This window comes from Erwinia sp. JUb26 (assembly GCF_003751505.1).
Taxonomy (GTDB): domain Bacteria; phylum Pseudomonadota; class Gammaproteobacteria; order Enterobacterales; family Enterobacteriaceae; genus Erwinia.
This window is the reverse complement of sequence record NZ_RJVB01000001.1, coordinates 115344-173014: the sequence shown is the minus strand read 5'-3', so window position 1 is coordinate 173014 and position 57671 is coordinate 115344. Positions and strand designations below refer to the sequence as shown.

The following is a 57671-nucleotide window of genomic DNA, read 5'->3' as shown; positions in this document are numbered from 1 at the left end:
AACTGCAGCGGGCCAGTACCCGGCTGAAACCGTGTCGGCGATGGCTAAAGTGTGCCTGGGCGCGGAGAAAGTCCCGAGTATCAACGTCTCCAAACACCGTCTGGAAGTGCAGTTCGATAACATCGAAGAAGCGATTGCGATGTCCGCAATGTACGCGGCTAACCACCTGCAGGGCGTCACGGCGATCATCACCATGACCGAGTCTGGTCGTACCGCGCTGATGACCTCGCGCATTACCTCCGGCCTGCCAATCTTTGCGATGTCCCGCCATGAAAGCACCCTGAATCTGACCGCTCTTTATCGCGGTGTGACTCCGGTGTTCTTCGACAGCCACAACGACGGCGTGGCGGCCGCGCACGATGCGATCAATCTGCTGCGTGAGAAAGGCTTCCTGGTCTCCGGTGACCTGGTTATCGTCACCCAGGGCGATGTGATGAGCACCACCGGCACCACCAACACCAGCCGGGTGCTGCGCGTCGACTAATCTCACTCGCCGCTGACGAATGAGAAGGGCCAGGCAACTGGCCCTTTTTTATTGCCAGTGTAATGTGTAGTTCTTCTTAAAATGAGATAGATTAGCGGCCCCGCTCAGGCGGCGTTCGCCTTTACACTTTACTGGAAGGAGCCGGAATGGCGTCATTTACTCCTCTGTCACGCCTTACCCCGCGACATTTGATTTTTCCTCTGTCGCTGGTGCTGTTTGAGTTCGCAACCTATATCGCTCACGACATGATCCAGCCGGGTATGCTGCTGGTTACCGAAGAATTTGGTGTCGGCCCCGAATGGGTTTCTGCTTCGTTAACCGCCTATCTGATCGGCGGCATTATGCTGCAGTGGCTGCTCGGCCCGCTGTCGGACAAGCTGGGCCGCCGCCCGGTGATCCTTGGCGGCGTCGCGTTCTTTATGCTGACCTGTATGGCCACCCACTGGGTGCAGAGCATTGAGCAGTTTGTGCTGTTGCGCTTCCTGCAGGGCACCAGCCTGTGCTTTATCGGTGCGGTGGGCTATGCCGCCATTCAGGAAGCCTTTGATGAAGCGCTAAGCGTGAAAATGATGGCGCTGATGGCTAACGTCGCCCTGCTGGCTCCCCTGGCTGGCCCGTTGGCGGGTGCGGCATTTCTGGAGTTCAGCGACTGGCGCACCATGTTCTGGCTGTTTGGCGCGCTGACGGCGATCTCGCTGGTGGGCTTATGGCTGACCATGCCGGAGACCTCCGGCAATCCTCAGATGTCACTGTCTTTGCCGTCGCTGGCGAAGGGGTATACGGCGCTGGTCAAAGACCGTCAGGTGATGAGCGGCTCGCTGGCTATCGGCCTGGTGACTATTCCCTGCCTGGCCTGGGTTGCACTGTCGCCTGTGATCCTGATCCATGATGAGGGACTGACGCGGATGGACTACGCGCTGCTGCAGCTGCCGGTATTTGTCGCCATGATTATCGGCAACCTGACGCTGGGCAAACTGGCGTCCCGCCTGCCAATCGATAAACCGCTGCGGCTGGGTGCCTGGCCTATTCTGCTGGGGTTAACCATTTCCACCGTCGCCACGCTGATCGACAATCACAGCTATCTGTGGCTGACCGCCGGTCTGAGCATTTATGGATTCGGCACCGGGCTGGTCAATGCCGGTTTATACCGCCTGACGCTGTTTTCCAACGATTCGGGTAAAGGCAGCGTGGCGGCGATGCTCGGCATGGTCAGTATTCTGGTGTTCGCGCTGGGGATTGAGCTGGCAAAATTTGCCTATTTCAGCGACGGGGCGCGGGCGTTCAGTCTGGTGAATCTGGCCTGCGGCGTGGTCTGGTTCCTGCTGGTGCGGGCCTTCCTGCGCGAGTGGCAGCGACGTTCCACATTAACCGCCCTCTGATTCGTCAGGATCCAACGACGGCCAGATGCCGACAGCCGCGCCGGATGGCACATTAAAAAAGCCGTAATCCCTGAAGGATTACGGCTTTTTCTGCCGATTGCAGCCTGTCGTCAGCATCGCTCAGAACGCTATTTCTTCGGATAGAGTTCCTGGCGATCGTAAGGTTCGATCTCACCCGGCTTGCGGGTTTTCAGCAGTTTCAGGATCCAAGTGTACTGTTCCGGATTCGGGCGAACAAAGATTTCCACCTCCTCATTCATCCGCCGCGCCAGCGTCACATCGTCCGCATCTAGCAGATCGTCCATGGGGGGACGCAGATGAATGGTCAGACTGTGGGTTTTGCTGTCGTAAACCGGGAACAGCGGCACCACTTTCGCGCGGCAAACCTTCATCAGGCGCCCAACGGCGGGCAGCGTGGCTTTATACGTGGCAAAGAAATCGACGAACTCGCTGTGCTCCGCGCCGTGGTCCTGATCGGGCAGGTAGTAGCCCCAGTATCCCTGCCGCACCGAGCTGATAAACGGCTTAATGCCGTCATTTCGCGCGTGCATCCGGCCACCAAAACGGCGACGCACGCGGTTCCAGACGTAGTCCATCACCGGGTTACGCTGGTTGTGGAACATCGCGGCCATCTTCTGCCCTTCCGAAGCCAGCACCATCGCCGGGATATCCACCGCCCAGCCGTGTGGAACCAGGAAGATCACATTTTGCTGCGCGTCACGAAGCTGGTCGATCAGCTCGCGGCCCTGCCAGTGAACGCGCGGTTGAACCTTGTGCGGGCGCAAAGCCAGTTCCGCCATCATCACCATCGACTGCGGTGCAGTTGCGAACATCTCATCTATCATTTTTTCCCGCTCCGCCTCCGGTACCTCCGGCAGGCAGTACAGCAGGTTGATCTGCGCACGACGGCGCGCGCTGCGGGCCAGTTTACCGGCCATGCGGCCTAGCGAACCGAGCACCGGGTCGCGTAAACGAGGGGGAACCAAAGCAATTGCAGCAAAGGCGCCTACCGCCAGCCAGCTGCCCCAGTAGCGAGGGTGTAAAAAGGATTTCTTAAAAACGGGAATAAATTCAACGTGACTTTTTTTTATGTTTTCCATGCACTGGCCTCTACAATAACGGGCTAATGATAGTGCTGGCAGGTAATTTTGCAATGCATTACCCTGGAAAATTCCGGTAAACGACCAGTAATCAAGCCGATTTACCCGAGCTGCCTGCTACCCATCAATAAAAAAGCCGACGGATATACGGCTCCATCGGCTCTTTAAACTGCGGCTGCGTTTTACTTAAACTGCAGCTGCGGCACCACGTCGCGAACCTGAGCCAGATAGTCGCTACGCTCTTTACCGGCCAGGCCTTCCATCCGCGGCAGCTTGGCCGTTAATGGGTTAACCGCCTGATTGTTGATCCAGATTTCATAATGCAGGTGAGGGCCCGTTGAGCGACCGGTGCTGCCGGAAAGCGCAATGCGATCGCCGCGTTTCACTTTCTGACCCGGTTTCACCAGCAGTTTTTTCAGGTGCATATAGCGGGTCATGTACTGGCGACCGTGGCGGATCGCCACGTAGTTACCGGCACCGCCACTGCGTTTGGAGACGATCACTTCACCGTCACCCACCGCCAGCACCGGGGTTCCCACCGGGATAGCGAAGTCGACGCCTTTGTGCGGTGCCACGCGCCCGGTCACCGGATTCAGGCGGCGCGGGTTGAAGTTGGACGACACGCGATACTGCTTAACGGTTGGGAAGCGCATAAAGCCGCGCGCCAGTCCGGAACCGCTGCGGTCATAAAACTTACCATCCTCGGCGCGGATGGCGAAATAATCTTTGTCGCCGCTGCGCATACGTACGCCCAACAGCTGGCTCTGTTCGCTTTTGCCGTCCAGCATTTCGCGGGACATCAGCACGGAGAAGCGGTCACCTTTACGCAGCTTGCGGAAGTCCATCTGCCACTGGAGTGACTTGATCACCGCGCTGATTTCCGCGCTGGTCAGCCCAGCTGCTTTAGCGCTGGTCACGAAACTGCCGTTGACTTCGCCGCTCAGCACGTTGTTTTTCCATTCTCCTTTCTGCATTTCAGCAGAAGATTTGAAACCGTCGCCGGCGCGGTCGTAGGTGCGGGTTTCACGACGGGAAACTTCCCACGTCAGGCGCTGGAGCTGTCCATCGTCGGTCAGCGTCCACGACAGCTGCTGGCCAATTTGCAGGTTACGCAGCTCTTTATCACTTTTCACCAGTTGGGTGATGTCCGACATATCAATGCCGTACTGATTGAGGACGCTGCTGAGGGTATCGCCGGTGGAGACCACGTAATCATGCGTTCCGGCTTCATCCGGCACGTCCTGATCGATCTCATCTTTTGGCGTGTCATCGTCCGGCGAAGGGGTGTCCTGGTCGATTGGCTCGCTGGCTTCGGGAAGCAGCGTGCGCAGTTCGCTCTTATCCAGTTCGATCGTTTTAACAATCGGGCTTTCACTGCCGGGATGATAGACGTAAGGCCGCCAGACGGTGACGGCCAGTGTAACGACGGTAAGTGACCCCAGCATGATGCGGTGAGGTCGGGGTAAGTTGTTGAACGCCATGGCGACAGCGCGGGCTATCTGCTGCAATTAAGTCTTCCTCTATTCTCCTTTCAGGCAGCTCGTATACTGGCTGGACAGCTGTGAGAGGAATTTCACATAGCTGTCTCGTGCTGGAGTGATGTCAGTACCAAGAGGATCGAGTGTACCTGAACGCACGCTGGTTCCTCTGGCTACCGCATCTATCACGGCTGGCCTGAACTGTGGTTCAGCAAAGACGCATGTGGCCTTCTGCTCAACCAACTGTGTTCGTATTTGATGTAAACGCTGTGCGCCGGGTTGGATCTCAGGATTGACGGTAAAATGACCCAATGGAGTCAGTCCGTAGTGTTTTTCAAAGTAAGTGTAAGCATCGTGAAAAACGAAATATCCTTTCCCTTTAACCGGGGCCAGCTGATTACCAATTTTCGCATCGACAACCGCCAATTCTGACTCGAAATGCTGCAGGTTGGCGTCTAATTTGTCCTTGCTTTGCGGCATAAGTTCCAATAATTTTGCGTGAATTGCAACCGCAGTTTTCTTAGCAATCTCCGGCGACATCCACAGGTGCATGTTGTACTCGCCGTGATGGTGGTGATCGTGGTCATCCGCCTCGCCGTGAGCATGGTCTTCATGCTCCTCTTCTTCCTCTTCCCCGCCCTTCAACAGCAGCGCATGCACGCCGTCAATGCGGTCCATTTCCAGGTTCTTTTGCGGCGGTAATCCGGCGGCCATTTTAGCCATAAATGCTTCCATTTCAGGGCCAACCCAAACCACTAAATCCGCGCCCTGTAAGCGTTTTACATCCGATGGACGTAATGCATAATCATGCTCGGATGCACCATCCGGTAGCAGAATTTCGACAGGTGTGACACCATCTGCGATGGCGGACGCGATAAAGCCCACCGGCTTAACGGAAGCCACAACGGCGGCCTGGGCGGGCAAAGCCAGAGTCGCGGCAACGCTAAGGCCTGCGAAGGCTGAAAAGAGACGTAACTTTTTGTGTAACATAATGATTCAATCCATCGTGATAAGCTGATGGGTTGTGATATTATAACATTATAAAACTTCTGCAACCGTAATCGACATGTCATCTTTGATCTCCCTTGAAAATGTAGCAGTGAACTTTGGTCAACGTCGGGTGCTTTCCGACGTGTCGCTGAAGCTGGAACCCGGGCGCATTCTGACCCTGCTGGGCCCGAACGGCGCCGGCAAGTCTACGCTGGTGCGAGTGGTGCTGGGCCTGATTGCCCCCACCTCCGGCTCGGTCAACAAACCTGCGGGATTACGCATCGGCTACGTGCCGCAAAAAATCCATCTTGATGTCACGCTGCCGCTGACGGTCGATCGCTTTATGCGCCTGCGTCCCGGTGTAAAGCGTGAGGATATTTTGCCCGCGTTAAAACGCGTTCAGGCTTCACATCTGCTGACCTATCCGCTGCAGAAGCTTTCGGGTGGTGAAACCCAGCGCGTGCTGCTGGCGCGGGCGCTGCTGAATCAGCCGCAGCTGCTGGTGCTGGATGAACCGACTCAGGGCGTGGACGTTAACGGCCAGGTGGCGCTATACGATTTGATCGACCAGCTGCGCCGCGAGCTCAACTGCGGCGTGCTGATGGTTTCCCACGATCTGCATCTGGTGATGGCGAAGACCGATGAAGTGCTGTGCCTGAATCATCACATCTGCTGCTCCGGCACGCCCGAAGCCGTCTCGCAACACCCGGAATTTATTTCTATGTTTGGCCCGCGTGGCGCTGAACAGCTGGCGATTTATCGCCATCACCATAACCATCGTCACGACTTAAAGGGACGAATCATTTTACGTAAGGGACCCGGTCGTCATGATTGAACTGTTGTTACCCGGCTGGCTGGCGGGGATTTTACTGGCGCTGGCGGCCGGACCGCTGGGCTCGTTTGTGGTCTGGCGACGCATGTCTTACTTTGGCGATACGCTGGCCCACGCGTCACTGCTCGGCGTGGCTTTTGGCCTGCTGCTTAACGTCAGCCCGTTTTATGCGGTAATTGCGGTGACGTTAATCCTGTCACTGGCGCTGGTCTGGCTGGAACGGCGGCCGCATCTGGCGATTGATACCCTGCTTGGCATTATGGCGCACAGCGCGCTGTCGCTCGGCATGGTGGTCGTCAGCCTGATGTCCGACGTGCGGGTGGATCTGATGGCCTATCTGTTCGGTGACCTGCTGGCGGTGACGCCTGCCGATTTATGGACGATCGCCGTCGGCGTGGCGGTTGTGCTGATTGTGCTGGCCTGGCAGTGGCGCGCCCTGCTGTCGATGACTATCAGCCCGGAAATGGCACAGGTGGATGGCGTCAATATTCAGCGCAGCAAGCTTGTCCTGATGCTGGTCACCGCGCTGACTATCGGCGTGGCAATGAAGTTTGTCGGGGCGCTGATTATCACCTCGCTGCTGATCATTCCTGCCGCCACCGCGCGCCGTTTCGCCCGTTCGCCGGAGCAGATGGCGGCGTTTGCTATCGTGGTGGGGATGCTGGCGGTCACCGCCGGGCTGACCTTCTCGGCGTTTTACGATACGCCTGCCGGCCCGTCGGTGGTACTGGGCGCAGCGGCAATGTTTATCCTGAGCATGGTGAAGAAACCGGCGGTCTGATTCTCCACCTGAAGCGCTGAACTGAAAGCTTAACGCCGTTCACTTAGCAAAAAAAAAGCAGCCCCCGAATGTCCGGCGTACGGTGACATTCGGGGGCTGCGATCGTTCTGCCACAGGCAAATCTGCCTCGGATACGTTTCTCAGACCGGGCGATCGATGCCGAAATGCTTATAGGCGTGCTGGGTGGCAATGCGGCCGCGCGGCGTGCGCTGAATGAAGCCCTGCTGGATCAGATACGGCTCCAGCACGTCCTCGATGGTTTCCCGCTCTTCGCCGATGGCGGCGGCCAGGTTATCCAGCCCAACCGGCCCCCCGGTAAACTTATCGATGATTGCCAGCAGCAGCTTGCGATCCATATAGTCAAAGCCTTCGCTGTCCACGCTCAGCATATCCAGCGCGCGGGAAGACACCTCGCCGCTCATCTCGCCTTCGGCTTTCACTTCGGCGAAGTCGCGCACGCGTCGCAGCAGACGGTTGGCAATACGCGGCGTGCCTCGTGCACGGCGGGCGATCTCCAGCGCACCCTCGGTGCTGAGCGGCAGCCCCAGACAGGCGGCACTGCGGCCAACGATGTGCTGCAGATCCTCAACGCGGTAAAACTCCAGACGCTGAACAATGCCGAAGCGGTCGCGCAGCGGTGAAGTCAGCGATCCGGCGCGGGTGGTGGCGCCGATCAGGGTAAACGGCGGCAGATCCAGCTTGATCGAACGCGCGGCCGGGCCCTCGCCAATCATAATATCCAGCTGATAATCTTCCATCGCCGGATACAGCACCTCTTCCACCACCGGAGACAGGCGGTGGATCTCATCGATAAACAGCACGTCATGAGGTTCGAGATTGGTGAGCATCGCGGCCAGATCGCCCGCCTTCTCCAGCACCGGGCCGGAGGTGGTGCGCAGGTTCACGCCCATCTCGTTAGCGACGATGTTGGCCAGCGTGGTTTTACCCAGCCCCGGTGGACCGAAGATCAGCAGGTGATCGAGCGCATCGCCGCGCATCTTCGCGGCCTTGATGAAGATTTCCATCTGCTCACGCACCACCGGCTGCCCAACATACTCTTCAAGCAGCTTGGGGCGGATAGCGCGGTCAATGACCTCTTCTTCGGTGATAACCCCGGCGGAGACCAGGCGATCGGCTTCAATCATGCTCTACCTCAAATTGCTGCGCGCAGCGCTTCGCGGATCAGGGTTTCGCAGTCAGCGTCAGGTTTGCCCACCTTGCTGACCATGCGGCTGGCTTCCTGAGGTTTATACCCCAGCGCCACCAGCGCGGCAACCGCCTCGCCTTCCGCATCGTTGACCGCCGCGTTCTGCACTTCGCTGGTCAGCGCAAACGGCGCATCGGTAGCGAACAGGTCGCCGTGCATGCCTTTGAAGCGGTCCTTCATCTCCACAACCAGACGCTCGGCGGTTTTCTTGCCGACGCCGGGCAGTTTCACCAGCGCGGCAATTTCTTCCCGCTCAACGGCGGTGACAAACTGCTGGGCAGACATGCCTGACAGAATAGCCAGTGCCAGTTTGGGTCCCACGCCGTTGACCTTAATCAGTTCACGAAACAGCGCGCGCTCCGGCTTACTGTTAAAGCCGAACAGCAGCTGGGCATCTTCACGCACCACAAACTGGGTAAAGATAATCGCTTCATGATTCAGTTCAGGAAGCTCGTAAAAACAGGTCATTGGCATTTGCACTTCATAGCCAACTCCGCTGGCTTCAATCAGCACCACAGGCGGCTGTTTTTCCAGAATGATGCCTCTCAGACGACCTATCACATTAGCTTCCTTCAGATAAGAAAAGTGGGGATGAGTACCGGGATGAATGTTATAGCATAAAAAAGGCTGGATGGATATCCAGCCTAGGAGCGCAGTCGACCGCGTGCCAGGGTGAGTTTCCCGGCTGAAATCCGCTCCACGCTCTGGCTCAGATGACAGTGGGTAATGGCGATGGCTAACGCATCGGCCGCATCCGCCTGCGGGTTGGCAGGCAGTTTCAGCAGCGTGCGCACCATGTGCTGCACCTGGCTTTTTTCGGCGCTGCCGATGCCAACGACGGTCTGTTTGACCTGGCGAGCGGCATATTCGAACACCGGCAGATCGTGATTGACGGCGGCAACAATAGCTACCCCACGCGCCTGGCCCAGCTTCAGCGCCGAGTCGGCATTTTTCGCCATAAACACCTGTTCAATGGCGAAAAAATCCGGCTGGAACTGGGTAATAATTTCACTTACACCGGCGTAAATCAGCTTGAGGCGCGGCGGCAGATCGGTGGAACTGGTACGAATACAGCCGCTGCCCAGATAGGTAATCTGCCGCCCAACCTGGCGAACCACACCATAACCCGTGATGCGCGAACCGGGATCGATACCCAGAATAACCGTCATATCGCGTTCCCCGGGTTGATGGTATTTTTACGATAACTCACAGCATACAGGATGCAGTGAGAAATCATAAGGTCGCCGCCACCTCATCAGAAATTTCACCATTGTGGTAAACTTCCTGCACGTCGTCACAGTCTTCCAGCATATCGATCAGGCGCAGCAGTTTCGGTGCGGTGTCCGCATCCATTTCGGCCATGGTCGATGGGATCATGCTGACTTCAGCGCCTTCCGCCTTCAGGCCGGTGGCGTCGAGGGCATCTTTCACCTGACCCAGCACTTCCCAGGCGGTGAAGACGTCAATTGCGCCGTCATCGTAGGTCACCACGTCGTCAGCACCGGCTTCCAGCGCCGCATCCAGGACCGCATCTTCTTCCAGGCCCGGCGCGTAAGAGATCACCCCTTTCTTGGTGAACAGATAGGCAACGGAGCCGTCGGTCCCCAGGTTACCGCCGGTTTTGGTGAAGGCGTGACGCACTTCAGAAACGGTACGGTTACGGTTGTCACTCAGGCACTCAACCATTACCGCGCTGCCGCCAGGACCGTAACCTTCATAAATGATGGTTTCCATGTTGCTGTCGTCATCGCCGCCCACGCCGCGTGCTATGGCACGGTTCATGGTGTCGCGCGTCATGTTGTTCGCCAGCGCTTTGTCCATCGCGGCGCGCAGACGCGGGTTAGAACCTGCATCACCACCACCCAGTTTGGCGGCAGTCACCAGTTCACGAATAATTTTGGTGAAAATTTTACCTCGCTTGGCATCCTGAGCAGCCTTACGGTGCTTGGTATTCGCCCATTTACTATGTCCTGCCATTTTACTCTTGTCTCCAAATTAACACCGCACAGGCTATCTTGCTGGCGATTTTCTCCCCCGGCAGTGCTCGCAATGCTCACGTACATCAGTACGCTCCGCTTTCTGCGCGCTGGCGGTGAAGAAACTCGCTGTGCCGATAACGCCTGAACGTTTGGTTAAGTTCAAAATATAAAAAAATTAGACTACAAATTCTTCAATCGCCTGGCGGTTACTCCAGGACTTGGTGAGCGCGGCAGCCTCGGCCGCATCCAGCCAGCGAAAGGCCAGATGCTCGCTCAACACAATATCTCTTTCGGTCGGCAGCGCGAGGGTAAACCAGTGTTCCCGGTTATGGGTGATACCCGGCGCGTAGCGGTGGCGGAAGTGCGCGAAGATTTCGAATTCTATATGACGCTGGCGGTCCACTAATGTGAACTGCCCGGCGTTAATATCAATTCCCGTCTCTTCCCACACTTCCCGCCGCGCGGTGTCTGCCAGGCTTTCGCCCGGATCCTGGCTGCCGGTGACCGACTGCCAGAAATCCATATCATCGCGCCGCTGCAGCATCAGCACCCGTCCGGTGTTCTGTGCATGAATCACCACCAGCACCGAAACCGGATGCTTGAATGCCATTATTCGCTCTCGGCCGGTTTTTCTTTCTTCACCACGTCGATGCCCAACTCGGCCAGTGATGCCGGGTTAGCGAAGCTTGGCGCTTCGGTCATCAGACAGGCCGCCGCGGTGGTTTTCGGGAAGGCGATAACGTCACGGATGTTTTCGGTACCGGTCAGCAGCATGGTCAGACGATCGAGGCCGAAAGCCAGACCGGCATGCGGCGGCGTACCGAACTTCAGCGCGTCCAGCAGGAAGCCAAACTTCTCGCGCTGTTCCTGCTCGGCAATGCCGAGAATGCCAAACACGGTCTGCTGCATCTGACCGATGTGGATACGCACGGAACCGCCGCCCACTTCATACCCGTTGATCACCATGTCGTAAGCGTTGGCGATGGCCGTTTCCGGAGCGGCTTTCAGCTCGTCCGGGGTCATCTCTTTCGGCGCGGTAAACGGATGGTGCATGGCGCTGAGGCCGCCCTCACCGTTCTCTTCGAACATCGGGAAGTCAACGACCCACAGTGGTTTCCACGCGGCTTCATCGGTAATTTTCAGGTCGCGGCCCAGCTTCAGACGCAGCGCACCCAGCGCATCGGTTACCACTTTGGCACTGTCGGCACCGAAGAAGATCATATCGCCGTCGGCGGCCTGAGTGCGATCGAGGATCGCTTCCACGATCTCAGCGGTCAGGAACTTGGCAACCGGGCTGGTAATGCCTTCCAGACCCTGCGCGCGTTCGTTGACCTTGAAATAGGCCAGGCCTTTTGCGCCGTAGATTTCAATAAACTTGCCGTACTCATCAATCTGCTTGCGGCTCAGCTGGGCACCACCCGGTACGCGCAGCGCGGCAACGCGACCTTTGGCATCGTTAGCCGGGCCGGAGAAGACTTTAAACTCCACGTCTTTCAGCAGGTCAGCAACGTCCACCAGTTCCATCGGGTTACGCAGGTCCGGCTTATCGGAACCGTAGCGGCGCATCGCTTCAGCGAAGGTCATCTGCGGGAAATCGCCCAGCTCAACGGACTTCACTTCCAGCCACATATCGCGCACCAGACGTTCCATAATTTCACGCACCTGCGGCGCGGTCATAAAGGAGGTTTCGACGTCGATCTGGGTGAATTCCGGCTGACGGTCCGCGCGCAGGTCTTCATCACGGAAGCATTTCACGATCTGGTAGTAACGGTCGAAGCCGGACATCATCAGCAGCTGCTTAAACAGCTGAGGCGACTGCGGCAGCGCGTAGAATTTGCCTTTGTGCACGCGGCTTGGCACCAGATAGTCACGCGCGCCTTCCGGCGTGGCCTTGGTCAGCATCGGCGTTTCAATATCAAGGAAGCCGTGATCGTCCATAAAGCGGCGAACGAAGCTGGTGATCTTCGCGCGGGTTTTCAGGCGGTTGGCCATATCCGGGCGACGCAGATCCAGGTAACGGTACTTCAGGCGCGCTTCTTCGCTGTTGACCTGGTTAGAGTCCAGCGGCAGCGGCTCGGAGCGGTTGATGATGGTCAGTTCGGTGGCGAAGACTTCGATCTCACCGGTGGCCATATCGCTGTTTTTGTTTTTTTCGTCACGCGCACGCACGGTGCCGGTGATTTGAATACAGAATTCATTACGCAGCTCGGATGCCTGACGGAACGCGTCCTGACGATCCGGATCGAAGAACACCTGCACGATGCCTTCACGGTCACGCATATCAATAAAGATCAGGCTGCCCAGATCGCGGCGGCGATTAACCCAGCCGCACAGTGTCACTTGCTGTCCTACATGAGACAGGTTGATCTGTCCACAATACTCAGTACGCATAACGATATCCTTTTAACTTCACCGCTGCGGGCGCAGCATTTTAAAGAAAACCCGGCCCGAAGGGGGCTGCTGCCGCGAAAAATGGCGGCCATTATAATGGAAAACGACGCACAGGATAAGTACTGTCGTGGGTGCAAATCGGCAGAAAACCCGCAAGATGAGCCCGGCATGCGCTTAAGCGCTTAACAAAACAACGGCCGCCACCCTCGCCGGCAGACTCTCTGCCGTTGCCCCGCCGCAAACGGGCCCGACAGTGACATACACGCTAACAAATAACCCGACGTTGCCCCTACGGTTATCGTCGCGCTGCCGGGGCATTGCTCTGTATTCTCACTGGTTTCCCCCACTCTCCCGGAGAATCAGGATGTTTAAACTTAACCCACAATCTACCGCGCTGGTACTTATCGATCTTCAGGAAGGGATTCTGCCCTTCGCCGGGGGTCCGCACACCGCTGATGCGGTGGTGGCTAAAGCTGCCGTTCTGGCTGAGAAATTCCGCGCGCTGAACGCGCCGGTGGTGCTGGTGCGCGTTGGCTGGTCGGCCGATTTTGCCGAAGCCCTGAAGCAGCCGGTAGATGCCGCTCATCCGGGCGGTGCGCTGCCGGAAAACTGGTGGACCTTCCCGCCCGCACTGGGCGCGCAGCACGGCGATATTCAGGTGACCAAACGCCAGTGGGGCGCATTTTACGGTACCGATCTCGAACTGCAGCTGCGCCGTCGCGGTATCGACACCATCGTGCTGGGTGGTATCTCGACCAATATCGGCGTGGAATCCACCGCGCGTAACGCCTGGGAACTGGGTTTCAATCTGGTGATCGCTGAGGATATTTGCAGCGCCGGCAGCAGCGAACAGCACCGCAGCAGCGTGGAGTGGATCTTCCCGCGCATCGCCCGGGTGCGCCAGTCTGACGAGGTGATCGCCGCGCTGTAACCTGCCCGCGACCGGAGGGACCCGGTCCTGACAAATTTGCACTCACCCCGCCACACCGCTACAGTCGCTCAATCAAAATGTAACAGGATTTATGATGACGCCGCTCTATCTTGGGCTGCCGCAGTGGCAGCATCCGCAGTGGAAAAAGCTGGGTATGACTACGCTGGAAGATTACGCCCGCTATTTTAACTGCGTCGAGGGTAACACTACGCTGTACGCCCTGCCGCGCCCGGAGGTGGTCCAGCGCTGGCGCGCGATGACCCACGATGATTTTCGTTTCTGCTTTAAGTTTCCCGCCACCATCAGCCATCAGGCGGCGCTAAAGCAGTGCGGCGACTTAACGGCGGAGTTCTTTGCGCTGATGGAACCGCTGGCCGGTCGCCTGGGCCAGTACTGGCTTCAGCTGCCCGCCGCTTTCTCGCCTGCCGATTTGCCCGCGCTGTGGGCCTTCCTGGACGCGCTGCCCGGCGAATTTCATTACGGCGTGGAGGTACGGCATGCGGAGTTCTTTGCCAAAGGCGAAGTGGAGCGCGCGCTGAACCGCGGGCTCCACCAGCGCGGCGTCAACCGGGTGATCCTCGATACCCGCGCGGTGCATGCGGCTAAGCCCACAACGCCGGCGATCGTGGACGCACAGCGGAAAAAACCAAAGCTCCCTGTTCACGCGGTGATCACCGCCAGCGAGCCGATGATCCGCTTTATCGGCGGTGACAATCCGCAGGCGAATCTGCACGACTTCCGCGCCTGGCTTACCCGCCTGCCGGAATGGTGCCAGACTACTCGCCCGTGGCTGTTTATTCACACCCCGGACATTGCCTTTGCCCCGGATCTGGTGCGTTATTTATGGCCCGACCTGCAAAAGGCGCTGCCGCAGCTGGGCGATGTGCCCGACTGGCCACAGCAGGAAACGCTATTCTGAGCAATCGGATAGCGGACGAGAAGACAGTCTTAATAATGCCCGCTATGATAGCCGCAAGATAATTCTTACATCATGGAGTGAGTCATGGTCAGCGCTCTCTACGTCGTTTTTGGCGCGTTGTTGATTATTAAATTTTCACTGGATGTGGTGCGACTGCGCAGACAGTACCGTATTTCGCTTGGCGACGGCGGGGTATCGGACCTACAGCTGGCTATCCGTATCCACGGCAATGCCGTGGAATATATTCCACTGGCAACGCTGCTGCTGGTGGTGATGGAAATGAACGGTGCCGATATCTGGCTGATCCACCTGCTGGGCCTGTTTTTCTTCTTCGGCCGCCTGCTGCATGCCTGGGGCCTGCGCAGCCGCACGATGCTGTGGCGCCGCAACGGCATGGTCCTGACGTTATTAACGCTGGTGGGGATGATCGTCGTTAACCTGATCTTCCTGCCGTGGGATCTGGTTCTGACCCTGCATTAACGATTTCCCGCACCGCTGGCAGAAAAGATGCAGCCCGCCTCGCTTTCTGCCAGAATATGCGCTTTCCGTTAGCTTCCTCCGGACTTACCACTATGTCTAACCGCGATACGCTGTTCTCAGCGCCCGTTGCCAAACTCGGCGACTGGACCTTTGACGAACGCGTTGCTGAAGTCTTTCCAGACATGATTCAGCGCTCCGTGCCCGGCTACTCCAACATTATTTCGATGATCGGAATGTTGGCCGAGCGATTTGTACAGCCCGACTCCCACGTCTACGATCTGGGCTGTTCGCTGGGCGCGGCCACGCTGTCCGTACGCCGTAATATTCAGGTTCCCGGCTGCAAAATTATTGCCGTGGATAACTCCCCGGCGATGGTCGAACGCTGCCGCCGCCATATCGATGCCTTCCGCGCCGACACGCCGGTTGAGGTGATTGAGGCCGATATCCGCCAGATCCCGCTGGAAAATGCCTCGCTGGTGGTACTGAACTTTACTCTGCAGTTCCTGGCACCGGAAGAGCGCCAGCAGCTATTAAACACCATTTATCAGGGGCTGAAGCCCGGCGGCGCGCTGGTGCTGTCCGAGAAGTTCAGCTTCGAAGATGCCGACGTCGGCGAACTGCTGTTCAATATGCACCACGACTTCAAGCGGGCCAACGGCTACAGCGAACTGGAAATCAGCCAGAAGCGCAGCATGCTGGAAAACGTGATGCTGACCGACAGCGTGGAAACCCATAAGGCGCGCCTGCGTCAGGCCGGTTTCCAGCACGCTGAAGTCTGGTTCCAGTGCTTTAACTTTGGCTCGCTGGTCGCGCTAAAGGCGGGTGAGGCCTGATGGATTTCGGAAATTTTTATCAACTTATCGCCAAAGGCCCACTGGCCCCGTGGCTGGAAACCCTGCCCGCGCAGATTGCCGCCTGGCAGCGTGAATCACTGCACGGCCATTTTAAAAACTGGGACCGTTCGGTTGAATACCTGCCTTCCCTGACGCCGGAAAAGCTGGATCTGCTGCACAGCGTCAGCGCCGACAGCAGCCAGCTGACCGATCGCCAGCGCGGTGGCATTGAAAAGCTGCTGCGCAATCTGATGCCGTGGCGCAAAGGCCCGTACTCGCTGTACGGCGTGAATATTGATACCGAATGGCGTTCGGACTGGAAGTGGGAGCGCGTATTGCCGCATATTTCCCCGCTGGCCGGACGCACGGTGCTGGACGTCGGCTGCGGTAGCGGCTACCACATGTGGCGCATGATTGGCGCGGGCGCACATCTGGTGGTCGGTATCGATCCGATGCAGCTGTTCCTGTGCCAGTTCGAAGCGGTGCGTAAACTGCTGGGCGGCGACCAGCGCGCGCACCTGCTGCCGCTGGGGATTGAGCAGCTTCCTGAACTGAAAGCGTTTGATACGGTGTTTTCGATGGGGGTGCTCTATCACCGCCGCTCTCCGCTCGATCACCTCTATCAGCTGAAAAACCAGCTGGTCAGCGGCGGCGAGTTGGTGCTGGAAACGCTGGTGATTGAGGGTGATGACCAGCAGGTGCTGGTGCCCGGTGAACGCTACGCGCAGATGCGCAACGTCTACTTTATTCCGACCACCGGAGCGTTAAAAAACTGGTTGGAGAAGTGCGGTTTTGTCGACGTGCGCATTGCCGATTATTCGGTAACCAGCACCGACGAGCAGCGCCGCACCAGCTGGATGACCAGCGAGTCGCTGGCCGAGTTCCTCGATCCCAACGATCCTACCAAAACCGTTGAAGGCTACCCGGCTCCGCTGCGCGCGGTGCTGGTGGCGACCAAACCCTGATCCACGGTACACAGGCAGGCCCGAGGGCCTGTCTCTACACTCTGCAATGATGCCGGCAATTCCTTCCCGTAGTTATCCTGATCTGGCTCAATGAGAATAATAACTTTCTCGGAAAGCACGTTTTTCAATAACATTACGATTGCCAAAACGTTACGGTAGTGACCAGAAACAATTTCATTCACCTGAACGGAGTATCTGGTATGAGTAAATTTGTTTTTTCTTCCCCACGTAAATATATCCAGGGCGCAGGCATGATTACCCAGCTGGGTGAGAATCTGGCCGACCTGGGCAACAGCGCATTTATCGTCGCCGATAAGATTGTCTGGGGGCTAATCGGTAAGCAGGTCCGGGAGTCCCTGACTGCCAGCCACGTCGAGTTTCACTACGAAGAGTTCAACGGTGAAGCCTCCAGCAATGAAATCACCCGCCTGGCGAGACTGGCAAAAAACAGCGGTACCGCCGTGGTGGTCGGTCTTGGCGGCGGGAAAACGCTGGATACTGTGAAAGCCGTCGCCGATGAGCTGAAACAGCCGGTCGCCATTGTGCCCACCGTGGCTTCAACCGATGCGCCGTGCAGCGCGCTGTCGGTGATTTACTCCGACACCGGGGTCTTCGAAAGCTACCGCTTCTACAGTAAAAACCCGGACCTGGTGCTGATTGATACCCAGGTCTGCGCGCGTGCCCCGGTGCGTCTGTTCGCTTCCGGCATTGCCGATGGACTGGCAACCTGGGTTGAGGCACAGGCGGTCAAGCGCTCGCACAGCAAATCAATGGTGAACGGCGATCCGACCATTGCCGGACTGGCGATTGCGGAAGCCTGTGAAAAAACGCTGCTGACCTACGGCCTGAGCGCCTATGAAGCGGTGGCAAAACAGCTGGTGACCCCGGCGGTGGAAGCCGTGGTGGAGGCCAATACCCTGCTTTCCGGGCTGGGCTTCGAAAACGCCGGACTGGCGGGCGCACATGCGATCCACAACGGTTTCACCGCCGTTGACGGTGACATCCACCACCTGACCCACGGTGAAAAAGTGGCCTACGGCACGCTGACCCAGATGGTGCTGGAGCAGCGTCCTGATGAAGAGATTGCCCGCTACGTACGTTTCTATCGCGCCATTAAAATGCCGACCACGCTGAAAGAGCTGCATCTGGAAAATACCAGTTGGGAAAGCCTGTTGAAAATCGGCGAGCTGGCCAACAGCGACGGCGATACGCTGAAAAACCTCAACCCGAACCTCAGCGCCGAAGATATCGCCAACGCCATTCTGGCCGTCGATACCTTCAGTCAGTCGGTGAAATAATCCTGCCCGGGACCGGCCTTACGGCTGGTCCCAGTATTCATAACGGCTGGCGGCGGCAATATTGCGCCGGTACATGCCCACGGCCGACACTTCCATCTCCCGCGAATAGCTCAGCGTACAGTTTCCCCGTTCGTCCCACAGCTGGCACACATCCAGGGTGGTGGTGGCGCTGAACGGGTTGTATTCGCTGATATTCACCCCCAGTTCGCGTCCCTGCTTATCGTAGTTCCACTGAATCGTGCTGCGCTCCGAGCCTGACGTCAGCAGCTGATTTTTTTCATTCCAGCGATAAACATATTCGCCGTTACTGCTGCCGTCCGTACCCCGGGCGACGCTGCGGATCAATCGGCCACGGCGGTCATAATCGTTTACGGTTTCCGTAAAACCGTCTTCACCCTGCATAACAAACTGCTCGGAGGCGCTGGTAATGCTGCCGTTACGCCCGGAAAAATAGAGCGTGGTGCCCTGCTTGTGATGCAGCACCGCTTCGGCATTATCGCGCAGGGCATAGACGGTAATGTCATAGCGCGCCTGCCAGCCGACCTTCACCCGCTCGATTTTCATATCGAGCTTCAGTCGGGTATTGGCGTCCTGCTTGTCGTAGCTGATATCGGCCTGCGTCAACACGCCACAGCGGTCAAACTTTCCCAGCAGGCGCTTTTGCTGATCGACATCTTTGCCGAACTCGCCGACGATAAACTGTTTCATCGGCCCTTTGGCGGTGCCGCCCAGCAGCAGCAGATTGTTGTTATCGTTAATCTGCTGCTGATTCACCGCGCAGCGGGGGGATTGAACCTTTGTTTTGTTTGGTGCTGCAGCGGTCGTCTGCATTACCAGTAAACCTGACATCAGGACCAGGACACAGCTCGTCTTCCTCGTTCTCATCACGACTCTCGCAACAGTCTGAAAACCCATAGGGATAAGTGTATAAGCAACCGCCGTCCGTCGGCATAGCCTTGATGCGTTAACGGCAAAAAAAACCCCAACAAATCATGCTGGGGTCTGGTACTTGCAAACATCACGTCAGGGTTCGGCGTGCTGCGCGGCAAAATCTTTTCTCGTCAGGCCACCCGGATCGGCGAACCCAGAGTGATGACGCTTTTCATCGCTTCCACTACGTCACCGTCAACCACACTGCGGCTAAACTCATCGTTTTCAGCCTCAGAACACATGGAAACACCGGCTTTCCGGTAACGCATGGATGAAGAAATTCGCTGGCTGGCGGAGCTGTGCAGTTCAGTAATGCCCGCATCAATGAACTTTTGCAGATTGCTCAGGCGCACTCCTGCACCTGCCATGATTTTTGGACCACGTGTGATACGGGTAAGTTCCCTTAACAGTGGTAATCCGCTTTCGGCGCTCTGCTGCTGACCGGAGGTCAGGATCCTCGCCACACCTAGCTCCGTCAGCTGTTCCAGCGCCATCAGCGGGCTGTGGCAGAGATCGAAGGCGCGATGAAAGGTCACCTCCATCCCGGCGCATAAAGGCATTATTTGCAACATGCGCGGCAGATCGATATGCCCGTCGAGATCCAAAATCCCCACCACCACGCCGGGGAATCCTGACTCGCGAATAAAGGCAATATCCGATTTGATCTGCTCAAATTCCGTGACACTGTAACAAAAGTCGCCACTGCGCGGACGCACGATTGGATGTACGGGTATGGACACGTGCGCCCTTGCGGCCATCAGTGCCCCCGCAGACGGGGTTAATCCTCCCTCCGCTGGGGACGCGCAAAGCTCAATTCGATCGGCACCGGCTTGCTCCGCCACCCGTGCGCAATCCACCCCATAGCAGCATACTTCCAGTTTTTGCATTCCGTTCTCCTGATAATTACTGCTGGCTGGTTGTTTATTCACAATCAGGGCTTTAGTCTGAAGTGATGCAATACAGGTGTTTATTTTAACGGGAATCATTAGCATGGCATTCGATTTTGACCAACGGATAGACCGCCGTCACAGCGATAGTCTTAAATGGAGAAAATATGGTGATCGGGATATCCTTCCGCTGTGGGTTGCCGATACCGATTTTCGTTCGGCAGACTGTATTACGACAGCGCTTCAGCAGCGTATTGCTCATGGCGTGTTTGGTTACGGATTTCCGTCAGAAGCGCTGATCGAAGTTATTGTTGAGCGCATGTCTCACCGCTATGGCTGGCAGATCCAGCCCGAGTGGCTGGTCTTTTTACCCGGCGTGGTCTGCGGCCTGAACCTCTGCGTACGGGCCTTTACCTCACCGCAGCAAAGTACCCTTGCCCCGACGCCGATCTATCCTCCTTTCCGTCAGGCGGCAAAACTGGCCGATCGTGCGCAGATGAATATCCCTCTGCGGCTGCAGGAGCAGCGCTGGGTGCTGGATCTGGAGGCGCATGAGTCTCAGCTGAACGGCAGCGAAAAGCTGCTGATGCTGTGCAATCCTCAAAACCCCGGCGGCACGGTATATCGCCGCGAAGAACTGGAGGCGCAGCTGCGGTTCGCCCAGCGCCACGATCTGATTGTCTGTTCAGACGAGATCCACTGCGATCTGCTGCTGGAACCCGGCGCGAAGCACATCCCGTTTGCCAGCCTGAGCGAAGATGCCGCTCAGCGATCCATCACCCTGATGTCACCCTCGAAAACCTTCAATATCGCAGGGCTGGGCGCGTCGGTGGCGATTATTCCCAACCGCGAACTGCGTGAACGTTTTTCCCGCGAGCGCAAAGGCATGGTGCCGGATGTTGACGTACTGGCCTACGTCGCCGCCACCGCCGCCTGGCGCGACGGACAGCCGTGGCTTGACGAGCTGCTGGTCTACCTGAAGCGTAACCGCGATACCCTGGTCAATCATATCAATACCCTGCCGACGCTGAGAATGGTGTCGCCGGAAGGCAGCTACCTCGGCTGGATTGATGCCGGAGGGCTGGATGTCGCCAACCCGCAGCAGTTCTTTGAACGCCACGGGCTGGGATTTTCTGCGGGGAGCGATTTTGGCGATGACCGCTTTGTGCGCATCAATTTCGGCTGCCATCGCCTGCTGCTGGATGAGGCGCTGCGCCGCATGACGCTGGCGGTTTCTTCGCGAGACCAGGCAGGCTGGTAATTGAAAACGCCACCGCAGCAGGCCGATTGACACTGCTGGCTATTGATTGCGGCGTTGACTCCGGCCCGGCCCGCTCATCAGCCCTCGCCGGTTTCACTGGCGACGACCTCCTTCAGGCTCCACGGATGGAACTTGATCGTCACCTTGCCGTCGGTCACCGCCAGTGTCGGATTCGGCAGGCGTTCGCCCTCCCCCTTTGGCGCGCTGCTTTTTACCGAAATGCCCTGCTGAATCAGCCCTTCATCCGCCATCAGCGCCAGCGCGCGTGACCCCAACTGTGCCTCATCGCCGCGCAGCACAATCTCAACGTGCTCCCAGCCCTCGTGGCGATACAGTTTTGCCCCGGGCCACGGCAGTTCTACCACGCTAATCTGCCACGGACCCACGCTCAGCGGCGTTTGCAGTTCAAACAGCGCAATCGGCCTGTCGGCAATCTGCTTCTCTGAGAACAGCGTGCCGCACTGCAAAAGCCCCTGCTTCCAGCGCTCGGCGGTGGTGTTCTGATGGCAGCGGACCGCAATGTGATCGGCCTCCAGCCCGGTCAGATCCAGGCCAAGACGCCCGGCCAGATGGTTGAGGTCGTTGACGAAACGCGCCAAATCCGCGCTTAAATCCTGCAGTTCAGGCTGAGTAGTGATATCGGTCATCTGAAAATCCCTGGGTACGGCTCCGCCCTCGCCGTGACGGCATCTGGCGCGGAACCTGCTTTCTGTCATGGCGCGTATGTTACCCGAAATGACGGCAAAAGCTTACCCCCGTCATCGCGTTAAGGTTCCTGGAAAAACGCGCGCTAAATGCAGTATACTTCTCCCCTTGTTTTTTTAGCGGTGCAGGCTGCGGGTGCGTTTCCCCCGCTGGCGGCCTCGCGAACGCGGCCCGCCCCTTTGCGTGCGGGCGTCTTCAGCATAATTAAGGTAACTCGGTGAATATTCAGGCCCTTCTCTCAGAAAAAGTCAGTCAGGCGATGATCGCAGTGGGTGCTCCAGCGGACTGCGAGCCTCAGGTGCGTCAGTCTGCCAAAGTGCAGTTTGGTGATTATCAGGCAAACGGCATGATGGCCGTGGCGAAATCACTGGGCATGCCGCCACGACAACTGGCAGAAAAGGTGCTGGAACAGCTGGATCTGAACGGCATTGCCCGCAAGATTGAGATCGCCGGACCGGGCTTTATCAATATCTTCCTTGAGCCCGCCTGGCTGGCTGAGCAGATCGACAGCGTGCTGGCGGCGCCAAAGCTTGGCGTGACGCCCGTTAAGCCGCAGACTATCGTTATCGACTACTCCGCGCCGAACGTGGCAAAAGAGATGCACGTGGGTCACGTGCGTTCCACCATCATCGGTGACGCTGCGGTACGCACGCTGGAATTCCTTGGCCACAACGTCATTCGCGCTAACCACGTTGGCGACTGGGGCACGCAGTTCGGCATGCTGATTGCCTTCCTGGAAAAGCAGCAGAACGAGCATCACGATGATATCGCGCTGGCCGATCTGGAAGCCTTCTACCGTGAAGCTAAGCGGACCTACGACGAAGATCCGGTCTTTGCCGAGCGCGCCCGCGGCTACGTGGTAAAACTACAGGGTGGCGACGAGAACTGCCGCGCCATGTGGAAAAAACTGGTTGATATCACCATGTCGCAAAACCAGCTGATTTACGACCGCATGAACGTGACTCTGACGCGTAAAGATGTGATGGGTGAAAGCCTGTATAACGCGATGCTGCCGGGTATCGTGGCCGATCTGAAGGCCAAAGGCATGGCGGTCGAGAGTGAAGGCGCGACGGTCGTGTTCCTTGATGAGTATAAAAACAAGGAAGGCGAACCGATGGGCGTGATCATCCAGAAAAAGGATGGCGGCTACCTGTACACCACCACCGATATCGCCTGCGCCAAATACCGCTATGAAACCCTGCATGCCGATCGCGTGCTGTACTACATCGACTCGCGCCAGCATCAGCACCTGATGCAGGCCTGGACCATCGTGCGTAAAGCGGGCTACGTGCCGGATTCCGTGCCGCTGGAACACCATATGTTCGGCATGATGCTGGGTAAAGACGGTAAGCCGTTTAAAACCCGCGCGGGCGGCACCATCAAGCTGTCCGATCTGCTGGATGAAGCGGTGGATCGCGCCACTAAACTGGTCGCGGAAAAGAACCCGGATATGCCCGCCGATGAGCTGAACAAGCTGGCGAACATTGTCGGTATCGGCGCGGTTAAATACGCCGATCTGTCTAAAAGCCGCACCACCGACTACATCTTCGACTGGGACAATATGCTGGCGTTTGAAGGTAACACCGCGCCGTATATGCAGTACGCCTATACCCGCGTGCTGTCGGTGTTTCGTAAAGCGGGCATCGATGAGAACGGCATTAGCGGTACCACGCGGATCGCTGAAGATCGTGAAGCCGCGCTGGCCGTGCGCCTGCTGCAGTTCGAAGAAACCATCACCCAGGTGGCCCGCGACGGAACGCCGCACGTGATGTGTGCCTATCTGTACGATCTGGCCGGTCTGTTCTCCGGCTTCTACGAGCACTGCCCGATCCTCAGCGCGGACGATGAAGCGACCAAACAGAGCCGTCTGCGCCTGGCGCTGCTGACCGCGAAAACGCTGAAGCAGGGTCTGGATACGCTGGGTATTGAAACCGTCGAGCGCATGTAATGTCGGCGCGGCAGCAGGCCGGTTGCGCGCCTGCTGCCCTGACGTAAAAAACCCCAGCCGGGTGGATTCGGCTGGGGTTTTTTATTGCTTCTCGATCAGGCCAGTCGGGTGAAGCTCACGACCTTCTTTTCTTCGCTCTCCCGCTCGCTGCGCGGTTTCAGCGCCAGCAGATCCTGCAGATAGCTCTTACGCCAGTGAGTAATATCATTCTGCCGCAGCACCGCCATCATATCGTTGTAGCGCGAAATACGTTCGGTGCGTGACATAGTCAGGGCGCGATCCAGCGCTGCCGCGACCTCATCACGATCGTACGGATTGACGATCAGCGCCGACGTTAGTTCGTTCGCCGCCCCGGCGAAGCGCGACAGCACCAGCACGCCGGGATCGTCCGGATCCTGAGCGGCAACGTACTCTTTTGCCACCAGATTCATCCCGTCACGCAGCGGCGTCACCAGCCCGATATCGGTCAGGCGGAAAATTTTCATCAGTAAACGCCGGTCAAAGTGCTGATTCAGGTAGTAAAGCGGCGTCCAGCCGAGAGTGCCGTATTTGCCGTTGATCCGCCCCGCCTCGGTTTCCAGCTGGTGGCGGATATCCTGATAGGCCTGCACATCGCCGCGTGACGTCGGGGCGATCTGCGAGTAGCGGATTTTCCCGCGGTGCTGCGGGAAGTTTTCCAGCAGCGCTTCATAGGCGAGGAAGCGTTCCGGCAGCCCTTTGGAATAATCCAGCCGCTCGCAGGCAATAATGTTCTGCGCATCGCCGAGATCTTTCTTCATCGCCACCATTTTCGGCGGCAGCGGGCCTTCAGCCATCTCTTTAATACTGTCCGGCTCAATCCCTATCGGATACACCTCGGTAGAAAAGCGATTGCCGAAGGCACGATGCTGTTTCCCGTCGGTTTGCAGCGCCGTCAGCAGCGAAACACACTCCAGGAAGGCAATGCGGTCGCTTTCGGTCTGGAAGCCCAGCAGATCGTAGTCACACATCATTTCTAACAGCGCGGCATGCGGCGGCAGCGCGTTGAAGATTTCCGGCGTCGGAAACGGAATGTGCAGGAAGAAACCAATGCGGTTGGTGACGCCCAGTTCACGCAGTTCGGCGGCAAACGGCAGCAGATGATAGTCATGGATCCACAGCACGTCGTCCGGCTTGAGCAACGGCAGCAGTCGCTGCGCCAGCTGCTTATTGACCCGGCTATAGCCTTCCCAGGCTTCGCGCTGGAAATTCACCAGATCAAGACGATAGTGGAAAGCGGGCCACAGCACCGCATTGGAAAACTGCAGATAGTAGAGATCGTAATCATTTTGATTCAGACCAAAAGATGCGTAGGTGATGCCGTCCTGTTCCAGCATCGACAGTTCATCATCCTCTTCACCGATTTCGTTAATGTTACCGTTCCATCCGTACCAGACGCCGCCGGTGCTTTTCAGTGCATCAACGATGCCCACCGTTAGGCCACCGGCGCTGACCTTGCTGCCATCGGGAACCGCAATTCGATTCGATACGACCACTAAACGACTCATAACGTTTTACTCCTTACCGACGCCTGCGCGCCCTGATCTAATTTTAATCTTGTGAGTTCCAGCCAGTGCCACACCGCAGGCACGTCCGGCAAATAGCCGCGTGCTTCGCTGGTGCCTGCACCCACCTTCACGGAAACGCCCTCCATTGCGTTAACAACCTTAAATCCGGCCTCATCGGTCAAATCATCCCCGACAAAAACCGGGATGCGTCCTGAGAACGGCGGCTGTTTCATAAAGTGGTTAATCGCCGCGCCTTTGCTGACGCCATCAGGCTTCAGCTCAATCACGCATTTCCCCGGCTGCTGAACCAGTTCGGGAAAGCGGGCAACCAGCCCATCCGCCAGCTGTTGAATCGCCTGCTGATGCTGCGGCGCACGCCTGTAGTGCAGTGCAAACGCCATACCTTTGCTCTCCAGCTGGGTGCCGGGCAGCGCGGCGATGGCCGGTTCCAGCTCGGCGGTCAGCGAACGCACCGTTTCAGGGGATAAGGCAATACGATCAATGTTCCCCTGGCCGTCGCGCCGTTCGGCACCGTGTACGCCCGCCAGCACCAGTGAAAGCGGCTCCACCAGCAGATCCAGCTCACGCATGGGTCGCCCTGAAATCAGCGCTAATGCGCCCTCACTGTGGGCGGCGAGCCGCGCCAGGTTGTCGCGCACTTCCGCCGGAATACTGACGTCCTCGGGGCGAGATTTAATCGCCGCCAGCGTGCCATCGACATCAAAAAAAAATGCATAACGTGCCGGTTCCAGTGGGGGAACGAATTCTGTTTTTCTCACACATTCCTCCTGATGAGACATAGGAAACCCTCCCGCGCATATGAGAGGAAAAATTCGGTGAAATAGCGGTCGCCGGGCAGGATAAAACGGTCTGAATGGGGGTAATGCTCGACTACGATGTTTCTCTCCCTGAAGAAAATCAGACTCTGTGCGATGGAGTACTACCCTCATCCCCGACGCCCCTCAATGCGCATAACGTCAGCATTCAGTATAGTCAGGGATCGGGAGGCCGCCAGGTTTAGTGATAAATCAGTGGCTTCGCGTCAGGAATAACAACGGACGGATCGACCAGGACTCATCCCGCTAATCCGCCCGCGTTCGCAACGGGTATACTCATTTCGTTCAGATAATACTTATTCCGTAAACCAGAGGATTTCCCGGTGATTAAATTCAGCGTGCTTTACCCCAACCGCAGCGACGCCCACTTTGACCATGACTATTACCGCGATGTGCATCTGCCGCTGATTAAAACGCGGATGGGTGACGCCTGCCTCTCTTATGAGATCGATAAACCTTTAGCTGAAGACGCGCCGTTTATCGCCGCCTGCCATATTTACTGTGCAAGCCTCGAGGTGTTTCAGCAGGTAATGACCCCGCACGCGGAAGAATTTACCGCCGACGTGGCGAACTTTACCAACGTGACATCGGTGAAGTTTATTTCTGAGGTGGTGGTGAAGGGATAACCGCGTGAGCGGGCAGAGCAGGAGCAGGAGCAGGAAGCTGAATATACATAAAGCAATGAACGCCAGCCCGTAAACAAACAGGCGGACCCGTGAGGTCCGCCCGTCAGCACGATGACAGCGATTACAGCAGTTTTCTTTCCGCCAGATCCAGCGCGAAGTAGCTGAAGATAATATCCGCACCCGCACGTTTAATCGCGCCCAGACTTTCCAGCACCACGTCGGTTTCACTGATGGCTCCGGCCTGCGCGGCAAACTTAATCATCGCGTATTCACCGCTCACCTGGTAGGCGGCCAGCGGCAGGCGGCTGTTCTCGCGCACGTCGCGCAGAATATCCAGATAGGCACCCGCCGGTTTGACCATCAGCGCGTCGGCACCTTCGGCTTCATCGATCAGCGACTCGCGGATCGCTTCACGGCGGTTCATCGGGTTCATCTGATAGGTTTTACGATCGCCCTTCAGCGAGGTTCCGGCCGCTTCACGGAACGGGCCGTAGAAGGACGAGGCGAATTTAGTGGAGTAAGACATGATGGCCGTGTCGGTGAAACCGGCGGCATCCAGCGCGGCGCGGATCGCGGCAACCTGGCCGTCCATCGCCGCCGAAGGGGCGATAAAGTCGGCACCGGCCTGCGCGGCCACGACCGCCTGCTTGCCGAGGTTAATCAGCGTCGCGTCGTTATCCACGCCGTGGTCGTGCAGCACGCCGCAGTGGCCGTGGCTGGTATATTCACAGAAGCAGGTATCGGACATCACAATCATCTCCGGTACCGTGTCTTTGCAGATACGCGACATGCGCGCGACCAGGCCGTTCTCATTCCAGGTATCGCTGCCGGTGGCGTCGGTATGATGGGAAATACCAAAGGTCATCACCGAACGCACGCCGGCTTTAGCAATTCGCTCGATCTCATACGCCAGGCGCTTTTCAGGAATACGCATCACGCCCGGCATCGCGGTAATGGGCTTGTAGTCATCCAGCTCTTCTTCAACGAAGATCGGCAGCGCCAGATCGTTCAGGCTGAGGCTGGATTCCTGGAACAGGGAGCGGAGGGAAGCGGACTGGCGTAAGCGTCTTGGACGCTGGATGAGCGAATTTGTGGACAAAACAACCTCGGTTTAACGACTCAGTCACCGGCAAAATCACGCGGCGGTGATGATAAAAGTGAATAGTGCGCTAACACTATACCTCCGGGCGGCAGATGACAATATTTGTGGAAATTACCTGCGCCTCAACGGCACAGAGTGCTTTGTTAGCTACAGAAATTTCACATTATTTTCCCCTTCCCTTCACAGAGGCTGGTATTCTGCTTCGGCTCCTGCCGTTTTGACTTTCATTCTGAACATCAAAGGGAATCAACTATGTCTGACATTCGTCCGCTAAAATTCGTGACTCTGCTCGGCAGCCTGCGCAAGGCCTCGCTGAACGCCATCGTAGCTCACAGCCTGCCCGCACTGGCGCCTGCCGGCGTGGAAATCAGCCCGCTGGGCTCCGTGGCCGACTTCCCCCATTACGATGCCGATATTCAGGCGGAAGGTTTCCCGGAAGCGGTACTGGCTATGGGTGCCGCGATTGCTGACGCAGACGGGGTGATTATCGTTACGCCGGAATATAACTATTCGGTGCCCGGCGCGCTGAAAAACGCCATCGACTGGCTGTCGCGCCTGCCGGACAGCCCGCTGTCGGGTAAACCGCTGGCGATCCAGACCGTGTCACCGGGCGCTATCGGCGGCGCTCGTGCGCAGTATCACCTGCGCCAGAGCCTGGTGTTCCTCAATGCCAACGTGATTAATAAGCCGGAAATCATGATCGGCCAGGCGGGAAGCCGCATCGACGCGGAGCAAGGCACCGTCAGCGATGAGAGCACCCGTCATCATCTGACCGCGCAGCTGGAAGCACTGGCCGCGCTGGCTCGCCGCGCGGGCTGAGCCAACGCCTGCATCAGCCCCTCACGTCGGCGTGGCTACGGCTCGCCGCGCGGGCCGTTCCTACCGAAGCGACGGCATCGCAGTGTTATGGCGGCCCCCTCGGCCAGGTGATTTCAGCAAAAAAAAGCCGGGATAATCCCGGCTTTGACAATGCAGGCGATCAGAAGAAGCCGAGCGGCTGCACGCTGTAGCTGACCAACAGGTTTTTGGTCTGCTGATAGTGATCGAGCATCATTTTATGGGTTTCGCGGCCAATCCCGGATTTTTTATAGCCGCCAAACGCCGCATGCGCCGGATAGAGGTGGTAGCAGTTGGTCCACACTCGCCCGGCCTTAATGGCCCGGCCCACGCGATAGGCCCGGTTGATATCGCGGGTCCAGACGCCCGCCCCCAGGCCATAAATGGAGTCGTTGGCAATCGCAATCGCCTCGGCCTCGTCCTTAAAGGTGGTAATGCCCACCACCGGCCCAAAGATCTCCTCCTGGAACACGCGCATGCTGTTATTACCCTTCAACAACGTCGGCTGGATGTAATAACCACCGTTGAGGTCGTCGGCCAGTTTTTCCACGCCGCCGCCGGTCAGCACTTCAGCGCCCTCTTTCTGCGCGATGTCCAGATAGGAGAGAATTTTGTCGAACTGCTGCTGCGACGCCTGCGCGCCGACCATGGTATCGGTGTCCATCGGATCGCCGCGACGGATGGTTTTCACCCGCTTCATCACCGCCGCCATAAAGGGTTCGTAGATAGACTCCTGCACCAGCGCGCGGGACGGACAGGTACAGACCTCACCCTGATTGAGGAAGCCGAGCACCACGCCCTCCGCCGCCTTTTCGATAAATGAGTCTTCCGCCTGCATGATGTCTTCGAAGAAGATATTCGGCGATTTGCCACCCAGCTCAACGGTAGACGGGATCAGATTTTTCGCCGCCAGCTCCAGAATATGGCCGCCGGTCGCCGTGGAACCGGTAAAGGCCACCTTGGCGATACGCGGATTAGAGGCCAGCGCTTCACCCGCCTCCTTGCCGTAGCCGTGGATCACGTTAAGCACGCCCTTCGGCAGCAGATCGGCAATGACCTCAGCGAACAGCGTGATGGACAGCGGGGTCTGCTCGGCCGGTTTCAGCACCACGCAGTTGCCCGCCGCCAGCGCCGGGGCCAGCTTCCAGGCCGCCATCAGCAGCGGGAAGTTCCACGGGATAATCTGCGCCACCACGCCCAGCGGCTCGTGGAAGTGATAGGCGGCGGTGAATTCATCAATCTCGGCGGCGGTGCCTTCCTGCGCGCGCAGGCAGCCGGCAAAGTAGCGGAAGTGATCCACCGCCAGCGGCATATCGGCGGCCAGCGTTTCACGCACCGGCTTGCCGTTGTCCCAGGTTTCATTGACGGCGAGGTATTCCAGCTTCTCCTCCAGCCGGTCGGCGATTTTCAGCAGGGTCAGAGATCGCGCCTGCACCGACGTTTTTCCCCAGGCATCGGCGGCGGCGTGGGCGGCATCCAGCGCTTTTTCCACGTCGTCTTTATCAGAACGCGGAAACTGGCCGATATCCGATCCGTTGACCGGCGAGGTATTGGTAAAATACTGACCGTTGACCGGCGGCACAAACTCGCCGTTGATGAAGTTGCCATACTGCGATTTAAGCACGATCAGGGAATCTTTACTGCCCGGATAAGCGTAGCGCATCATCGTTCTCCTGTGGAAAGTCACATCGTTCGGCGGCATCTATTAACAATGAAATAACCAATTATTAACATTGTTGATAAAAACGAGAATGTCAGATCGCGCCAGCGGAAACTGTGACGAAGCCGGAAGGAAAAATGGATTTTACGGATCGGATGTGAGGTGGCTCACGCAGAGCCACCCGGTCGATCACAGCTGAGTCAGGCGCGTTTTGCTGCTGGCTGCTGCTGCTGCCAGAAGTCCTGCAACAGCTGGCGCGGCCATTCCGGCTCGGGCTGGTTGTGCATCAGTTTGTTTGCCTGCTCATCGCCCAGGCTGTTATGCAGGCAGGCGGTCATGATCTCACCGGTGAATTCAGGATGGAACTGTACCGACAGCGCCTGCGGGGAATAGCGGATAATCTGGCAGGGCTCCAGCACGGAGCTGGCCAGCACCTGTGCGCCCGGCGGCGGCGTCAGTACCGACTGACGATGGGAAAGCCAGGCGGAAAAATGCGACGGCAGCGAAGCCAGCAGCGGATCCTGATGTCGCGCGGCGGCGGATTCCAACTGCTGCAGTCCGCGTTCCCAGCCGTTGGGATTATCGCCCACTTTGCCGCCCAGCGCGTACGCCATCAGCTGATGCCCGTAACAAACGCCCAGCAGCGGCAGCTTTTCCGCCACCAGATGGCGGACCCAGGCGGCGGTGCGTTCACTCCAGTCGGCGTGGTCGGTCACCATCGCCCAGGAACCGCTAAGAATGGCGGCAGAAATCGTCGCCGGATCGGGCAGCGCCTCGCCGAGGTCCGGGCGTACAACAATATATTCCCCGGCCGACAGGCCCAGCGCCTGCACGAACCACAGCTGCTGATCGCCCACCCGCTCGCTGACCGGCAGCGGCGGCGTTTCAAGTTGGATAATGGCTAACGGTAGCTTCACGCTTATCTCTCCTGGCTGAGTACGATTCCCAGTCCCTTATCCTGACAGTTTGCCTGCTAACTGTCTTATAACTTTTCTGGCAAATTGTAAACAAAGCATCAGGTTAAGCCGCCGCATTTTTCGGGCTTTTCGCGCGATGGCCTGCTGAAAAAAAGTGGCACTTTAGCGCTTCATTTGCTGCATTTCATGCCATGATAATCAGGAGTGAAACGTTATTTTAAGGATCCTGCGGTGGCGCTGCGGCATTTTTTTCTGATACTTCTGGTGGTATCGATCTGGGCATTTAACAATATTGCCATCAAATGGGGCCTGCTGGATCTTCCCCCTCTTCTGCTCACTACCCTGCGGTTTGTGGTGGTGGCGCTGATTCTGGTGCCCTTTACCCGCGTGAATCTCCAACAGCTGCGTTATCTTATCGTTCTGGCGTTTACCTTCGGTTTTATGCACTTCTCGCTGCTGTTTATCAGCCTCAACAATACCGATGCCGGAACGGCGGCGGTGATTGTCCAGCTCGGTACGCCGATTGCCATGCTGCTGGCGATGGTGATCCTGAAAGAGAAGCTGCGACCGATCCAGCTGTTCGGCATCGCGATTTCGCTGAGCGGCGTCGTGGTGCTTTCCGGCAGTCCGACGATCCCGAACTGGTGGGTGCTGGTTCTGCTGCTGCTCAGCGCCTTCGGCTGGGCGATCAGCAATATGATTGTTAAAAAATCGCCGCCAATCAGTCCGATTACCATGACCGGCTGGCTGTCCTTTCTGGCGATCCCCATCGTTGGCTGCGCCTCCTGGCTGACCGAATCCGATCAGCTGACGCTGCTGGTGAATTCTTCGTGGCGCGGCTGGTTCGGCATTCTGTTTAGCGCCATTGGCTCGTCGATTGTCGCCTATTCCCTGTGGTACAGCCTGCTCAAGCATTACAACGTCAACCTGATTATGCCGTATTCCCTGCTGACTCCGGTGCTGGCGGTGATTATGGGCGTGCTGGTGCTGGGTGATGAGATGAACGGCTTTAAGGTCGCAGGTTCGCTGCTGGTGATCCTGGGGACGGCGATTGCGGTCATCAACCTGCGCAACCTGCGCATGCATGCCAAACTGGCGCGCTTCCGCTACGCGGGGCGCAGCAACCGGCGCTAACCCATCCTGGAGGGCACCATGAACGATCGGATAACCGCTGAACTCTGGCAGCATCTGTGGCAGGGGTTACGGAATTCACTCTCTCCGCCACCGCCACTGACGATAACCGGTCGTCAGGCGCTGGTTTCCGCCTATCCGGTCAGCGAACTGGCCACCACCAGCGTTGCGCTGGCCGCTCAGGCCGCCGCCAGTCTGGTGGACGCCCTTCAGCCACTACACGTTGATTGCGCCCTCGCTTCCCGCTGGTTCCAGAACGCGCTGCGCCCCATCAATCGCCAGTCCGCCTCCCTGTGGGATCAGTTTGCCGGGGATTATGCCTGCGCTGAGGGCTGGATCCGCCTGCATACCAATGCGCAGCATCATCGCGAAGCGATGGCACGCGTGCTGGGCAAACACGACAACCGCCAGGCGCTGGCCGCCACGGTGGCGGGATGGGATCGTTTCACCCTGGAACAGGCGGTGGTGGATGCTGGTGGGTGTGCCGCCGCGCTGCGCAGCCTTGAGGATTGGCAGCAGCACCCGCAGGGGCAAAGCGTCAGTCGTGAAGCGCTAATTGAACAAAGCCTGCAACCGTGCGGACCGTCCCCGGAATGGCCTCTGCCCCCTGCCCGACCGCTGCTCGGCGTGCGGGTGCTGGACCTGACGCGGATTATTGCCGGGCCGGTCGCCACCCGCTTTCTCGCCGGGCTGGGTGCCGAGGTACTGCGCATCGATCCGCCGGGCTGGCACGAGCCGTCTTTAGAAGAAGAGGTCAGCCTGGGGAAACGCTGCGCGCGGCTGGATCTGAAATCGGCAGAGGGCCGCCGCCAGTTCGAAGTCCTGCTCGGCCAGTGCGACGTGCTGGTCCACGGCTATCGCGCCGATGCACTGAGCAATCTGGGCTGGGACCCGGAAACCCGGCAAAAACTCAGGCCGGGCCTGATCGACGTCAGCCTGAACGCGTGGGGATGGACCGGGCCGTGGCGTAACCGGCGCGGCTTTGACAGCCTGGTACAGATGGCCTGCGGTATCGCCGATCGCGGACGTCAATGGCAGGGAGGCGATGCGCCGGTGCCGCTGCCGGTGCAGGCGCTGGATCATGCAACCGGCTATCTGATGGCGGCGGCGGTGCTGGAAGGGATGCGTCAGCGGCGGCTGCACGGTACCGGATTCGCCGCCCGCCTGTCGCTGGCGCGCACCGCCTGCCTGCTGTCCGACCATCCTTTGTCTGCAGATGAACAGCCTGCCGGTCTGGGTGCCCGGCAGCCGCAGGATGAGGAACAGGAAATGGTGCTATCAGGCTGGGGAATGGCGGCCCAGCTTCGCGCCCCCTTCTGGCTGCCGGGTACGCCGCTGCTGTGGTCGCGATCGCCTTCACCGCTGGGGTCAGCGGCAGCGGAATGGCTGTCGGTGAGTGAACAGCGTTAGCCTGTAAGCAATTAGAAAATCACGGCAGGATCGAGCCTGAAACAGACACGCAACCAGCCACAACAAGATAGCGCCGGAAGAAAAACACGCAGCGGCCGCAGTAAGACAGCAACTGAAGACTCACGCGCAGCCAGCATTGGGGAGATAACGCCCAGACAGGCTGCGCGGCAAAACGGCACTTACTTGGCTTCGCCGCCCTGCTGCTCTTCCAGTTCGGCCAGCTCATCGCGCATCGCCTGCACGGCTTCACGGCTGATGGCAGCCAGTGTGCGGTAAAACGCCGTTGAGGCATGCGCCTCAACCTTACCGAGAAACGCCCCGCACCACGGCATCAGGAAATCATCAAACAGGGTCACCTGCGCCGAAAACTCATCGGCCTCGGACTGATCTTCCAGCCAGGAAGAGGCCAGCAGCAGCGCACCGAAGTGATCCGCCGGACCTTCACCCAGCGGCATGCCGCGGCTGGTCAGGAAGGCACGCACCTCTGCTTCCTGCGGACCTTCAGGCCACTGCGAACCGTACGGCGGCACCTTGCACTCGCTGCCAACAAACAGCGCGTTATAGTCCGCTGCCAGCAGCTGCGGGTCGCTGTTTTCCTGCAGGCGGGTCAGCAACTCATCCTGCTCCAGCGGCCAGTGCTGCTGCAGCTTGCCTGACTGAAGCAGCGTAAACAGCGGAACCAGCAGCGGATCCTGCGGCTGACGGTTATACAGCGAGCCGAGGATGCGGCAGATGACAGAAAACTCATTCATTAGTTTGATTCCGAAAATGTGACAGGGCTGAATCATACTATAGATTTGGGGGAGGCTGGGGGTGAAAGCGGCGGCAAAAAATCTCAACCGGTATTGCACCTTTTAACCGCCCGGGATTGCCAATCCGTCAGCAATCCCGGGCACTCACACCTTCACCAAAAACTAAAACTCAGCAAACTCTTCAATAGTTTTGCCGGTGCGCAGCGCGAGGAAGTCAAGCAGGCGGCGCGGCGTCACGTTCAGCACGCGGTCTTCCGGGAAATCGACCTCACGCATGATGCGCAGGCAGTGCTCAAAGTTGCCGAGGGTAAAGGCGGTATGGGAATCGGACCCCAGCGCCAGCCAGCCGCCAGCCTCTTTTACCGCTGCCGCAACCGCGCGGCAGTTCGGTTCGCTGCCCTTGCGGGAGGTGGTAAAGGAAGAGTTGTTCAGCTCCAGCGCCACATTGTATTTCGCCGCCGCTTCCGCTACCGCCTGAATATCAATGGGGTATTTCGGGTTTCCCGGGTGGCTGATTATATGCACCAGTCCGTTAGCCATGGTGGCAATCATCGCTTTGGTGTTATTTTCTTTATCCTGCGGCAGCAGTACCGGCTCGTGGAATCCGGCCACGATAATATCGATCGCCTCCAGCATCGGTCCGCTGCAGTCAATTTCGCCCTGGTTATTTTTAATATTCGCTTCAATGCCGCGTAAAATACCCACGCCGTCAATCACCCGCGGCCAGACTCTCATATTCACGAAGTGCCAGTAGTGCGGCGCATCGGCCATATCCGGGCCGTGGTCGGTAATCGCCAGCAGCTTAACGCCACAGGTCTGCGCCTGAAGCACATAGTCGCGCAGCGTGCTGTAGGCATGGGTGCTGGCAACGGTGTGCATATGAAGGTCAACGGGATACATGATTTTCTCCTTAATGTTCAGGGCCACGCCGCTCACCGGGCGGCCCTGATAGTTTAGTAACCGCGTTCTACATCAACGCGGCCTTCCGGCATCTGATTGTTTTCACACTGCGTAATCGCCCCTGCGATATAGTCCATAGCTTCCTCGGGTAAGGTTACAGCCGCATTATGTGGGGTGATGGCGATGTCAGGATGCGACCAGAAAGGATGATCGACGGGCAGCGGCTCCACGTTGAAGACGTCCAGCGCGGCGGCTTTCACTTCTCCCGCCGCCAGTGCAGCCAGCAGATCGTCGTCAACCACGTGCGGACCGCGGGCCAGGTTGATCAGGAACGCGCCGGGCTTCAGCTGGTTTAACAGTGAGCGATTGATAATGCCGACGGTCTGCGGCGTATTCGGCAGCAGGTTAATCAGCACCTGGGTGCCGGAAAGAAACTCGCTCAGCTGTTCCTGGCCGTGGAAGCTGGTGACGCCCTCGATATGCTTTGGCGATCGGCTCCAGCAGCGCACCGGGAAGCCCCAGGCCAGCAGGCTTTGCGCTACGCTGCCGCCCAGCACGCCCGCGCCCAGCAGGCCGATTGAGAAAGATTCACGCGGGATGTTTTCCAGATGAGTCCAGCGGGCCTCACGCTTCAGCTGCTGATATTCGTTAAAGCGACGGAACCAGCCCAGCACGTGATAAACCGCATATTCCTGCATCTGGCGGCCCATGCCGGTATCTTCAAGGCGGAACAGCGGGATCCCGGGTGCCAGCATCTCAGGATGCTTCTTCAACTGACCGAGAATATCATCCACCCCGGCCCCCAGCGCGAACACCCCTTTCAGCTGGCGCCCCTGCAGCATGGCGACGGGCGGCTCACGCACCAGCGCATAATCGGCGGGAAGGTCGTCGCCGGGCTGCCACAGACGAATTCGCGCACCCGGCAAACGGCGCTGAAGACCGTTGATCCAGGTTTCGGCATTAAAAGAGGGATGGTAATAGATGATATCCACGTTTTTTCTCCTGTTTTTCTTTAAGGCTCGGGGAAAACAGCACAGCTGGCAAGAAAAAAATGGTGATGAATGCGTAATTTCAGGCGGCTTTAGCCCCTCTCCTGCCGGTTTTATCGGCAAAGTGATTTAAAACTGATTAAACGCACGCAAAAGCGTTGAAAGTCAGTTGACCGCAGCCTGGCTTTTCCCTACATTAGCGCCCGTCGACAACGCAGTTGCGGCAACAATATGGTGAGGTGTCCGAGTGGCTGAAGGAGCACGCCTGGAAAGTGTGTATACGGCAACGTATCGAGGGTTCGAACCCCTCTCTCACCACCATATTTAAAGAGAAAGCCTGAGCGAAAGTTCAGGCTTTTTTTATGCATATTTTCCGGAGAGAGGGGCGAGAAGCCTCGACAGGGTTCGACAAAACGGCAGGACTGACGTTTTGCACAGCCGCAGGCTGCCCGCAGGGCGAGGCACAGGGAAGTGCCTCGTGATCCCCCTCTCTCACCACCATATTTAAAGAGAAAGCCTGAGCGAAAGTTCAGGCTTTTTTTATGCATATTTTCCGGAGAGAGGGGCGAGAAGCCTCGACAGGGTTCGACAAAACGGCAGGACTGACGTTTTGCACAGCCGCAGGCTGCCCGCAGGGCGAGGCACAGGGAAGTGCCTCGTGATCCCCCTCTCTCACCACCATATTTAAAGAGAAAGCCTGAGCGAAAGTTCAGGCTTTTTTTTATGCATATTTTCCGGAGAGAGGGGTGAGAAGCCTCGACAGGGTTCGACAAAACGGCAGGACTGACGTTTTGCACAGCCCGTCAGCTTTGCACGCACATCAGCGTCGGCGAATAAACTCCCTGCAGCACATACGCATTCCCCAACTCTTTTATCTTAATGTAGCGGCCATGATCGGGATCGGGGCTGATCAGCACTTTGCTCATCATGTCATCCCCCGCGCTGTCCGCCTTCCGTCTGGACATGGTGATATCGGTAAGGTGATAAATGCCGTCTTTCTGGCGCTGGTAGCTGAAGCCATACGAGCGTTCAACGTGATAAGTCACGGTATTCGATGTCACCATGCCGGAGACATTAAAATAGCCTTTATCATCATCGCCCATCAGCAAATAGGAGTTTAAGCCAGCAGTAAAGTTGAAGGCATCTGAGTCCACAATCAGGTAGCCTGAGCAGTCGAAACCCTCCTTCTTAGCCGGATAAAATAAGACGTAGCCCAGCCCGATTATGGCTACCACCACCGCAGTGGACAGTATATAAAGTAACTTCCGCTGAAATTTAGCGTGTGATTTCATAGTCAGCTCTGTAATAATTTTCGCACGATGAGAATTTTGTACGTTTGTCGTCAACATAATTGCAGCGGGATATAAAGATTCGACCTTTTTTATCGGCCAACACCGGAGCAGACACCTGAATAAAATAGGTACTGTGGCCGGAACACAGTATACCTTTTGTAGCAATTACATTTCTCAATACGGCGAGGGACTTCTCTGACTCATGCGGATTAAAACTTCTCACCGGGCAATTATCGATGTTACCCAGAGGCCAGGTCGTTTCTTCCTGCCGACCGCGATCGCCGATCGTATAAAAAGCAACAATTCCCGCTACCAGAATAATGAGTACGATCGAAAGCAGCGCGATTTTCCCGCCCGATGAAGTGGGTTGCGCTGTAATTGATGCTTCAGAGCTGTTGCTCTCATTGCCCCGCGCGATAACAGGAGCTAATACAATGGGATCGCTGTCCGGCTCAACAACCGGCATAATATCGGATGTGCCCGGCTGTTCGCTGTCCTCAACCTGCTCCACAAGAACTGAGTTAGCAATCATAAAGCCCAGTTTGGGCACGGTGACGATGATTTCATCCGTACAGCCGAGGTTGCGGAAGACCGCTCTCAGATCTGAGATATATTTATAAAGGCTGTTACTGGATGTCGACAGTCCATAGGCATCCCATACCTTTTCCAGCAGCTCGTCTTTCGATACCACCTGTCCTTTGTGCTGCAGAAGATAAATCAGCAGTCTGCCGGTTGTGGCGGTCAAAATGACCCGGTTATCGTCATCTGTCCATACTCGCCCGTCATCATTTCTGAAAAAAATCGACTCCTGAATCCTGAAGATCATGCCCCTGCCTTTGATTTTTTTAAGTGCCGGATCTGTAAAGTAAAAGTACACCATAAGCACGCAGTCATTATGACTAAAAAAACTTATAATTTTCCTTACCGGCAGGATAAAAACCCAAATAAGTACATATAGTGGTTACAAATAACCATTTTTAATTTTCGATGATAATCTTTACCCCATCGAAACGAGATGCACGCAGCAGCCATAAGTGACACAGATTAAAGCGAGTGCCTGCAGACGTGAATCCTTAAACAGTATGAATTGATGAGGAACACAAACAACGAGTCACAGGCACAGCGCCGAACAACATGCTGAACACCGATTTCTACCTCGGATAAATGAAAAACAGGAAGATAAAGAAAAACATATAGGCAGCGAACGGAAATATCGTAGTGTTAGAAAAATCTTACACAACATTATCTAATAAGTTTTCCGTATCAAAAAGTGATTAACATAAAACGCTGGCAACATCGGCGTGGGAAACGTTAAAAAAAAGTGTTGAGTAGAGGAATACTACCTAAGAAAATTCCAATATCGATAACATGCCTATTATTATCAAGGCATATGATAATCACGACCTATCAATAATGGAGTGAATTATCCTTAAAGTGCCATCTTAATTGAAATTAAATTTCAATTTTTTAATAAATAGCAAGACTTATAACCACATTTAGCTTATTTAGCGGTCAAAGAGACTGCTTTTGACCTGGTGAGGTAGCTGAAGAATTTTAAGCTGGTAGATTATTGCGGAGTTATTGATATGTCGGGCACACAGGGAATAAGGGTCGATATCATGGAATTGAATTCAGGAATAAAATCGTCAAGGAATGTTTTATCGCACGACCAATATTTTATCCTTGGTCTTATGGAATTGCTCGGCACGGATTTCCTTGAAGCCTTTTATCAGGTTGTCGATCTGGATTTTAATGACATAAACGAATGTAGGGATCTGCCTGCATCCAGAAAAAAAACGGTGGCATTCGCTTCCAGCGATCTGGCCTATTACAACTCCGAACTTTATGAAGAAGTTGCCGTTTTAGATAAAACAAGCAGCCTGAAAGAAATTATTTCTTTTTTTGCAAGAGAAGATACACCCGGAAATTACCATATTAAGTTTAACTTAACGCATCGTGAAAAGCAGATGCTCAACCTGTTAAGAAAGGGAGAAAGCAATAAGGATATCGCGTTGAAACTCGGCATCACGCTAAAAACGATTTACTCACACCGGCGTAATCTGATGATGAAACTGGGATGTGAAAACAGAATTATGTTCCATAAATTATTTTTAAAAAACCGGCTGATTACCTCCGCGTAATAGCCTCATCCCTATGATAAAGGAAATATATCATGAAAAAATTAGCGATTGTTATTCTGTCTGCCCTGTCACTGACCTCTACTGCTGCCCTGGCAGCAACCACAACGGTTAACGGCGGTACAGTCCACTTTAAAGGTGAAGTGGTTAACGCAGCCTGCGCCGTTGATGCAGGCTCAATGGACCAGACCGTGATGTTAGGCCAGGTTCGCTCGGCAAAACTCGCCGCGACCGGTGAAACCAGCTCGGCGGTAGGTTTCAACATTCAGCTGAACGACTGTGACACCACCGTTGCCACTAAGGCAGCCGTTGCTTTCTCCGGCACCACCATTGACAGCGCCAACCCGGATGTTCTGGCACTGCAAAGCTCCGCAGCAGGTAGCGCAACCAACGTCGGTGTGCAGATCCTCGACAGGGCTGGCACGCCGCTGAAAATGGACGGCACTGACTTCGGCAGCGCAACCGTTCTGAACGACGGCACTAACGTGATTCCATTCCAGGCTCGCTACTTCGCAACGGCTGCAGCGACTGCCGGTACTGCCAACGCAGACGCCACCTTTAAAGTTCAGTACGAGTAACACACTCGACACGCAGGGAAGCGACTCGGGCCAGGACGGCCCGCTATCCGCAACGGGATGGGGATGACAATGATGCAAAGGATGAAATCGGGTCTGTTGATGTTGCTGTTACCGCCGCTGGCGCTGGCGGGAAATCAGTGGCACGTCACCTTGCCCGGCGGAAATATGCGTTTTCAAGGAATCGTTATTGCCGAATCCTGCCGCGTTGAAGCGGGCGACCGACAGATGACAGTCAGGATGGGACAAATCAGCAGCAACCGGTTTCATGCCGCAGGAGAAGATGCCAATCCGGTCCCCTTCGACATTCAACTTCAGGAATGCAGTACGGCAGTCAGTCAACGCGTCGGCGTGACCTTTCACGGCGTGGCCGATGGCAAAAATCCCGACGTGCTCTCCGTTGGCGAAGGTCCGGGGATCGCCACGGGAATAGGCGTTGCCCTGTTTGACAAAGACGACCAGCTTATTAGTCCGAACGCCCCACCGGGTTCATGGACGCGAATTTATACCGGACTGAACACACTTCATTTCGTCGCAAAATATCGGGCAACGGGTAATCAGGTCACCGGCGGTATCGCCAATGCACAGGCCTGGTTCTCACTGACCTACCAGTAATTCATCAGCATAGATACCGACAACAGAGCAAACGGTGAATGCTTAAGGAACAACTATGAAAAAGACATTTAACTTCACTCGCGGCCTGTTGGCTGGATTATTTATGGTCGCCACAGCGGGCCTTATCCCACAGGCGGAAGCCGGTGTTGCACTGGGTGCGACCCGGGTTATCTACCCCGCAGGGCAAAAACAGGTTCAGCTGGCGGTAACGAATAACGACGACAGCAGCACCTTTCTTATCCAGTCGTGGGTTGAGAATAATGACGGGGTGAAGGATGGCCGTTTTGTTATTACACCTCCGCTGTTTGCGATGCAGGGTAAAAAAGAGAACACCCTGCGCATCGTGGATGCCACCAACAATCAGCTGCCGCAGGATCGTGAAAGCCTGTTCTGGATGAACGTGAAGGCGATCCCCTCCATGGAAAAATCAAAGCTCAGCGAAAATACGCTTCAACTGGCGATTATCAGCCGCATCAAGCTCTACTATCGCCCAGCCAACCTTGCACTGCCGCCTGAGCAGGCCGCTGAAAAAATTAAGTTTCGCCGCAGCGCGGGCAGCCTGACGTTGATTAATCCAACGCCTTACTACCAGACCGTGACCGAAATTAATGCCGGTACCCGAATTCTGGAAAATGCACTGGTTCCGCCAATGGGGGAAGTCAGCATCAAACTTCCTGCGGATGCAGGCAGCGATATCTCGTATCGCACCATCAATGATTACGGTGCCTTAACCCCGCGCATGAAAGGCGCAATGCAGTAACTCGATGGGGAGAAGCTCTCTCCCCTTCCCCACTGAATAAAAAGAACTGACTGCCGGGCGATTCGGACCGGAGGGACTATGCCACATCTGAAATATGGACTCGACCGTTTGGCTTTCCGGCGCGCACTGAGCAACGAACCACGATCTACCCTAAAGTTTGCGCGGCTCCCCGTCGCACTGTTTCTGGCCTCACAGACATTTTCCACACAGGCTGAAATTTACTTTAACCCGCGTTTTCTGTCAGACGACCCTGCCGCTGTCGCGGACCTGTCAGGCTTTGAGAAAGGCCAGGAAGTACCGGCCGGTACTTATCGTGTCGATATCTACCTGAACGACGGCTATATGACCACCCACGACGTCAGCTTTAACCCGGGTGAAGACGGTAATGGTTTGGTTCCCTGCCTGACGCGGGGCCAGCTTGGCGATATGGGTGTGAATACCTCATCCATTGCTGGAATGGATTTGCTGGGAAATGATGCCTGCGTGACACTCGCGCAGATGATCCCCGATGCCACCACCCGCTTCGACGTTGGCCAACAGCGTTTGCATCTGACCATTCCTCAGGCCTTTATGGGCGGGCATGCGAGGGGATATATTCCACCTGAATTGTGGGACAACGGCATTAATGCTGGCCTGCTGAATTATAACTTCACCGGCAATAGCGTTCATAACAGGGTCGGCGGCAGCAGTAATTATGCCTGGCTGAACCTGCAAAGCGGATTGAACATCGGTGCCTGGCGCCTGCGGGATAACACCACCTGGAGCTACAGCAGCAGCGGCAGTTCCAGCAGCAATGAAAACAAATGGCAGCATGTGAATACCTGGCTGGAGCGCGATATCACGTCATGGCGTTCCCGCCTGACGCTGGGTGACAGCTACAGTAACAGCGATGTCTTTGACGGCATCAACTTTCGCGGCCTGCAGCTGGCTTCCGACGACAATATGTTACCGGACAGCCAGAGAGGCTTTGCTCCGTCTGTTCACGGGATTGCACGCGGTACGGCACAGGTTTCGATCAAGCAAAACGGTTATGAGATCTATCACAGCACCGTTCCGCCGGGCCCTTTCACCATCAACGATCTCTACGCGGCGGGAAGCGGAGGCGATCTGCAGGTAACAATAAAAGAAGCCGACGGCAGCAGTCAGGTTTTCAGCGTGCCTTACTCTTCTGTGCCGATTCTTCAGCGTGAAGGCCGCACACGTTACTCGTTCACGGCGGGAGAATATCGCAGCGGCGGTGGCCAGCAGGAGAAACCCAATTTTGTCCAGGGCACCCTGCTCCACGGGCTGGCATCCGGGTTTACGATCTACGGCGGTGCCCTGCTGGCTGAACGCTATCGCGCGTTTAACGTCGGCGTGGGTAAAAACATGGGTGAATTCGGCGCGCTGTCGCTCGACGTGACGCAGGCTAACGCCACGCTGCCCGATGACAGTGACCATCAGGGGCAGTCGATACGTTTTCTGTATAACAAATCGCTCAGCGAAGTGGGCACCAATTTCCAGTTAGTCGGCTATCGCTACTCAACGCGCGGCTTTTTTAGCTTTGCCGATACCACTTACAACCGGATGAGCGGTTACAACGTGGAGACGCAGGACGGCATCGTTGAGATGAAACCGGTCTTCACTGATTACTACAACCTCGCTTACAGCAAGCGCGGCAAAGTTCAGGCCAGCATCACCCAGCAGTTGGGTCGCACGGCCACCGCCTATCTGAGCGGCAGCCATCAAACCTACTGGGGCACCGGCGGAGCCGATGAGCAGCTGCAGGTTGGCGTGAATACCGCCGTGGATGATATTAACTGGACGATGAGTTACAGCCTGACGAAAAATGCCTGGCAGCAGGGGCGCGACCAGATGGTGGCGCTTAACGTATCAATTCCATTCAGTCACTGGATGCGTTCCGACAGCAAATCCGTCTGGAGCCATGCCAGCGCCAGCTACAGCATGTCGAACGATCTCAACGGACGGACGACCAGCCTCGCCGGGCTTTACGGTACCATGCTGGAAGACAATAACCTGAGCTACAGCATGCAGACTGGCTACGTTGGTGGTGGCAATGGCAGTAGCGGCAGCAACGGCTATGCGGCGCTGAACTATCGCGGCGGCCACGCGAATGCCAACGTCGGCTACAGCCGCAGCGAAAACATTAACCAGCTCTATTACGGCATGAGCGGCGGCGTACTGGCGCATGCCAACGGTATCACGCTGAGCCAACCGATGAACGATACGGTGGTGCTGATTAAGGCACCGGGTGCGGGCAATGTGAAAGTAGAAAACCAGACCGGCGTGCGGACCGACGGTCGCGGCTACGCGGTACTGCCGTATGCCACTGATTATCGCGAAAACCGCATTGCGCTGAATACCAACAGCCTCGCGGACAATATCGAACTGAATGATGCCGTTGCCAGCGTGGTTCCCACTCACGGTGCCGTTGTTCGCGCAGAATTTAAGGCCCAGGTGGGTATGAAGCTACTGATGACGCTGACCTACAAAGGCAGGCCGGTCCCGTTTGGTGCCATCGCCACGTCGAATGACGGTCAGAATAGCAGCATCGTCGCCGACGGTGGCCAGGTGTATCTCAGCGGCATGCCGTCTGCAGGCAAGGTACGGGTGAAATGGGGCGACGGGCCGGATGCAGGCTGTGAAGCCGACTACCGCCTGCCGAAAGAAGACCAGAATCAGGCATTAAGCCAGCTGTCAGCGGTGTGCCGCTAAGGAAGCCATGATGAAAAAATCACTTTATCTGCTGAGTACCGTGATGCTACTGGCCTCTTACGGGGCCGCGGCGGCAGACAGCAGCATCACCATCAGCGGCTACGTCCGTGATAACGCCTGCACCGTGGCGGGGGAATCAAAAGACTTTACCGTCGACCTGATGAACAACGCATCGCGGCAGTTCCATGCGGTCGGGGCGACCACGCCGCCGGTGCCGTTTCGTATCCTGCTGTCACCCTGTGGCAGTTCGGTAACGGCGGTTAAAGTCGGTTTTACCGGCGTGGCGGATAACGACAATACCGCCCTGTTGAAGCTTGATGGCGGTGCCGCCACGGCCGCAGGAATGGGGATTCAGATCCTTAACGCCCAGCAGACCATGCTGCCGCTCAATGCTGACTCATCCAGCATCCCATGGACCACACTGACCCCGGGCCAGGCCAACACCCTGAATTTTTATGCCCGGCTGATGACCACCCGCATTCCGGTTACCGCCGGGCACGTGAACGCCACCGCAACATTTACTCTTGAATTTCTGTAGGGGGAAACTGACATGAAATTGACCCGGAACGGATGTCTGCTGGCGCTGATGCTGTCAGTTGCCTCCCCCACATTACAGGCTGTCGATGTGACGATCACCGTTAACGGCAAAGTCGTGGCGTTGCCCTGCGTGGTCACCACTAAAAATGCCGCCGTTGATCTGGGCGATCTCTATACCTTCAGTCTGGCCTCAGCCGGTGCGGCATCGGCCTGGCACGACGCCACGCTGAATCTCAGCAACTGCCCTGCCGGTACCTCACGCGTGACGGCCAGTTTTAGCGGCACGTCCGATGCCACCGGCTATTACAAAAATCAGGGCACGGCCGGAAATATCCAGCTTGAGCTGCAGGATGATGCAGGCACCCTCCTGAACACCGGCACGAAGAAATCCGTGCAGGTGGACGGGACGACGCAGTCTGCCCTCTTCCCCTTGAAAGTCAGGGCGCGGACGGTCAACGGCGGTGCCACCCAGGGCACTATCCAGGCGGTGATTAACGTCACCTATACCTACGCCTGAATCAGGAGAAACAACAATGAAAAAAATCGTTACCCTGCTGACCGCGCTGCTGCTAATGAGCTGGTCTGCCAACGTGCTGGCGTTTGCCTGCAGAACCGCGTCGGGTGTGACAATTCCGATCGGTGGCGGCAGTGCCAACGTCTATGTAAACCTCGCCCCGGCGGTCAGCGTAGGGCAAAACCTTGTGGTCGACCTGTCGACGCAGATTTTTTGCCATAACGATTACCCGGAAACGATGGTCGACTATGTGACCCTGCAGCGCGGTTCGGCTTACGGCGGCGTATTGTCGAGCTTTTCCGGTACTGTGCGCTACAACGGCTACAGCTATCCGTTCCCCACCACCGCCGAAACGGCACCGGTGAGCTATACCTCAAAAACCGACAAACCCTGGCCAGCCGTCCTGTACCTGACGCCGGTCACCACCGCCGGTGGCGTCGCGATCAAATCCGGATCGTTAATTGCCGTGTTGATCCTGCATCAGACCAATAACCGGGACAGCGACTCCTTCCAGTTTGTCTGGAATATCTACGCCAATAATGACGTTGTGGTACCCACAGGCGGCTGCGATGTGTCCTCGCGTAATGTCACCGTCTCGCTGCCGAATTATCCCGCGTCTGCCGCCGTTCCGCTGACCGTCAGATGCGTGCAAAACCAGCAGATTAGTTATTACCTTTCGGGCACCACGGAAGATGCTGGGAACTCTATTTTCACCAACAGCGCCTCTACCCTGCCGGCACAGGGAATTGGCGTACAGATGACTCGCAATGGCACCATTGTCCCGGCTAACCAGGCGGTTTCGATGGGCACCGTTGGCCCCGCGTCGGCCAATCTGGGGTTAACCGCCAACTATGCCCGCACCAGCGGCGAGCTGACGGCGGGCAACGTGCAGTCGATTATTGGCGTCACCTTCACTTATCAGTGACGCTCACCGTTAAATCGCGCCAGCTAAACTACCGTGCGGCGGCGCGAGACACTCTCCCAACCGGCCACCACGACCATCACCACCGTAGTCAGTCCATTGACCATTAAGCGATCGGTCGCAAACGATATCGGGATCAGCACGCCAAGCGCGGCCAGGCCGCCGATATGCGACAGCGGGAACTGCCGGTACACCAGAAACTTATAAATGGCGTTCGCCAGCAGGTAGGCCGCCGGGCCCAGCAGCAGCACCGCCGCATCGGCAGAGGTGATATGACCATCGGGATGCACGATCACCAGCTCGTTGGCCACCGCGCAGACGATAATCGCCCCCACCAGCACCACGTGAACATAGTGAAAGCGCGCGCCCATCTGCCCGGGGTTTTCGGCCTGCTGGATCGCGTGGCTGCCCGCCTTGCTGCTGGTATCGAAGTACACCCACCACATCGCCAGACTGCCGACAAACGCCACCAGCGAAGCAATAACAATCGGCATGCTCCATGCTTCCAGCTCGCTCAGCGTGGCCCCGGTGATCAAAATAGTTTCCCCCAGCGCCACAATCACAAACAGCTGGCAGCGCTCCGCCAGGTGATGGCCGTCTATGGTCCATTCACGGCTGCTGTCCGAGCGCCCCAGCCCGGGCAGCGGGAAGCCCAGCATCGGCGAAAAATAAATGCAGCAGACGCCAATCGCCCACAGCACCATCCGTTCTGTTCCCTCAAAGAAGCAGCCGAGGATCCAGAACACGGCGGAGATGCACATCCAGCCCAGAATGCGCTGAAAATTACGCAGCAGCAGATGCCCCTTCGGCAGCAGCCACAGCGTGACCGCGCTGCGCCCCACCTGGAGCGCCACATAGCACAGGGCGAACATCCAGCCGCGCTCGCCAAACGCCTGCGGCATCGCCGAGGAAGCAAACAGGCCGAGCAGCATCAGCACGAACAACAGCAGTCGGATCGGGCGGGTTTCCGGATCGAACCAGTTGGTGACCCAGGTGGTGTACTGCCAGCCCAGCCAGACGGCGAACCACAGCAGCAGGGTTTCCAGCGCGCCGACCAGCGTCAGGTGATGAAGGAGATAGTGCGAGAGTTGGGTAACGGCAAAGACGTAGATCAGATCAAACAGCAGTTCGGAAAAGGTGACCGTCGCACCGTGACCATCACGGGTGCGTAGCAGGCTTTGCGGCATAGGAGGATTCCTGAAAGGGAGCGTCGCTTAAATAGTAGCGAAGCTCCCGTTACAGGTGAATATTTACTTAATAGCCAGCGCCGCTTTCATGGTGTAGAACAGATCGGTCTGATCGGTCAGGCCAACCACGTTTGCCGCATGCGGGCCGTAGGCGGCAATACGCAGCTGAGTACCGGTGTGGCCCTGAGAATCCTCTTCTGAGTTGCCGTAGCTGATGGTCATCAGCCCGCCTTCACGGGTATTCAGCGTCTGGGTCAGGCCCGGTGCCTTACTGTCGTTGGCGATAATCTGGCTGGAGTGGGCATGGTCAGCGGTAACAATCACCAGCGTATTGCCGTCTTTTGCCGCGAACTCCAGCGCTTTCTGCACGGCTTCGTCCAGGTCAACGGTTTCACCAATCTGGCCGCACGGGTTCGCCGCGTGATCCTGTTTATCGATCGATGCACCTTCGACCTGCAGGAAGAAGCCCTGCGGCTTGTCTTCCAGCAGCTGAATGGCTTTCTCGGTCATCTGCGCCAGCGTTGGCGTAGAAGCCGGGCGCTCGGCATTCACTTCACAGGTGATCGGCTTGCCATCGAGGTTGCCGTGGTAAGTCGCCTTAGGCCCCTTCCAGCGCACCGGCATATTGCCGTCGGCGAACAGGCCCAGCACCGGCTTGCTGTCGTCGGCCACGGTCAGCGCATTCATGCCGTCAAGATCGTTGACCAGCTGATAGCCGCGCAGTTTAGCCTGCTCCAGCAGAGTTTTGCCCTGCCATTCACCGGCCTTCGCCGATTCACCGAAGGTTTTACCGCCGCCGCCAAGGGTGACGTCGGCACGGGCGTTCAGCAACTGCTCGGCGATCGACCCCTTACCGCCCTTCTCCAGCGCATTGCTCTGGCACAGTTCGCTGGTTTTTTCCGGGCCGTAGCACTTACGTGAGGTGACGTGAGCAATCTGCGCCGCCGGGGTGGCATCTTCCAGCTCGGCGGTGGAGACGTTACCGGTGGCCTTGCCCGCCGCTTTTGCCAGCTCAAGCAGCGATGGATGATCCTTGCCGTTCACATCCACGCCAATCGCGCCGTTATAGGATTTGACGCCGGTTGCCCAGGCGGTAGCGGATGCCGCAGAGTCGGTCACGTAGTCCGGCTTGTGGCTCTTTTTATCCAGCGCGTAGTGGGTGTACTGGCCGGTTAACGGCAGCGCATCGATACCCTTAAAGAAACCGCCCGCGCCTTCGGCATAGTTACGCGCGGCGGTAATTTCAGAATCACCCATGCCATCACCGATCAGCAAAATTACGTTTTTAGCGGTTTTATTGGTTAACGAGGCTTTAATCGCCTCGGTCTGATCGCCGGTCAGGCGACGCGCGCCGCCCGGTTCGGTGATATCGCCCTGCGCGGCACGATTCCATGTGGCCAGGTCCGCCGTCGCGGTGGTGCAGACCAGCGCGGTCAGCAGCGAGAGGGCAAAGGCTTTCTGTTTCATTGTTACGATCTCCATGAATAAGTTTTGCTAAAGATTTCAGGGAGTCAGTCTGCGATACAAAAATGTCAGTTTTGTGTCCGTCAGATGACGGTAAAATGACAAAGGCACTGCTTAGCGTCATTCGCTCCCCAGCTGCTCAGGAGTTAACCGAACGGAAGCAAAGGGAAAAATACTGCTTGACCGGTCACAGCTGACTGCCTATAGTAGCGCCCCGTTACCCCCTGCGGGTGATGAGAATGACAATATGGTGAGGTGTCCGAGTGGCTGAAGGAGCACGCCTGGAAAGTGTGTATACGGCAACGTATCGAGGGTTCGAACCCCTCTCTCACCACCATATTTAAAGAGAAAGCCTGAGCGAAAGTTCAGGCTTTTTTTTATGCATAATTCCCGGAGAGAGGGGTGAGAAGCCTCGACAGGGTTCGACAAAACGGCAGGATTGACGTTTTGCACAGCCGCAGGCTGCCCGAAGGGCGAGGCACAGGGAAGTGCCTCGTGATCCCCCTCTCTCACCACCATATTTAAAGAGAAAGCCTGAGCGAAAGTTCAGGCTTTTTTTTATGCATAATTCCCGGAGAGAGGGGTGAGAAGCCTCGACAGGGTTCGACAAAACGGCAGGATTGACGTTTTGCACAGCCGCAGGCTACCCGAAGGGCGAGGCACAGGGAAGTGCCTCGTGATCCCCCTCTCTCACCACCATATTTAAAGAGAAAGCCTGAGCGAAAGTTCAGGCTTTTTTTTGCGTATTTAAATTGAAGCCTGAGCGAAAGTTCAGGCTTTTTTTTGCCTGTTCCACCCGAACCAGGGACGCTTCTGCACCCGGCCCTGCGCGCTGAAGCGATGATTCGCCGCATTGGCCAGAATATCCAGCGACAGGCAAAAGACAAAGTAAACCAGCGCAACAAACAGGAAAACCTCCATCGGATAAACCATGCTGCGGTTGTTCACCTGGGTCGCCAGAAAAGTCAGTTCGCCAACGCCAACGATATAGGCCAGCGACGTATCTTTAATCAGCGAGATCCACTGGTTAATAAAGGACGGCACCATCATCCGTAGCGCCTGCGGCAGGACGATCGTCAGCAGCGTCTGCCAGCGGGTCAATCCCAGAGAAAGGCCTGCCTGCCACTGCCCGGCCGGGATCGCCGCGATACCCGCTTTCACCGCATGCGCCAGATAGGCCGAGGCGATCAGCGCCAGCGCGCACACCACCGTGGTGATTTCCGGGATCTCAACGCCGAACACCATCGGCAGCAGGAAGTAGGTCCAGAAGATCAGCATAATCACCGGGATCGCGCGGAAGAAGCCCAGCACCGCCGCCAGCAACCCGGCGGCCACGCCGCGCGACATCGCCAGCGCCACGCCGAGCACCGTACCCAGCACCGCTGACGCCACACCGGCCATCAGGCTAATCGCCAGGGTCAGCGCCGCACCGCCCAGCGGCCCGTCCGGCCAGGTGCCCCACAGCATATAGCCCAGATTATCGTGGATAATGGTGAAATCCATCTCAGTGCCCCTCCAGCGGTTTACGCTGCTGTCGCCACATGCCCCAGCCTTCCAGCACGGCGATAATGGCGATATAAAGAACCGTCGCCACGCCGAACGCCTGGAAAGTACGCAGGGTTTCGGTTTCCACCTGGCGGGAGGCATAGGACAGCTCGGCCACGCCAATCGCCATGGTCAGCGAAGAGTTCTTGATCACATTCATGTACTGGCCCAGCAGCGGCGGCAGCGCAATTTTCAGCGCCTGCGGCAGTACCACAAAGCGCATCGCCTGCCAGCCGGTCAGCCCCATCGCCAGCGCGGCAGCCTTCTGCCCGGTCGCGACGCCGCGAATTCCGGAACGGATCTCTTCGGCGATAAAGGCGGAGGAATAAACGGTCAGGCCGAAGAAACCGGCAAGAAACTCAAACGAAGGCCAGCTAAACGGACCTGCCTGATGGGGGGTGTTGAGCCAGTCCATCGCCGCCCCCGGCAGGATCTGCCCGGCGGCAAAGTACCAGAAGAACAGCTGCACCAGTAGCGGAGTATTGCGAAAAAGCGCGCTATAGCCCGTTGCCAGCCAGCGCAGCGGAATGAGGCTGCTGTCGCGCATGGCGGCCAGCACAAAACCCAGCAGCGTGGCGGCCACGCCCGCGCAGGCGGAGAGCCACAGGGTCAGCAAAAAACCGTGCCACAGCCAGTTGAGGTACTCGGGTGCCATCAGCCAGTCCAGGTTCATGATCTGTCCTTGTTTTATAAAATGCATCAGGGGCGCAGCAAGCTGCGCCCCTCTTATCCGTTACCTGCGAACCGTGCGTCAGGCTTTCGGCTGCTGGTCCAGCGGCCCGATTTTGAACTCACCGCGCGGCTGTGCGGCGTTGGTTTGCGGCCCAAACCAGCGGTCATAAATCTTCACCGCCTCGCCGTCTTTTTCCAGCTTGATCAGCGTATCGTTCACCGCATCGGTCAGGCGATCTTCACCCTTCGGAATGCCAACGCCCTGGTACTCTTTGGTCAGGCTGAACGGTGAAATTTCAAACTCCGCCTTCTGCGCCGCCGGCAGGTTGCCGAGCAGACCGACCAGTTTGGCATCATCCTGAGTAATCGCCTGCACGTTGCGGTTGCGCAGCGCCACAAAGGCCAGCGGGGTGTCATCGTAGGAGATCACTTTGGCGGTCGGATAGCGCTCACGCAGGGTAATCTCCTGCACCGTGCCTTTGTCCGCGCCGATGCGCAGGGTTTTGATGTCGTCCGGGGTTTTCAGCACGCCTTTACGGGCGATAAATTTCTGACCGGTGGCGAAGTACGGCACGCTGAAATTCACCTCTTTGGCGCGCTCGTCGGTGATGGTGAAGTTAGCGGCGATCAGATCCACCTTCTTCGAAACCAGCAGCGGAATACGGTTAGCCGGGTTGGTCGCGCGGAGCTCCACTTTCACGCCCAGCGCCTTGCCGATGGCATCGGCGAAATCCACATCATAGCCCACCAGCTTTTTGCTTTGCGGATCGATGTAGCCGAACGGCGGGTTGCTGTCGAACACGGCAATGCGCACCACGCCGGCCTGCTTGATATCATCAAGCTTGTCGGCCTGGGCGGCACCGGCAGCAAGGCCGGTCAGACTGGCGAGCAACGTTAAGACCAAAGCGCGATGTTTCATTGAAAGCTCCTGAATGGTTGAAGTCCTGCACGCAGATAAGCTAACAAGGGCCACTCGGCTCAGGAAATAATATAAAGGACTATATTTATGTTTTTTATCTATTTGTAATGTCTGGACATATTATGCCCATCATGATGCCGAGCCGATGGCATTCCATCCGAAGACGACAAGGATAAAAATGTGATCCCAGGCACAAACTGGCTACCTGTGCACCCGAGCGTCAGTTATCTTCGCGTTTTTATTCATTACCCAGGTTGATTATTGATGAACAGCACAACACAGATTTTAAAAAGCCACCGCAGCGATCGTAGCTACCTGACGAAGCCCATCGACGACCGCATTCTTGATGACATTATCGAATGCGCGTGGCTGGCCCCGACCTCGGTTAACTCCCAGCAGGTATCCGTGGTGGTGACACGCGATCCCGCCGCACGTGCGCGCATTGCCGAACTGGCCGGTGGACAGAAATGGATCGCCCAGGCACCGGTGTTTATCACCTTCGTGTTGGATATGCATAAAAGCCAGCTGGCGATTGCCGCCGAAGGCAAAGAACAGATCGCCCACCAGAGCCTGGAAAGCCTTGTTGCCGGTGCCACCGACGTGGGTATCGCACTGGAAGCGGTAATGACCGCCGCCCGTTCCCACGGCCTGGGCGTGGTGCCAATTGGCGGGATTCGCCGCGATCCAACGGCGCTGATTGAGCTGCTGCAGCTGCCGGAACTGACCTTCCCGGTGGCGGGCGTGGTTCTGGGGTATGTCGATGAGCAGGCCCCGCAGAAACCGCGTATGCCGATGGCGGGCTTCCGTCATGAAGAACATTACCGACAGGATGTGCTGCCTGAAACCATCCGTAGCTACAACCAGACAATGGTGAAACACTGGCAGCAGACCGGCCGCACCGACGGCGATAACTGGGGTAATAACACCGCCAGCTACTACCAGCATATCTATTTCCCTGCCGTGCAACCCGCTATTCTGCGCCAGGGCTTTGGCATCGACAAATAAGCAAAAAAAAGCCCGGCCGAAGCCGGGCTTTTCGCGTTTGAATCAAATTAACCGTAGGCTAACAGCGTACGCTGGCACAGCTGAGAACGTACGCAGTCTTCGGCGGTAAACCGCACTACCCCAATCATCTCATCTTCCTCAAAGCGCGCCATGGCATCGCTGAGGCCGGACTTGACGTGGGCAGGCAGGTCGCACTGGGTAATATCGCCGTTGACGATCACGGTGACGTTTTCCCCAAGGCGGGTCAGGAACATTTTCATCTGTGCGGCGGTGACGTTTTGCGCCTCATCGAGGATCACCACGGCATTTTCAAAGGTACGGCCACGCATATAGGCAAAGGGAGCAATCTCTACTTTACCGATTTCGGGACGCAGACAGTACTGCATAAAGGAAGAGCCGAGACGTTTAACCAGAACGTCATAGACCGGGCGGAAATACGGGGCGAATTTTTCTGAGATATCCCCGGGTAGGAATCCCAGATCCTCATCCGCCTGTAACACCGGTCGGGTCACGATGATCCTTTCCACGTCCTTATGAATCAGAGCCTCCGCCGCTTTCGCGGCACTAATCCAGGTTTTACCACACCCGGCTTCACCGGTAGCAAAGATCAGTTGTTTGGTTTCTATGGCGTTGAGATAGTGCGCCTGAGCTTCATTTCTGGCGGCAATCGGAGAATGGTCACGGGTATCACGCGCCATGCCAATTGCATCCAGTCCACCCATTTGCACCAGCGAGGTGACCGATTCTTCTTCACGCTGACGGTGGCTGCGCGAGTCGCTACGAAGCACACGTTTTGCTTCACGACGAGCTTTGATCACTGCTTTCTGTCTTCCCATAGTGGCACCTTACAGTTGGTTTCATTTCCCGCATCAGGATGGCGATGCGATTACGTGAACGCTTTAGAGGTTTTGGCTTCCTTTTAAGCCGTGTCTGGCCGTTGCAACAGATGCAAAGCCGCGCCGGGGCGCAGAGTGCACCGGAAAGCAATTAACAGGGTTGATGGAGCGATAAATTGTTAAAGAAGAGAATGCTGTAGAGGAAATGATGTCCTCGCGTGTGACGGCGATGGTCGACTTTCTGTTTACGGGTCCGTTAAAGGACTTGGGCATTCGCTATCTCCATAGTGGGATACTTAATGCGAAAAGTTACTGCAATTTCATTCCAGCATATTGGTGAGAAATTGCAACATATTTTTTACTGTTATTATTTGTCAGAAATAAATCCCATAAAATACATAATGTTAAATTAATTACTTATTTAACATTACTGTCATAATTAAATTATATGGTGCGTTTTTTAATCAACCAGAAGACAGGAAAATGCAGCAGAGAACGGCGGACTACTTAAAACGGAATAGCGGGCGCACGGCACCCGCTATTATTTATCAGGCCTCAAGCAGGCCCTGAGCAAGATAGTGTTGGGCATCCACCACGCCCGGAAGCACAAAGAAATATCCCCCGCCGATCGGCTTGATATACTCCTCCAGCGCTTCGCCGTCCAAACGCTTTTGTACGGTCAGGAAGCCTTTTTCTAAATCGTGCTGATAGCAGACAAACAGCAGCCCCATTTCCAGCTGGCCGGATTTAGACACGCCGAGCGAATAGCTGTAACCCCGTCGCAGCATCAAATTACTTTGCGTTTCCGCCGTGCGCGGGTTCGCCAGGCGAATATGCGCATCCAGCGGCGTGATATTCCCGTCCGGATCGCTGACGTAGTCCGGCACATCGTGCTCGTTTTCCATCCCCAGTGGCGCGCCGCTGTGCTTCACGCGGCCAAAAATGGTCTGCTGCTCGCCCAGCGGCGTTCGGTCCCAGAACTCCACGTGGAACTGAATGATACGCGCGGCCTGATAGCTGCCGTTCAGCGCCCAGGCGGGTTCGCCCTGCTCCTTGCTCACCCACAGGATGTTATCCATCAGCGACGTATCGGCGGTATCCGGGTTGGCCGTGCCGTCCTTGAAGCCCAGCAGGTTAATCGGCGTCTCTTTGCCTTTGCTGCGCGCGGCGTGATCGGAGATAAAACCTTCACGACGCCAGCGCACGCTCAGCAGATCCGGCGAGTGCTTGATAATATCGCGCAGCGCGTGGATTGCCGTGTCGTTGGTATTGGCGCAGATTTGCAGCAGCAGATCGCCGTGGCACAGGCTGGCATCAAGCGCATCATTGGGAAAACGGGTCATCCGCTGCAGCTTCAGCGGCTTGTGCGCCTGCAGGCCGAAACGCTCATCAAACAGCGACGCGCCCACCGACACGGTGATGGTCAGGTTATCGGGATAGATATCATCACCGAGAATACCGGAGTCCATCGGCGGCAGCTGCGGGTTGGTCACCAGCGGCGCCTTCCCCCCGGCGGTCAGAAACGCAATGCGGTCGGTCAGCAGCTTAAAGAGGCGCACCAGATCGTTTCTATCCGCGGCCAGCACGTCAAACGACACCAGCATCATCGCCGCCTGCTGCGGCGTGACGATGCCGGACTGGCGCAGGCCATAAAACGGCTGGCTTTCGCTGCGGGCGGAAGGGGAAACGGTGCCCGGTGACGAGACTTTCCCGTCACCGGCCGCATGGACCGGACAGCCGCCGGTCACGGCAAGGGCACCGCCAAGGATGCCCACGCCTTTCAACAAACGACGACGTGAACTTGACGCCACGTCATCAACGGGTTTTGCCATATCTGATTAATCCAGGCCCAGCGTTCCACGCAGCAGGGAAAGGTCTTCGGCCAGCGCCGTAATCGGGCCTTTCAGAGCGTTGCGGTCAGCATCGGTCAATTTTTCGTAAGATTCATAGCCGTCTTTGGTCCGGTACTTCGCCAGAATGGTATCCACTTTTTTGAAGTTACCGTCCACTTTCGCCAGCAGTTCCGGATTGGCCTTCTGCAGCAGCGGACGCAGCAGGTTCACAATTTTCTGCGCGCCGTCAACGTTCGCCTGGAAGTCCCACAGGTCAGTACGGCTGTAGCGATCTTCTTCACCGGAGATTTTGCTGGAAGCGACTTCCTCAATCAGACCTGCCGCGCCGCCAACCACTTTGCCCGGAGGGAAAGCCAGTTCACTGATGCGGGTTTGCAGATCCAGCACATCTTTGTACAGCTGGTCGGCAAATTTATCCATACCTTTCGTAGTGTTATCGGCAAATAGGACTTTTTCCAGACGGTGGAAACCGGTGAAGTGCGGATCTTCTGCTTTCTTCTCGAAGTCGTCCTCACGGGCATCGATGGCACCGTCAAGATCGGAGAACAGTTCGGCGATGGGTTCAATGCGCTCATAGTGCTGGCGGGTTGGCGCAAACAGCGCTTTGGCTTTTTCCAGATCCCCGGCTTTCACCGCATCGGTAAAGGCTTTGGTTCCGGCAACCAGCTGCTCCACTTCTTTGGTGACATACACTTTGTACTCGGCAATCGGTCCAACCAGCTGCAGCACGTCCGGCTTGCCGTCGTTCACTTTGCTGCCGTTGGCTTTCACAATCAGCTTGCCTTTCGGGTTGCTCAGCAGGCCGCAGGTAATATCGTATTCCCCGGCTTCCAGATTGGCCGTCAGCTTCTGGGTAAAGGATGGGGCGATATTTTCACGCTCTTCCACCACCATCACCCCTTTCAGGATCTCCCACTCAAGCGCTTTCTGGCTGTCGTTCTTGATGATGAACTGGGTTTTACCGGCATCCACCGTCAGGGTCATCGGTTCGCACTGCTTGTCGTTAACGCTGACCTTAACCTGCGGAATATCAGCAGCCAGCGCCGCCCCGGAAGAGGTCAGGACGGCCAGCAGAGCGGCATTCAGTGCGTGGCGGCGAAAGTGTGTAGTCATAGTGTAATCCCTGTCAAAGAGTTGAACCGGCAGGCGGCTGCCTGCCCGGTCAGTTTCAGCGCGTGCTGCGCGCCGCAGAGGTGGATACGCGTGCCGGCAGCATAAACAGCAGCAGCGCAGGAATCAGATAAATCAGCCAGACCGCCACTTCGCTGACGCTCGGGGCTTCCTGGTAGCCAAGCATGCCTTCCATCAACGTACCAAAGACGCTGTGGGTGGAGAGCACATGGCTAAAATCGAACGCGACATCCTGGAAATGGTTCCACAGCCCCGCTTCGTGGAAAGCGCGGATCGCTCCTGCCGCCAGGCCTGCGGCAACAAAAATAATGAACAGGCTGGTCCACTTAAAGAAGCTGGCCAGGTTGAGGCGCACGCCGCCCCAGTAGATCAGCATACCCAGCACCACCGCCGTGCCCAGGCCGAGCATCGCGCCCAGCGGCGGCCCGTAGCCCACGTCCTGCTGGAAGGCGGCCAGCAGGAAAAACACCGACTCCAGCCCCTCACGGGCGACGGCGAGAAACACCATCATCACCAGCGCCCAGCCG

56 protein-coding genes and 2 tRNA genes (2 of these 58 cut by a window edge) are annotated in these 57671 nt (G+C 57.0%); 27 read left to right on the top strand and 31 right to left on the bottom strand.

Features of this window, described 5'->3' with window-relative positions:
• Positions 1–484: the end of a pyruvate kinase gene (gene pyk / locus EC836_RS00795; RefSeq protein ID WP_123329180.1), read on the top strand. Its footprint begins 959 nt before the window's first position; the window shows 484 of its 1443 coding nt (coding positions 960–1443); its start codon lies beyond the left edge, outside the window; it ends in the stop codon at positions 482–484.
• A 146-nt stretch (positions 485–630) separates the two neighbouring features.
• Positions 631–1863 (top strand): MFS transporter, encoded by a 1233-nt coding sequence (locus EC836_RS00790; protein ID WP_123329178.1) that lies wholly within the window; start codon positions 631–633, stop codon positions 1861–1863.
• 128 nt (positions 1864–1991) lie between these two features.
• Here the strand turns inward: EC836_RS00790 and lpxM are convergent, their stop codons facing one another.
• The 3 genes from lpxM to znuA all read right to left on the bottom strand — a co-directional run bounded on the left by lpxM (position 1992) and on the right by znuA (position 5431).
• Entirely contained in the window at positions 1992–2963 is a 972-nt protein-coding gene (gene lpxM / locus EC836_RS00785; protein WP_123329176.1) for a lauroyl-Kdo(2)-lipid IV(A) myristoyltransferase, read from the bottom strand.
• 182 nt (positions 2964–3145) lie between these two features.
• The gene (gene mepM / locus EC836_RS00780) at positions 3146–4471 is read right to left on the bottom strand and encodes a murein DD-endopeptidase MepM (protein WP_123329174.1); all 1326 of its coding nucleotides are present in this window, start codon (positions 4469–4471) and stop codon (positions 3146–3148) included.
• Positions 4472–4483: 12 nt separating this feature from the next.
• Positions 4484–5431: a zinc ABC transporter substrate-binding protein ZnuA gene (gene znuA / locus EC836_RS00775; RefSeq protein ID WP_123329172.1), complete on the bottom strand. Its 948-nt coding sequence runs from the start codon at positions 5429–5431 to the stop codon at positions 4484–4486.
• 76 nt (positions 5432–5507) lie between these two features.
• Here znuA and znuC point away from each other — a divergent pair, with 76 nt between their 5' ends.
• Both znuC and znuB read left to right on the top strand, forming a co-directional pair.
• Positions 5508–6266: a zinc ABC transporter ATP-binding protein ZnuC gene (gene znuC, locus EC836_RS00770; protein WP_123329170.1), complete on the top strand. Its 759-nt coding sequence runs from the start codon at positions 5508–5510 to the stop codon at positions 6264–6266.
• A complete protein-coding gene (gene znuB / locus EC836_RS00765) occupies positions 6259–7044 on the top strand; it encodes a zinc ABC transporter permease subunit ZnuB (RefSeq protein ID WP_123329169.1) in 786 nt (261 codons plus the stop codon). Before znuC ends, znuB begins: the two co-directional genes overlap by 8 nt.
• Positions 7045–7184: 140 nt before the next feature.
• Here the strand turns inward: znuB and ruvB are convergent, their stop codons facing one another.
• The 6 genes from ruvB to aspS all read right to left on the bottom strand — a co-directional run bounded on the left by ruvB (position 7185) and on the right by aspS (position 12621).
• Positions 7185–8189 carry a Holliday junction branch migration DNA helicase RuvB gene (gene ruvB, locus EC836_RS00760; protein WP_123329167.1) on the bottom strand — a complete coding sequence of 335 codons (1005 nt, stop codon included), beginning with the start codon at positions 8187–8189 and terminating at the stop codon, positions 7185–7187.
• A gap of 8 nt (positions 8190–8197) precedes the next feature.
• Complete coding sequence (gene ruvA / locus EC836_RS00755; RefSeq protein WP_123329165.1) at positions 8198–8812, bottom strand: Holliday junction branch migration protein RuvA; 615 nt, start codon at positions 8810–8812, stop codon at positions 8198–8200.
• An 83-nt stretch (positions 8813–8895) separates the two neighbouring features.
• Complete coding sequence (gene ruvC, locus EC836_RS00750; RefSeq protein WP_123329163.1) at positions 8896–9420, bottom strand: crossover junction endodeoxyribonuclease RuvC; 525 nt, start codon at positions 9418–9420, stop codon at positions 8896–8898.
• Between the two features lie 64 nt (positions 9421–9484).
• Positions 9485–10228 (bottom strand): YebC/PmpR family DNA-binding transcriptional regulator, encoded by a 744-nt coding sequence (locus EC836_RS00745; RefSeq protein WP_123329161.1) that lies wholly within the window; start codon positions 10226–10228, stop codon positions 9485–9487.
• Positions 10229–10405: 177 nt separating this feature from the next.
• Positions 10406–10840 (bottom strand): dihydroneopterin triphosphate diphosphatase, encoded by a 435-nt coding sequence (gene nudB / locus EC836_RS00740; protein WP_123329159.1) that lies wholly within the window; start codon positions 10838–10840, stop codon positions 10406–10408.
• Positions 10840–12621, bottom strand: a complete 1782-nt coding sequence (gene aspS / locus EC836_RS00735; protein WP_123329157.1) for an aspartate--tRNA ligase — start codon at positions 12619–12621, stop codon at positions 10840–10842. Before aspS ends, nudB begins: the two co-directional genes overlap by 1 nt.
• A 364-nt stretch (positions 12622–12985) precedes the next feature.
• On the opposite strand from aspS, the gene EC836_RS00730 reads away from it, so the two are divergent.
• From EC836_RS00730 to EC836_RS00705, 6 genes are all read left to right on the top strand, one after another.
• Positions 12986–13552 (top strand): hydrolase, encoded by a 567-nt coding sequence (locus tag EC836_RS00730; RefSeq protein ID WP_123329155.1) that lies wholly within the window; start codon positions 12986–12988, stop codon positions 13550–13552.
• A 94-nt stretch (positions 13553–13646) separates the two neighbouring features.
• Entirely contained in the window at positions 13647–14471 is an 825-nt protein-coding gene (locus EC836_RS00725) for a DUF72 domain-containing protein (RefSeq protein WP_123329153.1), read from the top strand.
• Positions 14472–14555: 84 nt separating this feature from the next.
• Positions 14556–14951, top strand: a complete 396-nt coding sequence (locus tag EC836_RS00720) for an MAPEG family protein (RefSeq protein ID WP_123329151.1) — start codon at positions 14556–14558, stop codon at positions 14949–14951.
• 92 nt (positions 14952–15043) lie between these two features.
• The gene (gene cmoA / locus EC836_RS00715; RefSeq protein ID WP_123329149.1) at positions 15044–15784 is read left to right on the top strand and encodes a carboxy-S-adenosyl-L-methionine synthase CmoA; all 741 of its coding nucleotides are present in this window, start codon (positions 15044–15046) and stop codon (positions 15782–15784) included.
• Complete coding sequence (gene cmoB, locus EC836_RS00710) at positions 15784–16749, top strand: tRNA 5-methoxyuridine(34)/uridine 5-oxyacetic acid(34) synthase CmoB (protein ID WP_199734982.1); 966 nt, start codon at positions 15784–15786, stop codon at positions 16747–16749. The genes cmoA and cmoB overlap by 1 nt, the downstream gene beginning before the upstream one ends.
• A gap of 200 nt (positions 16750–16949) precedes the next feature.
• A complete protein-coding gene (locus EC836_RS00705; protein WP_123329144.1) occupies positions 16950–18047 on the top strand; it encodes a glycerol dehydrogenase in 1098 nt (365 codons plus the stop codon).
• 18 nt (positions 18048–18065) lie between these two features.
• On the opposite strand, the gene EC836_RS00700 is transcribed toward EC836_RS00705, so the two are convergent.
• Both EC836_RS00700 and cutC read right to left on the bottom strand, forming a co-directional pair.
• Positions 18066–18878, bottom strand: coding sequence for a hypothetical protein (locus EC836_RS00700; protein ID WP_148050348.1), 813 nt, complete (start codon positions 18876–18878; stop codon positions 18066–18068).
• Between the two features lie 230 nt (positions 18879–19108).
• Positions 19109–19864, bottom strand: coding sequence for a copper homeostasis protein CutC (cutC, locus tag EC836_RS00695; protein WP_123329140.1), 756 nt, complete (start codon positions 19862–19864; stop codon positions 19109–19111).
• A gap of 103 nt (positions 19865–19967) precedes the next feature.
• On the opposite strand from cutC, the gene EC836_RS00690 reads away from it, so the two are divergent.
• Positions 19968–21125 carry a MalY/PatB family protein gene (locus EC836_RS00690; protein ID WP_123329137.1) on the top strand — a complete coding sequence of 386 codons (1158 nt, stop codon included), beginning with the start codon at positions 19968–19970 and terminating at the stop codon, positions 21123–21125.
• Positions 21126–21202: 77 nt separating this feature from the next.
• Here EC836_RS00690 and EC836_RS00685 read toward each other — a convergent pair whose 3' ends face one another.
• The gene (locus tag EC836_RS00685) at positions 21203–21772 is read right to left on the bottom strand and encodes a VOC family protein (RefSeq protein ID WP_123329135.1); all 570 of its coding nucleotides are present in this window, start codon (positions 21770–21772) and stop codon (positions 21203–21205) included.
• A gap of 275 nt (positions 21773–22047) precedes the next feature.
• Here EC836_RS00685 and argS point away from each other — a divergent pair, with 275 nt between their 5' ends.
• Complete coding sequence (argS, locus tag EC836_RS00680) at positions 22048–23778, top strand: arginine--tRNA ligase (protein WP_123329133.1); 1731 nt, start codon at positions 22048–22050, stop codon at positions 23776–23778.
• A 95-nt stretch (positions 23779–23873) separates the two neighbouring features.
• Here the strand turns inward: argS and otsA are convergent, their stop codons facing one another.
• Together otsA and otsB are read right to left on the bottom strand one after the other, a co-directional pair.
• The gene (gene otsA, locus EC836_RS00675) at positions 23874–25304 is read right to left on the bottom strand and encodes an alpha,alpha-trehalose-phosphate synthase (RefSeq protein ID WP_123329131.1); all 1431 of its coding nucleotides are present in this window, start codon (positions 25302–25304) and stop codon (positions 23874–23876) included.
• Entirely contained in the window at positions 25301–26104 is an 804-nt protein-coding gene (otsB, locus tag EC836_RS00670; RefSeq protein WP_123329129.1) for a trehalose-phosphatase, read from the bottom strand. Before otsB ends, otsA begins: the two co-directional genes overlap by 4 nt.
• A 359-nt stretch (positions 26105–26463) precedes the next feature.
• Here otsB and EC836_RS00665 point away from each other — a divergent pair, with 359 nt between their 5' ends.
• Positions 26464–26766, top strand: a complete 303-nt coding sequence (locus EC836_RS00665; RefSeq protein ID WP_123329127.1) for an EthD family reductase — start codon at positions 26464–26466, stop codon at positions 26764–26766.
• A 121-nt stretch (positions 26767–26887) separates the two neighbouring features.
• Here the strand turns inward: EC836_RS00665 and hemB are convergent, their stop codons facing one another.
• Positions 26888–27865, bottom strand: coding sequence for a porphobilinogen synthase (gene hemB / locus EC836_RS00660; protein WP_123329125.1), 978 nt, complete (start codon positions 27863–27865; stop codon positions 26888–26890).
• Between the two features lie 255 nt (positions 27866–28120).
• Here hemB and EC836_RS00655 point away from each other — a divergent pair, with 255 nt between their 5' ends.
• On the top strand, positions 28121–28687 hold the full coding sequence (locus EC836_RS00655; RefSeq protein ID WP_123329123.1) for an NADPH-dependent FMN reductase: 567 nt from the start codon (positions 28121–28123) through the stop codon (positions 28685–28687).
• A gap of 160 nt (positions 28688–28847) precedes the next feature.
• Here the strand turns inward: EC836_RS00655 and EC836_RS00650 are convergent, their stop codons facing one another.
• Positions 28848–30368, bottom strand: a complete 1521-nt coding sequence (locus EC836_RS00650) for an aldehyde dehydrogenase family protein (protein ID WP_123329121.1) — start codon at positions 30366–30368, stop codon at positions 28848–28850.
• Positions 30369–30565: 197 nt separating this feature from the next.
• Complete coding sequence (locus EC836_RS00645; RefSeq protein ID WP_123329119.1) at positions 30566–31288, bottom strand: glutamine amidotransferase; 723 nt, start codon at positions 31286–31288, stop codon at positions 30566–30568.
• Positions 31289–31513: 225 nt separating this feature from the next.
• On the opposite strand from EC836_RS00645, the gene EC836_RS00640 reads away from it, so the two are divergent.
• Together EC836_RS00640 and EC836_RS00635 are read left to right on the top strand one after the other, a co-directional pair.
• On the top strand, positions 31514–32416 hold the full coding sequence (locus EC836_RS00640) for a DMT family transporter (protein WP_123329117.1): 903 nt from the start codon (positions 31514–31516) through the stop codon (positions 32414–32416).
• A gap of 18 nt (positions 32417–32434) precedes the next feature.
• Positions 32435–33823, top strand: a complete 1389-nt coding sequence (locus EC836_RS00635; protein ID WP_123329115.1) for a CoA transferase — start codon at positions 32435–32437, stop codon at positions 33821–33823.
• Positions 33824–34002: 179 nt separating this feature from the next.
• Here the strand turns inward: EC836_RS00635 and EC836_RS00630 are convergent, their stop codons facing one another.
• From EC836_RS00630 to ghrA, 3 genes are all read right to left on the bottom strand, one after another.
• Positions 34003–34575: a molecular chaperone gene (locus tag EC836_RS00630; protein WP_123329113.1), complete on the bottom strand. Its 573-nt coding sequence runs from the start codon at positions 34573–34575 to the stop codon at positions 34003–34005.
• A gap of 162 nt (positions 34576–34737) precedes the next feature.
• Complete coding sequence (locus EC836_RS00625; protein ID WP_123330700.1) at positions 34738–35475, bottom strand: phosphatase; 738 nt, start codon at positions 35473–35475, stop codon at positions 34738–34740.
• Between the two features lie 53 nt (positions 35476–35528).
• Positions 35529–36467 carry a glyoxylate/hydroxypyruvate reductase GhrA gene (gene ghrA, locus EC836_RS00620; protein ID WP_123329111.1) on the bottom strand — a complete coding sequence of 313 codons (939 nt, stop codon included), beginning with the start codon at positions 36465–36467 and terminating at the stop codon, positions 35529–35531.
• Between the two features lie 230 nt (positions 36468–36697).
• Here ghrA and EC836_RS00615 point away from each other — a divergent pair.
• A tRNA-Ser gene (locus EC836_RS00615) sits at positions 36698–36785 on the top strand.
• Between the two features lie 482 nt (positions 36786–37267).
• Here EC836_RS00615 and EC836_RS00610 read toward each other — a convergent pair.
• Positions 37268–37756 carry a hypothetical protein gene (locus EC836_RS00610; protein WP_158612761.1) on the bottom strand — a complete coding sequence of 163 codons (489 nt, stop codon included), beginning with the start codon at positions 37754–37756 and terminating at the stop codon, positions 37268–37270.
• A complete protein-coding gene (locus tag EC836_RS00605) occupies positions 37740–38636 on the bottom strand; it encodes a winged helix-turn-helix domain-containing protein (protein ID WP_148050347.1) in 897 nt (298 codons plus the stop codon). The genes EC836_RS00610 and EC836_RS00605 overlap by 17 nt, the downstream gene beginning before the upstream one ends.
• Before the next feature lie 739 nt (positions 38637–39375).
• Between EC836_RS00605 and EC836_RS00600 the strand changes: the two genes are divergently transcribed.
• The 8 genes from EC836_RS00600 (at position 39376) to EC836_RS00565 (ending at position 46535) form a co-directional block, all read left to right on the top strand.
• Complete coding sequence (locus EC836_RS00600; protein WP_233599082.1) at positions 39376–39897, top strand: LuxR family transcriptional regulator; 522 nt, start codon at positions 39376–39378, stop codon at positions 39895–39897.
• A gap of 32 nt (positions 39898–39929) precedes the next feature.
• Positions 39930–40472, top strand: a complete 543-nt coding sequence (gene fimA, locus EC836_RS00595) for a type 1 fimbrial major subunit FimA (protein ID WP_123329105.1) — start codon at positions 39930–39932, stop codon at positions 40470–40472.
• Between the two features lie 72 nt (positions 40473–40544).
• Positions 40545–41084, top strand: coding sequence for a fimbrial protein (locus tag EC836_RS00590; protein WP_123330696.1), 540 nt, complete (start codon positions 40545–40547; stop codon positions 41082–41084).
• 55 nt (positions 41085–41139) lie between these two features.
• Positions 41140–41844, top strand: coding sequence for a fimbria/pilus periplasmic chaperone (locus tag EC836_RS00585; protein WP_123329103.1), 705 nt, complete (start codon positions 41140–41142; stop codon positions 41842–41844).
• 78 nt (positions 41845–41922) lie between these two features.
• Positions 41923–44559: a fimbrial biogenesis usher protein gene (locus EC836_RS00580; protein WP_123329101.1), complete on the top strand. Its 2637-nt coding sequence runs from the start codon at positions 41923–41925 to the stop codon at positions 44557–44559.
• 7 nt (positions 44560–44566) lie between these two features.
• On the top strand, positions 44567–45097 hold the full coding sequence (locus tag EC836_RS00575; protein ID WP_123329099.1) for a fimbrial protein: 531 nt from the start codon (positions 44567–44569) through the stop codon (positions 45095–45097).
• A gap of 12 nt (positions 45098–45109) precedes the next feature.
• Positions 45110–45613: a fimbrial protein gene (locus EC836_RS00570; RefSeq protein WP_123329097.1), complete on the top strand. Its 504-nt coding sequence runs from the start codon at positions 45110–45112 to the stop codon at positions 45611–45613.
• Between the two features lie 16 nt (positions 45614–45629).
• Positions 45630–46535 carry a fimbrial protein gene (locus EC836_RS00565; RefSeq protein ID WP_123329095.1) on the top strand — a complete coding sequence of 302 codons (906 nt, stop codon included), beginning with the start codon at positions 45630–45632 and terminating at the stop codon, positions 46533–46535.
• 23 nt (positions 46536–46558) lie between these two features.
• Here the strand turns inward: EC836_RS00565 and EC836_RS00560 are convergent, their stop codons facing one another.
• Both EC836_RS00560 and phoA read right to left on the bottom strand, forming a co-directional pair.
• Positions 46559–47719 carry a low temperature requirement protein A gene (locus EC836_RS00560; protein WP_123329093.1) on the bottom strand — a complete coding sequence of 387 codons (1161 nt, stop codon included), beginning with the start codon at positions 47717–47719 and terminating at the stop codon, positions 46559–46561.
• 63 nt (positions 47720–47782) lie between these two features.
• Positions 47783–49186, bottom strand: coding sequence for an alkaline phosphatase (gene phoA / locus EC836_RS00555; RefSeq protein ID WP_123329090.1), 1404 nt, complete (start codon positions 49184–49186; stop codon positions 47783–47785).
• A 246-nt stretch (positions 49187–49432) separates the two neighbouring features.
• Here phoA and EC836_RS00550 point away from each other — a divergent pair.
• Positions 49433–49520: transfer RNA gene (locus EC836_RS00550), tRNA-Ser, on the top strand.
• A 434-nt stretch (positions 49521–49954) separates the two neighbouring features.
• Here the strand turns inward: EC836_RS00550 and EC836_RS00545 are convergent.
• The 3 genes from EC836_RS00545 to EC836_RS00535 form a co-directional block, all read right to left on the bottom strand.
• Entirely contained in the window at positions 49955–50686 is a 732-nt protein-coding gene (locus EC836_RS00545) for an amino acid ABC transporter permease (protein ID WP_123329088.1), read from the bottom strand.
• Position 50687: 1 nt separating this feature from the next.
• Entirely contained in the window at positions 50688–51401 is a 714-nt protein-coding gene (locus tag EC836_RS00540; protein WP_123329086.1) for an amino acid ABC transporter permease, read from the bottom strand.
• A gap of 78 nt (positions 51402–51479) precedes the next feature.
• The gene (locus EC836_RS00535; protein WP_123329084.1) at positions 51480–52319 is read right to left on the bottom strand and encodes an ABC transporter substrate-binding protein; all 840 of its coding nucleotides are present in this window, start codon (positions 52317–52319) and stop codon (positions 51480–51482) included.
• Positions 52320–52583: 264 nt separating this feature from the next.
• On the opposite strand from EC836_RS00535, the gene EC836_RS00530 reads away from it, so the two are divergent.
• Entirely contained in the window at positions 52584–53324 is a 741-nt protein-coding gene (locus EC836_RS00530) for a nitroreductase family protein (RefSeq protein WP_123329082.1), read from the top strand.
• A gap of 47 nt (positions 53325–53371) precedes the next feature.
• On the opposite strand, the gene phoH is transcribed toward EC836_RS00530, so the two are convergent.
• The 4 genes from phoH to efeU all read right to left on the bottom strand — a co-directional run.
• Positions 53372–54160, bottom strand: a complete 789-nt coding sequence (gene phoH, locus EC836_RS00525; protein ID WP_123329080.1) for a phosphate starvation-inducible protein PhoH — start codon at positions 54158–54160, stop codon at positions 53372–53374.
• 548 nt (positions 54161–54708) lie between these two features.
• Entirely contained in the window at positions 54709–55992 is a 1284-nt protein-coding gene (gene efeB / locus EC836_RS00520) for an iron uptake transporter deferrochelatase/peroxidase subunit (protein ID WP_123329078.1), read from the bottom strand.
• Between the two features lie 6 nt (positions 55993–55998).
• Positions 55999–57126: an iron uptake system protein EfeO gene (efeO, locus tag EC836_RS00515; RefSeq protein ID WP_123329076.1), complete on the bottom strand. Its 1128-nt coding sequence runs from the start codon at positions 57124–57126 to the stop codon at positions 55999–56001.
• Between the two features lie 55 nt (positions 57127–57181).
• Positions 57182–57671, bottom strand: partial view of an iron uptake transporter permease EfeU gene (gene efeU, locus EC836_RS00510; RefSeq protein ID WP_123329074.1) — the 3' portion only. The gene runs 344 nt beyond the window's last position; only the last 490 of its 834 coding nucleotides appear in the window; the start codon falls outside the window, past its right edge — the gene reads right to left on this strand; its stop codon occupies positions 57182–57184.

Coding starts and splice junctions, on each gene's coding strand:
- EC836_RS00745 (WP_123329161.1), bottom strand. CDS start 10,228: ATGGCAGGACATAGTAAATGGGCGAATACCAAGCACCGTAAGGCTGCT.
- EC836_RS00705 (WP_123329144.1), top strand. CDS start 16,950: ATGAGTAAATTTGTTTTTTCTTCCCCACGTAAATATATCCAGGGCGCA.
- EC836_RS00570 (WP_123329097.1), top strand. CDS start 45,110: ATGAAATTGACCCGGAACGGATGTCTGCTGGCGCTGATGCTGTCAGTT.
- EC836_RS00580 (WP_123329101.1), top strand. CDS start 41,923: ATGCCACATCTGAAATATGGACTCGACCGTTTGGCTTTCCGGCGCGCA.
- znuC (WP_123329170.1), top strand. CDS start 5,508: ATGTCATCTTTGATCTCCCTTGAAAATGTAGCAGTGAACTTTGGTCAA.
- otsA (WP_123329131.1), bottom strand. CDS start 25,304: ATGAGTCGTTTAGTGGTCGTATCGAATCGAATTGCGGTTCCCGATGGC.
- EC836_RS00590 (WP_123330696.1), top strand. CDS start 40,545: ATGCAAAGGATGAAATCGGGTCTGTTGATGTTGCTGTTACCGCCGCTG.
- cutC (WP_123329140.1), bottom strand. CDS start 19,864: ATGCAAAAACTGGAAGTATGCTGCTATGGGGTGGATTGCGCACGGGTG.
- znuA (WP_123329172.1), bottom strand. CDS start 5,431: ATGTTACACAAAAAGTTACGTCTCTTTTCAGCCTTCGCAGGCCTTAGC.
- ruvC (WP_123329163.1), bottom strand. CDS start 9,420: ATGACGGTTATTCTGGGTATCGATCCCGGTTCGCGCATCACGGGTTAT.
- lpxM (WP_123329176.1), bottom strand. CDS start 2,963: ATGGAAAACATAAAAAAAAGTCACGTTGAATTTATTCCCGTTTTTAAG.
- EC836_RS00690 (WP_123329137.1), top strand. CDS start 19,968: ATGGCATTCGATTTTGACCAACGGATAGACCGCCGTCACAGCGATAGT.
- efeB (WP_123329078.1), bottom strand. CDS start 55,992: ATGGCAAAACCCGTTGATGACGTGGCGTCAAGTTCACGTCGTCGTTTG.
- EC836_RS00545 (WP_123329088.1), bottom strand. CDS start 50,686: ATGGATTTCACCATTATCCACGATAATCTGGGCTATATGCTGTGGGGC.
- EC836_RS00630 (WP_123329113.1), bottom strand. CDS start 34,575: ATGAATGAGTTTTCTGTCATCTGCCGCATCCTCGGCTCGCTGTATAAC.
- aspS (WP_123329157.1), bottom strand. CDS start 12,621: ATGCGTACTGAGTATTGTGGACAGATCAACCTGTCTCATGTAGGACAG.
- EC836_RS00540 (WP_123329086.1), bottom strand. CDS start 51,401: ATGAACCTGGACTGGCTGATGGCACCCGAGTACCTCAACTGGCTGTGG.
- phoA (WP_123329090.1), bottom strand. CDS start 49,186: ATGAAACAGAAAGCCTTTGCCCTCTCGCTGCTGACCGCGCTGGTCTGC.
- EC836_RS00700 (WP_148050348.1), bottom strand. CDS start 18,878: ATGCAGACGACCGCTGCAGCACCAAACAAAACAAAGGTTCAATCCCCC.
- EC836_RS00535 (WP_123329084.1), bottom strand. CDS start 52,319: ATGAAACATCGCGCTTTGGTCTTAACGTTGCTCGCCAGTCTGACCGGC.
- znuB (WP_123329169.1), top strand. CDS start 6,259: ATGATTGAACTGTTGTTACCCGGCTGGCTGGCGGGGATTTTACTGGCG.
- EC836_RS00635 (WP_123329115.1), top strand. CDS start 32,435: ATGAACGATCGGATAACCGCTGAACTCTGGCAGCATCTGTGGCAGGGG.
- EC836_RS00725 (WP_123329153.1), top strand. CDS start 13,647: ATGACGCCGCTCTATCTTGGGCTGCCGCAGTGGCAGCATCCGCAGTGG.
- EC836_RS00650 (WP_123329121.1), bottom strand. CDS start 30,368: ATGCGCTACGCTTATCCGGGCAGTAAAGATTCCCTGATCGTGCTTAAA.
- cmoB (WP_199734982.1), top strand. CDS start 15,784: ATGGATTTCGGAAATTTTTATCAACTTATCGCCAAAGGCCCACTGGCC.
- EC836_RS00585 (WP_123329103.1), top strand. CDS start 41,140: ATGAAAAAGACATTTAACTTCACTCGCGGCCTGTTGGCTGGATTATTT.
- EC836_RS00605 (WP_148050347.1), bottom strand. CDS start 38,636: ATGGTGTACTTTTACTTTACAGATCCGGCACTTAAAAAAATCAAAGGC.
- fimA (WP_123329105.1), top strand. CDS start 39,930: ATGAAAAAATTAGCGATTGTTATTCTGTCTGCCCTGTCACTGACCTCT.
- EC836_RS00530 (WP_123329082.1), top strand. CDS start 52,584: ATGAACAGCACAACACAGATTTTAAAAAGCCACCGCAGCGATCGTAGC.
- cmoA (WP_123329149.1), top strand. CDS start 15,044: ATGTCTAACCGCGATACGCTGTTCTCAGCGCCCGTTGCCAAACTCGGC.
- EC836_RS00575 (WP_123329099.1), top strand. CDS start 44,567: ATGATGAAAAAATCACTTTATCTGCTGAGTACCGTGATGCTACTGGCC.
- ruvB (WP_123329167.1), bottom strand. CDS start 8,189: ATGATTGAAGCCGATCGCCTGGTCTCCGCCGGGGTTATCACCGAAGAA.
- EC836_RS00610 (WP_158612761.1), bottom strand. CDS start 37,756: ATGAAATCACACGCTAAATTTCAGCGGAAGTTACTTTATATACTGTCC.
- efeO (WP_123329076.1), bottom strand. CDS start 57,126: ATGACTACACACTTTCGCCGCCACGCACTGAATGCCGCTCTGCTGGCC.
- EC836_RS00565 (WP_123329095.1), top strand. CDS start 45,630: ATGAAAAAAATCGTTACCCTGCTGACCGCGCTGCTGCTAATGAGCTGG.
- EC836_RS00600 (WP_233599082.1), top strand. CDS start 39,376: ATGGAATTGAATTCAGGAATAAAATCGTCAAGGAATGTTTTATCGCAC.
- EC836_RS00655 (WP_123329123.1), top strand. CDS start 28,121: ATGTCTGACATTCGTCCGCTAAAATTCGTGACTCTGCTCGGCAGCCTG.
- EC836_RS00730 (WP_123329155.1), top strand. CDS start 12,986: ATGTTTAAACTTAACCCACAATCTACCGCGCTGGTACTTATCGATCTT.
- nudB (WP_123329159.1), bottom strand. CDS start 10,840: ATGGCATTCAAGCATCCGGTTTCGGTGCTGGTGGTGATTCATGCACAG.
- EC836_RS00560 (WP_123329093.1), bottom strand. CDS start 47,719: ATGCCGCAAAGCCTGCTACGCACCCGTGATGGTCACGGTGCGACGGTC.
- phoH (WP_123329080.1), bottom strand. CDS start 54,160: ATGGGAAGACAGAAAGCAGTGATCAAAGCTCGTCGTGAAGCAAAACGT.
- EC836_RS00720 (WP_123329151.1), top strand. CDS start 14,556: ATGGTCAGCGCTCTCTACGTCGTTTTTGGCGCGTTGTTGATTATTAAA.
- EC836_RS00625 (WP_123330700.1), bottom strand. CDS start 35,475: ATGTATCCCGTTGACCTTCATATGCACACCGTTGCCAGCACCCATGCC.
- otsB (WP_123329129.1), bottom strand. CDS start 26,104: ATGTCTCATCAGGAGGAATGTGTGAGAAAAACAGAATTCGTTCCCCCA.
- EC836_RS00685 (WP_123329135.1), bottom strand. CDS start 21,772: ATGACCGATATCACTACTCAGCCTGAACTGCAGGATTTAAGCGCGGAT.
- EC836_RS00790 (WP_123329178.1), top strand. CDS start 631: ATGGCGTCATTTACTCCTCTGTCACGCCTTACCCCGCGACATTTGATT.